Origin of the sequence: Prosthecobacter vanneervenii (assembly GCF_014203095.1) — a bacterium.
GTDB lineage: Bacteria > Verrucomicrobiota > Verrucomicrobiia > Verrucomicrobiales > Verrucomicrobiaceae > Prosthecobacter > Prosthecobacter vanneervenii.
The window spans coordinates 802,727-857,649 of sequence record NZ_JACHIG010000001.1 but is presented as its reverse complement, the minus strand read 5'-3'; the positions used below and the strand labels follow the sequence as shown (position 1 = coordinate 857,649).

Here is a 54,923-nt window from a genome sequence, read left to right as displayed (position 1 = left end):
CCGGTGGCGACTGGAAATTCACCATGCACGGCCCGGACGGCAAGGACTACACCAATCATGCCCGCTTCATCGAGGTGGTGCCTGCCGAGCGCATCGTGTATGAGCACATCGCCCCGCATTTCCAGATGACCATCTCTCTTGCCGATGCCGGTGAGGGTACTCACATGACCTGGTGCATGCAGTTTCCCAGCGAGGAAATGTGCGAGCGCTTCAAGCCCATCTGCGTGCCTGCCAATGAGGAGAACTTTGACCGTCTGGCGGCGCATCTCGGATAAAGCAGCCTGTCACCATCTTTTCGGATCGCATCTTGCTTTGATTCCTTCAGCCCCCACACTCCACTCCTATGAAATACGCGCCACTCATCGCCTCCATCCTGCTCGGACTTCTGTTTGTGATGTCCGCCGTCACCGTTCTGTTTAATCTGGCCCCCATGCCTGAGCTGCCCAAGGACACCCCCATCTCCCATTTCATGGCGGCCTTTGGCACCACGGGCTACATGAAGTTTGTGAAGGTGTTTGAGCTTCTCGGCGGCATCCTGCTCATCCTTCCCAAGACGCGAAACCTTGGCCTGCTGTGCCTGGGCCCCATCATTGTGAACATCCTGGCCTTCCACCACTTTGTGGCAGGAGATGGCATCCTGCAGCCGATGCTCATCGTCGTCTCCGCGCTGGCGCTGTTCATTCTGTGGTCTGAGCGCAAGGCCTGGGCCGGACTGCTGAAATAGGCTGGAGCGAAGAGCCACGGACCCAAGGGCGATGACTGCGTCCTTGGGGCTTGATCATGGCTGAAAAGAGCCGAGCCCGTGCGCTGCGCGGGCCTGCAGGCATTTTTCGTCACCCGCATCCACACTGCGGCAGGGCGTCGTTCGCTGATCATAGATCCGGCAGGAGACACACGTGCCCACCTCCCCCTCCAGGTTCACACAGCGCACGGGCTTCTGCTCCGTGCCGCGAAAGCACACCTGCCACGGGCTCACCTGCACCAGCAGGCTCTCATCCAGCCCGCGCTGGGCCGCCTCCTGCCAGTAGAAGGAGACGCGGTAGTGCGCACAGCACGCACCGCAGCTCTGGCAGGGAGAGATGGTGGGAGATGAAGAAGCGGCGGCCATGTGCAGGCAGTAATGACCATTGGCGGGCAGGAAACAAAGCGGAAAAGAAAAGCTGCCGATGATCCTAAAAGAACAAGCCAGGCACAAGGCTGGCCATTTACTTGGCCGTTTTGCCAAGCAGTTTGGTTTCAATTCAAAGAACCCTGCTCATCCCGTCGTAGCTCTCAACTGTCATGAAAACCATCCAAGTGTACGATCCTGCCATGTGCTGCTCCACCGGCATCTGCGGTACGAATGTGGACCCCGATCTGGTCAACTTCGCCGCCATGCTTTCCCAGCTGTCCGGACAGGGGGTGAAGGTGGAGCGCCAGAATCTCGGGCAGCAGCCCATGGCCTTTGCGCAAAATCCGGCGGTCAAAGACGCGCTGCAAAAGGAAGGGACAGCCGTGCTGCCTCTGATCTTCCTCGATGGAGAGATTTACATGAAAGGCCGCTATCCCAACCATGATGAGCGCCCGGCTTTCTTCCGTGCCGCACTGGGCATCAAGGAGGAGGCCGCATCATGAAGCTGCCACCCTATGTGCCTGATCCCGCCACGGCTACCCGCTTTCTCTTTTTCACCGGCAAGGGCGGTGTGGGAAAGACCTCGCTGTCCTGCGCGGCGGCATTGAAGCTCGCCGAGGCAGGCAGGCGCGTGCTGCTGGTCAGCACTGACCCGGCCTCCAATCTTGATGAAGTGCTGGAGACCCGGCTGACCAATCACCCCGCTCCCATCGTCGGCGCTCCGGGGCTGGAGGCCATGAACATCAATCCCGTGGACGCAGCCGCAGCGTATCGTGAGCGGCTCATCGGCCCCATGCGCGGCCTTCTGCCAGAGGGGGCGCTGCGCAGCATGGAGGAGCAGCTTTCCGGATCATGCACCGTGGAGATCGCGGCGTTTGATGAATTCTCCGGCCTCATCGGCAATCCCCAGGCGGTGCAGGGCTACGACCACATCATCTTTGACACCGCACCCACCGGACACACGCTGCGGCTCATGAGCCTGGCCAAGGCTTGGGACCAGTTTCTGGAGAGCAACACCAGCGGCACCTCCTGTCTGGGTCCGCTGGCTGGTCTGGAAAAGCAGCGTGTTATTTACGAGGCCACCGTCCGCACGCTGGCAGACGCAGCGGCCACCACGCTCGTGCTGGTCAGCCGCCCTCAGGGCGCGGCCTTGCGCGAGGCGGAGCGCACCTCCAAAGAGCTGCGCGCCATCGGCGTGGGAAATCAATGCCTCGTCATCAACGGTGCCTTTGAAACGCCGTGCGCGAAGGATCCCACCGCGCAGGCCATGCAGCAGCGCGGCATGGCCGCCCTGGAGGCGGCAGGTGACTTCATCCGCAGCATGCCCAGCTACATCGTGCCATTGCGTGCCATCAATATTCTCGGCATCGCCGGGCTGCGCGTGCTGCTGGGTGGCGAGACACCCGGCAGTCTCACGCCTCAGGTGGCAGAGAGCTGGACTCCACCCCAAATGGAAAGCCTGGCAGACCTCGTCAGCGCCATGGAGCAGCAGGGCCACGGTGTCATCATGACCATGGGCAAAGGCGGTGTAGGCAAGACCACCGTGGCCGCAGCCATTGCTGTCATGCTAGCCCGGCGCGGCCATTCCGTGCATCTCAGCACCACCGATCCCGCCGCGCATGTGGCCCAGACACTGCATGGCCGGGTGGAGGGGCTCACGCTCAGCAGGATCGATCCCGCCGAAGAGACCGCCGCCTATCAGCGCGAGGTCATGCAGGCCCAGGGTAGCGCGATGGATGACGCCGGCCGTGCGCTGCTGGAGGAGGATCTGCGCTCTCCGTGTACGGAGGAGATCGCGGTGTTTCGCGCCTTTGCTCGCGAGGTCGGTCAGGGCGTGAGCCGTTTCGTGGTGCTAGATACCGCACCCACCGGGCACACCCTCCTGCTGCTGGATGCCAGCGAGGCCTACCATCGCGAGCTGGAGCGTCAGGCGCGCAGCACCCAGCCCGAGCAGGTGCTCAGGCTGCTGGAGCGTCTGCGCGATCCCGACTTTACCCGCATCCTGCTCGTCACGCTGCCGGAGGCCACGCCGGTGCATGAGGCCGCCGCTTTGCAGGAGGATCTGCGCCGTGCGCGGATCGAGCCCTTTGCGTGGGTCATCAATCAAAGCCTGCTGCACAGCGGCACCTGCGATCCTCTGCTGCAATGCCGCGAGGCTTCCGAGCGCCGCTACCTGCTTGAGGTGGTGGAAAAGCAGGCGCACCGCACCGCATGGCTCCCCTGGCAGCCGGAGGAGCCCGTGGGTCCGGACGCACTCGCCCATCTGGCCTCATCCAGACTCCAGACCGCAATGGTGCCTGCCTGATCTTCTCAGCTCTTCTGTGCGATGACGAACACGTGCATCTCCGGATGCTGGTCATACTCCAGATGCCGCAGGATGCAGCCAGCAGATGCCAGCACCTGCAGCGTCTGCGGAATGCCGGGGGTGCTGTAGTGCATGGGCGGGCCCATGCTGGAGTCCTGCTTCTCTCCGGGCTCATCCAGACCACCGAGCGTGAAAATGAGGATGCCGCCAGGAGCCAGCGCGCCGCACAGCCGCGTGATCACCTCCGCACTCTGCACCAGCGGCAGGTGCCAGATGCTGTCCCACGCGGTGATGAAGTCATACGCCCCCTCCGGCTCCCACTGGCACACATCCACATGATGAAAGGTGACGCCCGGATGCCGCTGCCGCGCCAGCTCGATCATGCGTGCGGAGATGTCCAGCCCCTCCACGGCATAACCATGCTGTGACAGCAGGCGGATGAAGCGCCCGTGGCAGCCGCAGCCCACATCCAGCGCCCGACCACCGCCCTGCTGCTTGCGGAACCTGAGCGCGTGCTCGTGCTGGCGCATGCCGTTGGTCTCCAGATGCGGCTCCAGCCACTGATGCGCGATCTCATCATAACTCCGGGCAATGTCTGCAGGCTGCATAGGCCGCGCAGACTCAGGGGGGATGCTCCGCACTGCAAGTGTCTGCTTTCCAGTCTTGTGCAGCCGCAGCCTATTTGAGTAAAACCACCACGCCGCTGAAATGTGGCTGCGCTCTGGCACGTCACTGATGCGCCCCAGTCGCCCTCATCATCCGCCACATCAGCTCATGTCTTCTGCCTCCACCAAATGGTACTCCTCTGTCACCCGCTACCAGTGGCTGGTGCTTCTCGTGGCTTCGCTCGGCTGGGTGTTTGATGCCTTTGAGGGGCAGATCTACAATCTCACGCGTGCCGACATGCTGCCCGATCTGCTGCATGTGAAGCCGGACGATGCGCTGGTGAAGGTGTGGGGAGAGCGTTTTCTCGGCATCTTTCTTCTCGGTGGCACCTTTGGCGGCCTGCTCTTCAGCTCGCTGGCGGACAAATGGGGACGCAATCCGGTCATGGCGCTCACCATTCTCTTTTACTCGCTCTTCTCAGGCGTCACCGCCTTTGCCAGCGAGATCTGGCAGGTGGGCGCGCTGCGCTTTCTCGTGGCCATGGGCGTGGGTGGCGAGTGGGCTGTGGGCGCGGCGCTGGTGGCGGAGGTGTTTCCCAAAGAAGCACGCGAGCGCGCAGGCGGCATCTTCCACGCCACCAGTGTGGCGGGCCTGTGGCTGGCGGCGGCGGCGGGTCTGTATGTGGGCGCGCAGTGGCGCACGGCCTACCTGCTGGGCGTGGTTCCAGCGCTGCTGGTGCTGTGGGTGCGTATGAGCATCAAGGAGCCCGAGGCATGGAAGGAGGCACGCGCGACCAAGGCGAAGCGCATGGGCAGCTTCAGCGAACTCCTCGGCACACCGCGCTGGCGCTCGCGCGCGATCTTCGGCGCGCTGCTGGCCATGGTGGGCCTGGCCACCTTCTGGGGCGTGGTGGTGGCGGGGCAGGACATCGCGGCGGATTTCCTGAAGCGCGTCAAAGATCCCGAATGGGCCAGCAAATCCAAGATCGCCTTCGGCTTCATCCAAACTGCGGGCGCGGGTGCTGGCATGCTGGCCTTTGGCCCGCTGAGCGCACGCTGGGGCTGCAAGAAGACCTTTGTGGTGCTGCATCTGGCCGCGCTGGTCATGACACCCGCCATCTGCTGGCTGCCCTCGTATGCAGGCAGCTACACGCTGCTGCTGGTGCTGCTGCCGCTCTTTGGCTTCTGCGCCCAGGGCATCCACGCGGGCTATGCGGCCTACTTCCCCGCACTCTTCCCCACACACCTGCGCGCCACGGGCTCGGGCTTCTGCTTCAACACAGGCCGCCTGCTCGCCGCGCCGGTGCTCATCTGGCTGAGCGCCTGGATGAAGTCCACGATGGACCTGCGCGTGGCCATCACCAGCCTCGGCGGCTTTTTCCTGCTCGGCCTCATCTTCCTGGCTTGCCTGCCGGAGACGCATGGGGAGGATCTGCCGGACTGAATGCAGCTATGCAGCTCCCAAGCATCATTCCAGACGCATCTTGGGCATCCAATAGGATGTTTGGGCATAGCCCTCCATTCATCTGAAGTCTTTCGCACTGCAGCTCTCCAGACGTAGCATCCTGCGTCACGAGCGTGGCGTGCAAGGGGCCGTCCATGTTTTGACCCACGTTAACCACCGTGGTTTTTCCAATTCGATCCCGCCACACATTACGACGAATCGGCGTGGTGTGATCATGGCCGCAGACGACAAGTTCGGGCTGATGCTCTTCGATGGCATCCCACCACCATTCATGGCCTTCGACAGCTGAGCCTGCCAGGGTGAGCTGCGTGCCAGTTGGCGGTTCATGCATGATCCAGAGCTGATTTGCGAGGTCGCCATGCTCCGCCACGAGGCGGGGCAGCCAGGCCGAGTAGTGCTTTCCGCCGAGCGGCACACCCTCGCTGAAAGCCTCTTCCTGACCCATCGCGCAGGGAAAACCCACCACGCCCACTTCTCCGATCATCGTAAAACTGCCGTGCAACCGCGAAGGACTCCTTTCATGCAGGGACTGCCAGACCTGGGAAAACTCCAGCCAGTTCTCGTCTTCATGATTGCCCCGCACGAAGAAAAGAGGCTGCTTGATGCTCTGCAACTCCACCGCGCAAAGCGTAGGCGTGAGCTGTGGTGTCTGACCATACGGCAGCATGCCGGTGCCATGCAGGAAATCGCCCCCGAGGATGATGGCGTCTGGCTTGACTTCATCTGCCAGCTTGATCAAAGCAGCGTAAAGAACGGCGCGCTGATGCAGGTCGGTGGCAATCAGAATACGGGTAGGCATGGCACAGGTGCCATGCATTACCCGGCCTTGATGCAGTGCAAGAGTTTCCCGCTGTAGGTTTCCAGAAGCGCGTGGTCTTTGATAAAGCGCGAGGGAGAGGTGCTGGCCACGGCTAGGGCGGCCAACTCTGAGTCCGTCAGCTCCTCGACAGGTCTGCCAAACAGGCGTGAGGCCAGATGATGGATGCCCAATCCACCTGCACCATCATTCATGAACGCACAGTACAGCAGATCACGTTCTTCCCCGCTCAAATGCCAGTATAACGATCCTGTCCATAATAGCGCACGTGCATGCCGGTGGTTAGAGTTGGTGTCATCCAGCCCGAACTGCGAGAGCAGGCATCTGGCGGTGAACTGGTCAGGAACGCCTTCCGCACGAAGGCATGAAATCAGAAAAGGCGGCATCGTGGGAGTCGCCGCTTTTTGCGCCTCGATGATCTTTCGGATCTCTGGCAGCCGGGGCCGGAAAGATCGCACATCTGATCGCAGAAACAGCGCGCCCAAGCCTGCGGCACACAGAGCCACCACCGCGAGCGGGATCTGCCAGAGCAGCAGGATGATGCGCCGGATGATGAGAGATGGTTGCATAGGAGGAGGCTGCGTGCTGCGCATCATCCGACGACACAGGGAGGGATTTGAGGCTTGCATGGAAAATGGTGCAGCTTTGCACTTTTCCAACAGCGGGTGTGTGAAATGAAGGTGAAGCGGACTTCACAATCAGTCCCTGCTCGCTACCTACTCGCCCACGCACCAAAGGTACTCCTGGCGCACGGGGCCGGTCTTGGCGGAGCGCAGGTAGATGCGGTTGTCGCAGATGGCTGGCGTGCTGAAGCACTCGTCTCCGAGCTGGTTCTGCGAAAGAAGGGTGAACTTCTCCGGTGTGGCCTCAAACACCGAGGTCACGCCGCCCTTGCTCGTCACGTAGATGCGCGAATCGGCCATGACGGGTGAGCCATAGAATTCGCGATCCACTTTCTCCGACCACAGCTCCTCGCCGGTGGCGGCTTTCCAGCAGGCTGCGCGTCCGCCATCACCCACGGCAAAGACGTGGCCGTTCTTCACGATCATGGACGGCACGTAAGTGCGCGTGACGTTTTCCCACGCGATCTTTCCGGAGCCGTCTGCCTCTACCGCCATGGTGTGGTTCTTGGGATAACCACCACCGAGAAAGACGCGGCTGCCATCAGTGACGGCTGTCACCACGGTTTCCTCGGTGCTGCCATCGATGCTCCAGAGCTTCTTGCCGGTGAGCGGATCAAAGCTTTCCACTTTGTTGCAGCCCGCCAGCACGGCCTGCGTTCTGCCTGCCGCCTGCACCACGGCCGGAGAGGCGTAGTTGGCTACGGGCGGGCGGTCCTGCTGCCACACGATCTCACCCGTCAGCTTGTTCAGTCCGGTCATCTTTCCACCGCCGCGATGATCGGCTGAGACGAGCACGATGGACTGGTAAATGACCGGAGTGGAGCCAAAGCCCTGATGCACTTGAAAGTCGCACACGCGGCGCTGCCAAAGCTGCTTGCCGGAAAAATCCAGCGCGGTGGTGAAGATAGCACCGTTGTTGAGAAAATTGACAAACAGGCGCTCGCCATCGCTCACCACATCGGATGAGGCCTGCGAGGAGATCTTGTGACCTTTGGTGTTGAGGTTGCCGCGATGCACCACGGCCTCCCAGAGCTTCTTGCCAGTCTTGCGGTCAAAGCAGAGCACCAGCTGCTCCTCGGTCTCCACATCAGCCGTGGCAAGATAAACGTGATCTGCTACAAGGGTGGGCGAGCCGTGCCCGCGGCCACGCACCTCGGCCTTCCACAGTACGTGTTCGCCTTCGCTCCATTTCAGCGGCAGCTTTTGCCCCGCTGCGGCATGGCCATCCATCGTGGGCCCGCGCCAGGCCGGCCAGTCGGCAGCAAAGAGGGCAGGGGTGATGAGCGCGGAAGCAAGCAGCAGAGCGTGGATTTTCATGGAGGCTGTGCACTACGCCATGAAAGCGATGCCGCTGTCAAATCAGCGTGATTTACTGCGCTCAAAACCTCAGCATCTCCCCCACCGGCAGTGGCCTGCCCTGGCGGATGGATTCTTCGGCGACGAGGCACAGCCCGGCGCTCCACAGGCCGTCTAGGCCGGTGGCGATGGGCTTCTTGCCGCTGCGCACCATGTCGATGCTCTGGGCGATCTCCTCGCGCAGTTCAAAGACCTCGCCGCTGTGCTTGGTGAGCTTCACATTTTCGAGCTTCTCACCATCAAACACCTTGAGGAAATACTCGGGCTCCAGCGTGCGGTCCAGCGCACCGCTCCAGGCCGCCCACAGCGCGCCCTTCGTACCGCTGACCTTCACGGTCTGATGATGCTCAAAGGCCGCCAGCGTCTGCGACACCACGGCGTAGCTGCCGTTGGCGTATTTAAACATGGCGCTAAAGTTGTCATAGAGTGTCGGGCGCTGCGGATCACGGGAGTTGGCATACGCATGCAGCTCCACGGGATCGCCGCTGCTTTCCAGATACCAGCGCGCCAGATCAAAGAAGTGGATCGGCTCCTCCAGCACCCAGCTGCCCACGCGGCTCTGATCGTAGCGCCAGCCGCTTGCACCCAGGCGGTAGGGCTTGCGTGAGAGTTCCACCAGCACGTACTGCGGATCGCCGATGGTGCCGGCGTCGATGATCTCCTTGATGTGCCCCCACTGGCTGGAAAGGCGCAGCTCATGTCCTACGGCCAGATGCACGCCGTGGTCGCGCGCGCCTGCCACGATGGCCTTGCAGTCATCCAGCGTGATGGCCATGGGCTTTTCCAGCAGCACATGCTTCTTCTTCGCCATGGCTGCCAGCGCGATCTCCCGATGCGTGTGGCTTGGCGTGGCGATGTCGATGATGTCAAACTCCGCCTGCGCGATCATCTCCAGGCTGTCGGCAAAGATCTGTGCTTCTGGATACAGCTTTCGCGCTTCCTCTCGCGAGGCCTCCGAAGGCGCGGAGATGGCCACCAGCCTGGCTTCAAGATTACCAGCGATGGATTGGGCATGAAACTTGCCCCAGGCGCCGAATCCGGCGAGTGCGAAACGAACAGGTGCTGGCATATCAATCAAGTGCGAGGTGCGGTGGTCAGCGGTGTGACAGGATCAGGAACGCGGCGGCCCTGCAGTTCATTCAGGCGGCAGGAGGGCAGGCGTGGCAGCACGTGCTTGGCAAAGAGGTCGCACTCTTCCAGATGCGGGTAGCCGCTGAGTACAAAGGCGCGCATGCCCATGTCCATGTAGCGGTTCAGCTTGGCCAGCACCTGGTCCGGGTCTCCCACGATGGCGCTGGCGCAGCCGCTGCGCGCCAGGCCGATGCCGCTCCAGAGATGCGGCTCGATGTAGAGATCCTTGCTCTGTGCGCGCAGTTCGTCCTGCCTCTTCACGCCCGCGCTTTGGCTGTCCTGCGAGCGGGCCTTGATCTCCGCGCCTTTGGCGGCATCGAGCTTGGAGATGAGCCGGTCTGCGGCGGCGCGTGCCTCGGCCTCCGTCTCGCGCACGATCACATGCGTGCGGAAGCCGAAGTCGATCTTGCGCCCATGGGCGGCGGCTTTTTCAGACATGACCCGCATCGTTTCGGCGATGCGGTCCTCCGTTTCCGGCCACATGAGAAAGACGTCGCAGTGCTTGGCGCAGAGCTCCTGGGCAGCAGGGGAGATGCCGCCAAAGTAGAGCAGGGGCCCACCGTTTTGCTGATAGGGCTTGGCCGGCTCGGTATTGGGCAGGCTGATGTTGTAAAACTCCCCCTTCCACTCAAAGGGCCCGTTCGTACGCCACAGCCCCTGCAGGATCTGGATGATCTCGCTGGCGCGTGCGTAGCGCACCTCGTTGCTCTCCTTGATGCCCGGCATGTCGGAAGAGATGATGTTGATGCACAGGCGCCCTTTGGCGATGTGGTCCACCGTGGCCAGCGCGCGCGCCAGCATGGGCGGCCAGACCTCCCCCATGCGCAGCGCCACCAACTGGTTGATCTGCGCCGTCTGCGGGGCCATGGCGGCGGCAAAGGCCAGCGCATCCTGCCCGGCGATCCAGCCCGAGGGCAGCAGGATGTTCTGGTACCCGAGCGTGTCGGCCTTTTTTACGATGTCACCGCAGTGCTCGTAGCTGGAGCGCAGAGAGCCGTCCGGAATGCCGAGAAATTCATAATCATCTGAGCAAAGAGCAGAGAACCATGCGACTTCACACTTGCGCTCCGTTGTGCGGATGGGTAGTTCAGTCATGAAGTAATTGTAGAGTTGCCCGCACTGATCCCGCTGGACAGCTAGAGATCAACACGCTTTTTGTTCGAATGCGAAAAAATCCAATTTTCCAACGTGAGACCCTCGGGGCAGCCGTGTTGCACGTGCGCAGCGGCAGGGCTACTTCCCGCACTACTCTTGCCAAGGCGCTGGCTATTTCGCCTTCCACCACAGGCTTGTACATCGACCAGCTCATCGCCGACGGCTATCTGGATGAGTCCGGTCTCAATCAGGGGCCCATGGGCCGCCCACGGCGCATCCTCACCACGAGGTCAGATGCGGGCTGGTTTGCCGGTGTGGAGTTCAATGCCCAGCGCATCCAGGCGGCGGGTGTGGATTTTTCCGGTGCCGTGCAGGCATCGGTGGAGACGGCAGTTCCGGCGGATGCCACAGCGGAAAGCGTCATCAAATCCATCCTGAGCTGCGTTGCACGGCTGGGCACAAAGATGAAAGGCTCGCTGCTCTTTGCGGGCCTCGGCGTGCCAGGGCTGGTCAATGCACACTCCGGAGTGGGGCTGCATTACGCCTTCATTGCAGACTGGAACAACGTGCCGGTGGTGGAAATGATCGGCCCCAAACTGGGCGTGCCCGTCATTCTGCAAAACAACCTCCGCGCCATCGCGCTGGCAGAGCGCTGGTTCGGTCGCGGGCATGATCTCAATAACTACATCATCCTCGGGCCGCGCAGCGGTTTTGGCGCGGCGATTGTTCAAAATGGGCAGCTCATCGAGGGGGCGCACTTTACGGCGGGTGAGGTGGGGCGCTGGCCCTGGCCGCTCGGCGGTGACCCCAAAGGGGCCACACAAGAAATGCACCACGCCTTGAGTGCACCGGCCACCTGGAGACGGCTGGCAGGTGTGGGGCCGCGGGCCAAGCAGCCCGAGGATCTGCGCGCTGCTCTCGCCGCCGTGGCAGACGTCACTGGCAAAGCTTGGGATGAGGTTTGCATGGACTATGCCCGGGTGATTGGTTGTCTGCACATGATCCTGGACACAGGCGTTTTCATACTGCATGGGCCGCTCACGGTTTTGGGAGAGCGTTTCTGCCAGTCCATCTCTGAATCGGCCTGTCAGCTGATGCCTGCACTGCGCGATTCAGGACTTCAGGTCGTGCACTCGACCTTGGGAGATAATGCCGGGGCGCTCGGGGCTGCCAGCCTGGCCATGGAGGCTTGGATGCCAGCCTGAACTGGATGCGGCAGCATCTCTTTGTTCTAGAGGTGATTTCACAATCTATTTTCACAGTTTATTGGCTGTGAGGCATTTGTGCGCGCCATTGACATGGTGAATCCCGTCTGGCTCGGCACCTCGCGGTTCTGAGAATTATCCCTGTGGCCGCACTCAAAGGCAGCGTCTTCGTCATGGCTTAGGCGCTCTGTAATCGCTGGAGCGAATGAAAATCTCAAAACTAAAAAAAAGATTTGATGGATTTATTGATTTGAGAGAATATTTAACTTATCTAAATAATCAATAGGTGCACCACTTGCCATGAAAAGGATCTTTTATTGCGCTCTCTGCGTTGGCATTGCCTTTTGCCATAGTGATGCCGCGCCCGCCGGTTATGGCGTCATGGGCGTTCCCCCACCCGGTTATGGCACCATGCCGCCTCCGCCGGGCTATGGTACTACGCCCAGCGTTCCGTCCTATCCCAATTCGCTTCCGCCTTCCACGGTGACGCCCAGTGTCACGCCACCACCAGGCTACGTTGATCCCTACGCCTCAGCTCCTCAGCCAGGGGCCATGTCATCCTACACGCCGCAGGGCGTGACTGGATACAACAACACCCCGCCGGTTAATTCCGGAGCGTATGCCACCAAGCCCGCCGGATCTAACATCGTCAATTTCAACAACATCGAGGCTTACTACCGTTACATGGCCCCGAAAAATGGTGACTTCGCCGGTGCCAATACCATCGGTGCCACGCTGACGGTTTCCCTCATGAATCCTCTCTACTTGAAGTTTGGTGCTTCTTGGGGAAGCGGTCCGGGGGGCGGCGGCACTGTGGGCGGAGCCACCAAGGCCAACTACGACTTTGCTTCCATTCAGGCTGGCGTGGGCTTCCATACCGCGCTCATCAACGATAAGCTGACTTTTGTGGCAGAGGCCGGTCTCGTCTATGCCAGTCTGAAAGCCACCAACACCTCTGTGGGCTTCAGCGACGGTTCCATCTACGTGCGTCCCGCCCTGCGTTACACGCCGCTGGACTGGCTGGAAGTGCAGGCTGGTGTGACGGTGAGCAGCGCCGACAAATATGACAGCAAGACGATCGACCTTACCGGGTATTTCCGAGTGCTGCCCATGTTTGATGTAGGGGTTGGCGGCGACTTCGGCAACGTCACCCGTGCTTTCCGCACCTCCCTGCGCCTGCGCTGGTAGCCGTTTTCCCTCGGGCAGGTTGCTGCATTGGACTTACGCCTTCTTGGTCTTCACCGGCTTTTTGCGTCCTGCGTTGCAGGTGCTGCAGATCTCGCAGCTGAGACCGTCGCAGCCACGTGCCGTGCAGAATTCACGGCCGTAAAAGATGATCTGCAGGTGCAGCTTGTTCCATGACTCTTCGGGAAAGAGGCGCTTCAGGTCGCGCTCGGTCTGAGTCACGGATTTGCCAGTGGTCAGGCACCAGCGCTGGGCCAGGCGGTGAATGTGGGTGTCCACCGGAAAGGAGGGTACGCCAAAGGCCTGCGCCATCACCACCTGCGCAGTCTTGTGTCCCACGCCCGGCAGCCGCTCCAGTGCCTCCAGAGAGGCTGGCACCTGGCCGCCATGCTCCGTGAGCAGGATGCGGGAAAGTTCCTTGATGGCCCGCGCTTTCTGCGGTCCCAGCCCGCAGGGCCGCACGATGGCTTCGATCTCCTCCAGCGGTGCAGCCGCCAGTGCTTTGGGGGTGTGGCCCAGCTTGAAAAGCGCAGGGGTCACCTGATTCACCCGCACGTCGGTGCACTGCGCGGAAAGCAGCACCGCCACCAGCAGGGTAAAGGCGTCCGTGTGGTCCAGCGGCACGGGCGGGTCAGGGTACAGTTCTGCCAGACGACCCCGAATGTAGTCGGCGCGCTCCTGCTTGGTCACGAGAAAGGGGAAGGGGTGGAAAACCGGCCGTCTGTCCAGACTACGAGCTGGTCTGGATGCGCTCCACCATGCGGCGGATGTGCGGGTAGGCGGTGCGCTCCTTCATGATGGACAGGCTCTTGGAGAATGAGCCCCAGCGCAGTACGCGGATGTTCACATTGCGCACACCCCAGGCCTTCATCGTGGCCTTGTCGGGTTTGTACAGGTCGATCGTGTTGGTGCCCACCAGTGCGGAGCCGTAGTCGTCCACCTGGTAGATGTAGGGCAGGCCCTCGATCTGGAAAATGGTGCCCACGGGATAGACAGACCAGTCCGCTGCGGCACTGCGCACGTTGCCGTATTTGAGCTGGGTGCCCACCGCCGTCTTGGCACCATAGACGATGTGGTCGGCCTCGCCGTGGGTGTAGGCCGTGGTGCGTACAGAGGTGATGCGTGTGTTGCGATTAAACAGCCCGGAGCTAGAGCATGCGGCCAGAGAGCAGGCGCAGAGCAGAAGTACGAATCGGGAGAGGTGTCGCATCGTTATTACCAATATGCTGATTATTAACTTTTCCTGTACAAGAGTTATTGTGGGGTATTTCGAGATTGAAATCAATCTTTGATTTTCTGAGCACTTTTGCCACACGGGGCAAACACGCCCTGCCACTGTGGCCTGCGCAGACCCAGCGCAGGGTAGGGAGGCTGGTCCCCAGCCTCCGTCGGGCGTCTCCTCGCTTCGCCTGCTGCAAATTCGCGAGGCCGGATGTCGTGCCTCACTTCCCCAACTTGGCTCCCGCCTCCACCTCCCGGGCCATCACTGCCAGCCGCCTCCAGCACGTCCACAGGCCACCAAAAAAAATCACCGTCAGCGCAGTCAGGATCCCCCACCGCTCCCAGCCCAGCAGGTGTTGCATCAGCTCGATCAAAATGCCCCCGCTCAGCACGGCCATGCGATGCTGCTTGGCCATGGGGCCGCGGAAGTCATGCTTTGCGGTTAGGGAGGCCCCCAGCACACGGAGGTAGGCCGTCCAGACCGACACCACAGCGCAGCACCAGCCCATGGGGATGACGTGAAAAAGCTTTACCACCCCCGGATCTCCCGCGCCGCTGTAGCCAGCTCCTACCAGGATCAGCACATCCGCCACGCGGTCCGGCGCATCATTATAGATGGCCCCCACGGGCGAGCCCTTGCCTCCCTCCACCGCCACCATGCCGTCCATCAGATTGCACAGCAGCCGGAGCTGGATGCAGACCAGAGCCCCCAGCCAGGCCCCAAGGGTGCCCGCCGTGGTGTTCTGGTCTCCAGCCACCATCAGGCAGCCCATCGCCCCGGCGGCAAAGACCACGCTCAGCACCGAGATGGCATTGGGCGTCAGGCCGCAGCGGGCCATCCAAGCCGCCAGCGCATGGGCCCAGCGGGTGTCGCGGGACTTCAGGCTGCGGCGGGAGGCCAGGTGCTCTTCAGGCACGCTCATTCAGGCGGCGGTGCTCGGTGATCAGCGTTTGGTGGATTTCCAGCTCACGACCTTTCCGCCAACAAACTCCACCACACCGGCGGTATAGGGGACATAAGAGACCGAGGTGCCGCTGTTCCAATATGGGAAGCCGCCAAAGCCATACGGGCCCCAGCCGCCGTAGCCGTAGGGGCCCCAGCCTCCGAAGCCCATGCCCAGACCCATGTTCATGGAGCGCACTGGCTGCTGCCCTTCATAGGTCCAGTTCTCGCTCTCCCGGCCACGGTTCACCCCGACCGACACGCTGTCCGGACGACCCCAGGCGAGGAAGACGGCATCCCGTCCCATGCCCTCGCAGATCAGGCCGTGGGTCACGAGATGGCGCTCCTTCGGGCTCAGCTTGGTAAACATCTGCGGGTTTTTCTCGATGCGAGTCTGCGGTGTGGAGGAGCACTGCACAAAAAGCACGGCTGCAGCCACAGCCAGGCATAGGCGGGTGAGAAAGGACGTTTTCATGGGGGTGATGGCGGAAGTCTGCCGCCGGTGGGTTGGTTTGTCGAATCTTCTCTCTTAATGACGGCTCTCCCCGCCGGAATGTTCATCTTTGGCCGTGGAAAAGGAGCGCAGCAGCACCCAGCCGCCTGCCAGCACCACCGTGCCGGCAAACCACCAGGGCCAGAGCTTGAGGGACTCCGCAAAGACACGCGGGTCGTCCGCGCTCAGGTGCAGCCGCCCGCCCACCCAGCCCGTCTGCCAGCCAAACAGCAGCGTCAGCGTGCCATAGGCCAGATTGATCGTCAGGCCCCGGAAGCTCAGGGCCGTGGCGCGCTGCGCGGAATCCACGATCTCATTCAGGTAATGGGAGAGGAAGAACTGCAGGAAGCGCATGCTCAGAAACAGCGGCACCACCAGCGCCACCCCCGCCCAGCCCGGCTGCGGGTGCGCCGCCGCCAGCAGACCGCCCAGCACCACCAGTCCCAGCCAGAGAAAATTCTGCCGCACATTCATCACCCGCGCGCTCGTCTCCATCCAGCCCGCCGTCACCAGCCCCAGCAGAGAGACTCCGGTGCCGATCACGCCGTACCATCCTTCCTCGATTCCCACGAGCCGGTAGAAGTTGCTCGCCACCGTCAGAAAGAGCCGGATCATGCTGTCAAATACCAGCCCGAACACGATCAGGGCAAAGGCCGCACGCGTGCGCCACATCCAGCCTCCGGTTTGCAGGATGGAGCCCCACGCCTCCCGCATGCTCTGCAGCATGGGCATTTTCGGCGTGGGCGTGCGCGCCTCCGTCATCCGCAGTGTCACCACCAGACAGAGTGCGGCGGTGCCCAGGCAGAGAAGCAGCGGCAGCTTCATCGTCGTGGTCTTCGCCACGTCCGCATTCAGTCCCATAAAGCGCAGCATGGCCGCCACGCTGTGCGGATCATACAGCACCGATCCCACGATGGAAGACACCACAAAACCCAGCGCCATGCCGCGCGAGAGCCGCGCCATGATCTGCGGCCACAGCGTGCTGCGCTCCGCCTCCGGCAGGGAGTCATAGGCCAGCGCCTCGTCCGCCCCGCTGGCGCAGGCCTCCGCCGCGCCGCTGAGCACGCGGTTGGCCACAAAGAGCCACAGCACCAGGTCATGGTGCCCCGGCTGCATGAGGCAGAGCACCGCCATCTCCAGCACCATCAGAATGCCCGCCGCCACCACCAGCGGCCTGCGGCCATAGCGGTCTGCCAGCGCCCCGGAGGGCACCTCCAGCACCACGCTCGTCAGCGCCCACACCACATTCAGCGCGGCAAATTCGCCAATGCTCAGCCCCAGGTCCAGAAACAGAATCGTGAACACCGGATAGTAAAACCGGCAGTTGAAGAGAATGCGGAACCACACAAAGAGGCTCGCGTTGGAGTGCTGGGGCATGACTCTCTCTTACGCCGCTGACCAGCCTGCGGACAAGCAAAGCTGTCATTTCACACCAGCATTAAAACCGCACCCGCAGGTACGTGCCCAGCACCGACTCATGCTTCCACGTCGTTTTGGTCCGCTTGGAGTCGATCATGTAAAAGATGTCCAGATCCATCGAGCCGGTGATCTTGAAAGTCAGCCCCAGCGGCACCAGACGGTTCTCCGTCTGCCGGCGCAGGTGCAGGTCCATCAGGCACTCATCGCTGGCAAACACACGCGTCAGCGGCCCCAGCGGCTGCGGCAGCGTCCACGCCACCTGCACTCGGTGGCGGGTGCGGTTGGCGGCGGATGGCGCGCCCTGGTTCTCGCGCCACTCCATGCGGTTGCGCCAGTCCACGCGCAGCTGCTGGGTCAGCTCATAATGCGGGTCCACCTCCAGCTCCGGGCGGAGCTGGTCGTAGCGGTCTCCCGTGGCGATGTTTTCCAGCCGCAGCATCGAAAGCCCCAGCCCGAGATCCAGCCACCGTGCGGCGGCATACTTTACGCGTGGGCTCACCATCTGCGCATACGAGCCGTCCACCTCATCGGCAAAGTTGGCCATGAACACACTGCCAGTCCACGGCGGCTTGCGGTAGTAGTCCACATTCGTCCACGCCCACCATTCATCCGCATGCAGCAGCTGTGCTTGCAGCAGAAGAAGAACGAGGATTAGCAGCAGGCGTGGCATGCGTGCTCAGTATGAAGTGCCGGTGATTTCATTCGTCGTTGCATTGATGCGGTCGATCACCTCATCCGTCTCCTCCTGCGTCACGCCCATGTCCAGCAGCGTGTCCACCAGATGGCTGGTAAAGAGCGCAAAGTGGTGCTTGGTGATGCCGCGCCCATGGTGCGCATGCGCCAGCGGCCGGCCGCTGTAGCTGATCGGTCCGCCGGTGGCCATGACGAAGAATTCGCGCTGCATGGCATGCAGCTTTTCCAGCTCCGTGTGTTTGAAAAACGGGCCCAGCTCAGGATCTGCCAGCACACGTACGTAAAAGGCCGGGATGAGTGCGGCGATCATGTCTTCGCCGCCAAGACGTTCGTAGAGAGAAGTGTTTTCGGTTTTCATGCACTTCCCTCTAAGCACAAACTGTGCACGCTTGCTGTGGCAAACCAAGCGCGGCACATTCAATGCCAGCATGCGCTCTGCATCCACGCAAGAACGACACACAAAAGCATTGCGCATCTGGCATTGAATGTGCCAATCGAAGAACCATGCCGTTTTTGCAATCCCTGCATCAGGACAACCCCGTCGCCGCCTCGCTGCTCATTTACAGCATCGTTATTCTCGGCGGCATTGGTCTGGGCCACATCCGGGTCAAAGGAGTGCGGCTCGGCACGGCGGGGGTGTTGTTTGCGGGGCTGGCGGCCGCGCACTTTGGCCTGCGGCCAGACGCGGAGGTGGCGCATTTTTTAAAGGAGTTTGGCCTCGTGCTATTCGTCTTCGCACTGGGCATGCAGATGGGGCCGAGTTTCTTTGCTTCGCTCAAGCGCCAGGGCCGTTTGCTCAATGGCTACGCGCTCGCCCTCGTGCTGCTGGGCGCTGCGGTGGCGCTGGCCGGCGGCTGGCTCTTTGGCATGCCGCTGCCCGCAGTGGCGGGCCTCTTTGCCGGTGCCACCACCAACACCCCCGCACTCGGCGCGGCACAGCAGGCGCTAACCGCGGCGCATGCGGATCCTGTGCTGGTCACGCTGCCCGCGCTCTCCTATGCCGCAGCTTATCCGCTGGCCATCGTGGGCATCATCGTCTCTCTCATCGCCCTGCGCGTTGTCTTCAAAGTGGATGTGGAGCAGGAGGCGCAGCTCTTCCGTCAGGAGCAGGGCGCGGGTGTGGAGCCCCTGCAGCGTTTGAACCTGCGGGTGGAAAATGCCAACCTCAACGGCGTCAGCATCGCCCACGTGCTGGGCATTCAGGAAAACAGCGTGGTCATTTCCCGCCATCGCCCGGCCGCTGCGGTTGAGGTTGCCGCTGCCACGCCAGACACCGTGTTGCATGTGGGGGATGTCATCATGGCCGTGGGTACGCAGTCACACCTGGATCAGTTTCGCCTCATCATTGGCAGCATCAGCGAGGAGAATCTCATGAAGGCCCCCGGTCGCATCACCTACCGCCGCGTGGTGCTCACCAGCAAAAAGCTGCTCGGCAAAACCGTGCATGAGCTGGGGCTGGATCACTTCCACGGTGTCACCGTCACCCGCGTCAGCCGAGGCGATCTCTTCTTCACCGCGCTGCCGGATCTGCGCCTGCAGTTTGGCGATACGCTCCAGCTCGTGGGAGATGAAGACTCCCTCAATGCCGCCACCCGCACGCTCGGCAATGAGGTGCATGTGCTGCAGGAGACCAAGTTTGCCGCCATCTTTGCAGGCATTCTCCTCGGTGTGCTGCTGGGTCTTTACCCGCTGCAAATCGCAGGCCTGCCTGCTCCCGTGCGCCTGGGGCTGGCTGGCGGGCCACTCGTCGTCGCCATATTGATGAGCCATCTCGGGCGCCTCGGGCCCATGGTCATGCACATGCCGCTGAATGCCAACCGCGCCCTCCGCGAGCTGGGCATCATCCTCTTCCTGGCCAATGTGGGCCTGCTCTCTGGCGAGCACTTTGCCGCCACTGTCTTCTCCGCGCAGGGCTTGCAGTGGGTGCTGCTCGGTGTCCTCGTCACCATGCTGCCGCTGCTGGTGGTGGGCTTCCTGGCCCGCCGACTGCACAAGGTCAACTTTATGACCATCTGCGGCCTTCTTTCCGGCGGCATGACGGATCCGCCCGCGCTCGCCTTTGCCACCGCCATGGCACGCTGCGACTCGCCCGCCGTGGCCTATGCCACCGTGTACCCGCTCACAATGCTGCTGCGTATTGTAGTGGCGCAGGTCATCGCGCAGCTCTGCTGAGCCCGCTGCAAAGCCGCCGAAACTGCGCTGAAAACACAAGACTTTCGCCACACTCTGGCGTTTGATATTGGCCGCCCCAACGCATCGTCATGAAGCCCGTCTTTGCCATTCGTCATCTCATCACCGCACTCGCACTCCTGGCAGCCCCCGCCGTGCTGCGCGCCGCAGACGCCCCGGGCAGCCCTCCCGGGTCTCCTCCTGACCTGCCGATGCCCAAAAACATGCCGCCGGAAATGCAGAAAAAGGCCGATGAGATCAAGAAGCATCAGGCCGAGGCGCGCGATCTCCTCCAGGCTGGCAAATTTGTCGAGGCTGAGAAGGTGCTGCGCTCTCTCGTGGCGGAGTTCACCTCGCTCTTTGGTCCGGACAATCCGCTCCTCCCGCAGTGCCAGGGCGCACTGGGAAACTGCCTGCGCGCCCAGGGAAAATCCGCCGAGGCCGTGACGGAGCTGCGTGCCTCCTGGCTGGGCCACATCAAACATTCCGGCGCTGACAAACCCGAGACCCTGCGCATCCACAATGCGCTCGCGGAGGCTCTGCACGAAGACCACAAATATGCCGAGGCCGAAAAGGAGGTGCGCGCTGTCACCGAGGACTTCAAGCGTGTTTATGGCCCGGAGCATCAGGCCACGCTGCTCAACCGGGGCAACCTCGCCACCGTGCTCTGCGACGCCGGCAAATTGGCCGAGGCTGAAACAGAGCTGAGAGACGTCATCCAGATCGACGAGCGAGTGCTCGGACCCAGCAGCCAGCCCACGCTCGTGGCGCGCGGCACCCTGGCCACTGTGATGCGCGATCAGGGCCACCTCTCCGAGGCGGAAAAGGAATACCGCGCCGTGCTGGCCTACATGGACAAACACCCCGGCAAGGCGCACCCCGACACCGCCCTGCTGCGCTCCCAGCTGGCCTTCTGCTTGACCATGGCCAAAAAATACCCCGAATCCCTGCAGGAGGCCGAGGAGGCGCTCACCGTTTTCAAAAACACCTTTGGCCCCGACCACCCGCACACCAAGGAACTGCAAAAGCTCGTGACCGGCCTGAAGGGCCCGCGCAAATAGAGTCAGTCAGCTTCCTTCGCAGGATTCGAAGCCTCACACCCGCAGCAGCGTCACCGCCACACGGCCGCCAAAGCACGCCTCCACATCCGAGCCCGGATCACGTGGTCGCGAGGCATAGCTGGCATTGTACGTGTAGCCTGCCTCCGCCTTGTGGTAGCTCACATTCAGCGGTGACCGCGCTGGATGGCACTGCACACGTGCAGGCAGCTCCGCCGCACCTGCGGGCAGATGGGGCAGATTGATGTTCCAAAACGTGCTATGCGTGTGCTCTTGCGCGTGCAGCTCCCGCACGATCTCCGCCATCCACGCCGCCGTACGTTCCCAGTCCACCTTCAGCTCCCGGATCAGGTAATGGGAGAGCGCCATGCTGCGGATGCCATGATACGCCGCCTCACGCGCCGCCGCCACGGTGCCGGAGATCACGATGTCCTGCCCCAGATTGCCCCCGGCATTCACGCCGGAGAGCACGAGGTCAGGTTTTAAATCCAGCGCAAAGAGTGCCAGCCGCACGCAGTCGGCCGGCGTGCCGTGCACCGCGTGGCGGTTCTCTCCGCGTGTCTCCACCTGCAGCGGCTGGTGTGTCGTCACCCGGTGGCCGCACTGGCTCTGCTCCGTGGCCGGAGCCACGATGCTGTAATCCCAGCCCAGGTGTTTCACCGCATTTTCCAGTGCCTGCAGTCCAGGCGCGGAGATGCCATCATCATTCGTCAGAAGTACGTGCATGAGTTTTTAGGCCAGATCCAGGATCACCTTGCCGCCACGCGCCCCCTCCTGCGCCCGCTTGATGGCACGCTGGTACTCCGCCAGCGGCACGATCTCATCGATGGCCGTCACCAGGTCGTTGGTCTCGATCATCCGCACCAGCGGGTCCAGCACTTGGTAAAGCTCCGCCGTGGTGGCCTTCTCAAACCACTTGGTGATCCACAGCCCGTGAAGCTGCAGGTTTTTAAAGATGAGAAACTTGTTGGGCACCTTCAGGCTGCGGCGGCTCATCGCACCGTAGGTCACCAGGATGCCCTCAGGGCTGAGTAGATCCATCAGGTGGATCGCGCTGTCGCCGCCCACCGCGTTCGTGGCCAGCATCACCGGCTCATGCCCCACGATCTTCTTCGCCTCGGCCACGCCCTCATCGCTGTCCAGCAGCACGACATCGGCGCCGAGTGTTTTCAATTCATCGACCAGCTCGGCACGCCGCACAAAGTTGATCGTGCGCAGGCCCAGGTGCTTCGCCAGCTGGATGAAGGCGCGGCCTACGCCGGAGTTCGCCGCATTCTGCGCCACCCATGCGCCCTTGGGCAGCTCGGTGTAGTACTTCAGCAGCGCCCAGGCCGTGACCGGATTGATGCGCAGCATGCTCGCCTGCACCTGGTCGATCTGCGGCGGCAGCTTGGCAAAGTGGTGCTCCGGCGCCGTGAGGTGCTGCGTCCAGCAGCCCGTGCCCACCAGCGGCATCACCACATCGCCCTTCTCCAGAGACGTCACCTTGTCCCCCACCGCCTCCACCTCGCCGCAGCCCTCATGCCCGGGCGTGCACGGCGGATGCGCCGCACGGCCGTATGTGCCCTCCATGAAATTTAGGTCCGCTGGATTCACCGGTGCATACCGCATACGCACCCGCACCTCATGCCCCTCCGGCGGCGTGAGCTTGCGCTCTTGAAGCTGCAAAACTTCGGCAGGATTGCCGGTGCGGTCGAATTGAAGAAACTGGGACGTCATGGGGGAGGGGATACGCTTGGAAGGGCAGGGGCCGACAATGTTTCCTCACTGTGGGGCGGAGCAGGGGGATGGCAAGTCGCACGGGCAATCCGCCTGCCACATCAATGCACCCTCAAAACAGCTCCATCTGCCCGCCCGGATCTCGCGGCCGGCGGAATGCCTCCGCACTGACCTCCGGCCTCCGGTGCAGCAGCCCGGCTCGCGTCAGGGCCACGCGGAAGAGCGCCGCTGTCTGCTCAGACCACACACCCACGCCTTTGAGCCGCTTGCCAAATTCGCCGTGAGACATCGTGCGCCCCTGTGTCTCTTCGATCCGGTTCAGGATCTTGTCCTTCATCCCCGGAAAGTGCTGGTCCAGCCACGCCTTGAAGACATCCTTCACCGCAAAGGGCAGCCGCACCACCGTGTAGCCGGCAAACTGCGCCCCGGCCGCCTGCGCCGCCTCGATCAGCGCCGGGATCTCCGAGTCGTTCAGTCCGGGGATGATCGGCGCCGTCGCCACACCCACGGGCACCCCGGCCTCATGCAGCATCCTTATCGCCTCCAGCCGCATCTTGGGTGCGGAGGCCCGTGGCTCCAGTTTGTGCGCCAGCTCCGGCTTCAGCGTGGTGATCGAAATGTACACCGCCGTCGCATGGTAGCGCGCCAGCTCCGCCAGCAGGTCCACATCCCGAGTGATCAGGTGGTTCTTCGTGATCAGCACCACCGGGTGTCGGCACTCCGCCAGCACCTCCAGGCATCCGCGCGTGATCCGCAGCTTCTTCTCGATCGGCTGGTAGCAGTCCGTCACTCCGCTGAGTGACAGCGTCACCGGCTTGTAGCTCGGCTTCAGCAGTGCCTCGCGCAGCAGGGCAGGGGCGTTCTCCTTCACCATGATCCGGGACTCAAAGTCCAGCCCCGGGGAGAAGCCCAGGTACTCATGCGTCGGCCGCGCATAGCAGTACGCACAGCCGTGCTCGCACCCACGGTAGGGGTTCAGGCTCGCCGAGAAAGGCAGGTCCGGACTCTGGTGCTGGGCGATGATGCTGGAGGAATGGTCCCGCAGAAACTTCGTCACCACCTTCTCCGGTCCTTCGCCCGGGTCATAGTCCACATGCAGCTCGGAAAAGCGCTGGTCCGGATTCACCGCCGCACCGCGCCCGTGCACACCTCGCCCCTCTCCGCTCTGGGGGCTGTGGGGTGTCTGCATGCACGGTACTACGGCCAGCCTCAGGCGGCGGCCGCTTCAGCCGGGGCAGGGGATTCCTCCGCTGCCGCAGCCTGCGCCGCACCGGAGCGGCGTGCTAGGAATTCCTCCGCCAGCGCGCGGTAGGCCTGCGCTCCACGGCCGGAGTACTCATACTCGATGATGCTCTTGCCAAAGCTCGGCGCCTCGCCCAGGCGCACCGTGCGTGGGATCACCGTCTGGTAGCAGATCTCCGCAAAGTAGTTGCGCACATCGTTCACCACCTGGTTGGCCAGATTGGCACGGCTGTCGTACATCGTCATCACGATCCCCTCCAGCACCAGGTTCGGGTTTGCCCCGCAGTCGCGGATCTGCTGCACCACGCTCACGATTTTCGACAGACCTTCCAAGCCAAAGTACTCGCACTGGATCGGCACCAGCAACTCGTCAGCCGCCGCCAGTGCGCCGGTCATGAGCACCCCCAGGGAGGGCGGCGTGTCCAGGATCGCGTAGTCAAAGTGGCCGGACTCCCGCAGGGGCGTCAGTACATCCTTCAGCCGGCCCAGGTGGTTCCCAGACTGCGCCAGCTCGATCTCGCACCCCGCCAGCTCCTGGTGGGAGCGGATGATCGAAAGATTTGGCAGCCTCGTGCTGCGGATCGCCTGGCGTGGGTCGGCCCCCTCCACCAGTGCGGAATAAATGCTGCCGCCTTCTTCCTGTGCCAGACCCAGTCCGCTCGTGGCGTTGGCCTGCGGGTCTAGGTCCACCAGCAGCACCCTCACTCCCAGCTGGGAAAGGCATGCGGCAAGGTTCAATGCGGTCGTCGTTTTACCGACGCCCCCCTTCTGGTTGGAAATGGCGACAATCCTCATAGGCACTTGGCACTGGACTTTGCAGATAAACCATGGGAGACGCCAGCACGAAATGGAAATCACAGAGAAATGGCTTGGAGACATCGGCGGCTGGGCGGTCATGAAGTCCGCCCGCTCTCTCGTGGACGCAGGGCTGGCCGCCGTCACCAGCAGCGCCGACGGCATCATCCGCGGCACCGCAGGCTCCGGAAAGATGAAATTCACCACCGGCCTCCGCATCCGCACCTCCTCCGATGTGGAAAACCTCTGCACCTGCCCCCATGCCCGCCGCAGCGGCATGATGTGCGAGCACGCCCTTGCCGTCGCCCTGGCCCACGTCCGCCAGCAATCAGGTGGCAGCAGGCCCGCCGCCGGCGCACGTTCCCCAGCCCCGGCTCCTTCCGCCTCCGGACCGCGCGGCGCTGCCAGCCCCGGCCCGGCCCCCGCTCCAGCCAAGCCCCCGAGCCCCACCCTCGCCCCCCTCCACATCCCCGGCCGCTACTCCATCTACCTCCCGGACACTCTCCTTCAGGGCCAGCTCCGCGAGCCCGTCGGCGTTTTCATCCGGTTCGAGCCCGGCGGCAGCGACTCCGAGACCTCCCTCCTCGCCGCCTGGCTCGTCTCTCAGGGCGTCAAGCAGCCGCAGACCCTCCCCATCTCCCTGCGCGGGGACAGCGTGCACACCTTCCTGCAGACCCTCGCCGAGCACCCCCGGGTCTTCATCGGCCGGCCCAATGGCAAGGAGCGCCCCCTCCACGTCGCCCCGGAGCACGTCCGCCTGCCGATGGTCGTCGAGATGGCCGACTCCCAAAACGTCCGCCTCCGATTGGAGGGCGGCCAGCAGTGCCATGTCCTCGGCCCTTGGTGGCTCTGCTTGGAGACCGCCTCCCTCTTCCGCCATCTGGCAGACACCCCAGCCCTCACCACTCTGGCCGGGGATCTTAACCGTGGTTCCGTTACCCGTCCGTTACGCTGGTTGGCTGAGCAGGGCGAGTCCCTCGGCGAATGCTTCCAGCTCGAGCTGCGCGGCCCAGGACTGGAGAAATTCCACGTCGCGCCCGTCCCTTGCGAGTTCGAAATCCAGCTCGACGGATCGTTACAAGTGGTCGATGCGAAACTATTTGCTCGTTACAATTCTCAACGATGGCCCGTGCGCCTTGGTGAGCCGCCTGCATCGCTGTTTCCCATTCAGGACGAATCCAATGCTTTTGTCTTTTACGCTCAAAACGTGGATGAGGAAATCCGCCTTCTCCGCCGCATGGAGAGCCTCGGCTTCAAGCCCGAGGGCACCCTCTGGCGTCTCCAGGGTAGCGAAAACGTCCTCCGCTTTTACGCTTCCGAACTGACACTGTTGCGTAGCGTTGCCACCGTTACAGAAGGTGACCGCTGGCGCTCCGCCACACGCGGCATCCAGCGCATCGCACCCCGCACCCGCTTCGTCCCACCTCCCGGTCAGGCCGAGGGCGCAGGTGGCCGCTCTGGCGGTGGCGACTGGCTCAGCATGGAGCTCGCCTACGAATCCGCCGACGGCTTCCGCCTCCCCCGCACCGAGGTCCTCCGCCTCGTCCGTTCCGGCCAGCGCTCCGTCCAGGGAGCCAATGGCAAGCGTTACATTCTCGACATCGCCGCCGTCGATGATTTGGAGGAATCCCTCCGCGATGTCCCCCTCGAGCTCACCCCCAATGGTGCCCGCGTCCACGGTGCCCACGCCTCCTATTTCGGTCATGCGGATGTGGATCAAAGTAACGATATAAAAGTTACCAGTGATGAGGTCAGCACCGAGATCGGCCCCCTCGCCACCATGCTCCGACCCTACCAGATGGAAGGCGTTTGCTGGATGACCTCCCGCGTCCTACGCGGTCGCGGCGGCATTTTGGCCGACGAAATGGGTCTCGGCAAAACCGTGCAGAGCATCGCCGTCGCCCTCTTTTACAAACAGCGCAAAGGCCCCCAGGGCGGCCCCGTCCTCGTCGTCTGCCCCAAATCCCTGCTCAGCAACTGGCAGTCTGAGTTCGAGCGCTTTGCCCCCTCCCTCAAAGTCCTCCTCGTCCAGGGCTCCGGCCGCGAAAAGGCGCTCCAATCCATCCCCCAATTCGATGTCGTCCTGACCTCCTATCAGCTCATCGTCAGAGACGTGAAGCACTACCAGTCCCTCCAGCTCGGTCTGGTGCTCCTGGATGAAGCCAGCTTCATCAAAAATCCCGACACCGACGCCGCCAAGACCCTCCGCAGCCTCAGATCCACCGGCCGCATCGCCCTCACCGGCACCCCTTTGGAAAACGGCGTGCGCGATCTCTGGTCCATCTTCCAGTTCACCCTGCCCGGCTACCTCGGAAACCAGAGCTCCTTCAAAGAGCGTTTCGAGACCCCCATCCAGTCCGGCCTCGACCTCCCCGCCGGGCGCGCCGCCGCCCTGCGCCTGCAGAAGCTCACACAGCCCTTCTTCCTCCGCCGCACCAAGCGCCAGGTCCTCAAAGACCTCCCCGAAAAGATCGAGCAGATCCTCTGGTGTACCCCCAGCACCGTCCAGAGCGAGTTCTACCGCAAGATCCTCGAAGAAGGTCGGGAGGAGATCAAGGCCGCCCGCCGCCGCTCCGGCCAGGGCGGGGCCAAGATGACCATGTTCACCGTCCTCCTCCGTCTCCGCCAGGTCTGCTGCGACCTCCGCCTCACCGGCGTCCAGCCAGACGTCATCAAAGGCCTCGACCAGGACGACCTCTCTGGCAAATGGCCCGCCCTCCTCGGCCAGATCCAGTCCGTGCTCGAGTCAGGCGGCAAGCTCCTCGTCTTCAGCCAGTTCGTCCAGTTCCTCCGCCTCATGCGAGATCACCTCCAGGCGGAAAAGCTCGACCACGCCTACCTCGACGGCAGCAGCCAGGACCGCCCCGCCCAGGTCGCCCGCTTCCAGAAAGACCCCGCCTGCCGCATCTTCCTCATCAGCCTCAAGGCCGGCGGCTACGGCCTCAACCTCACCGCCGCCGACAACGTCATCCTCGCCGACCCCTGGTGGAACCCCGCCGTCGAATCCCAGGCCATCGACCGCGCCCACCGCATCGGCCAGCAGAAAGTCGTCAATGCCTACCGCCTCGCCATTCGCGGCACCGTCGAAGAACGCATCCTCAAACTCCAGGCCCAAAAACGCGGCCTCGTCGAAGCCGCCCTCAACGACCAAACCCCCATGATGGAAGGGCTTACCGAGCAGGATCTGGAGGAACTGATTGGGCAGTAGACCTGTTCTCGAAAAGAATGTCCGATTGAACCGGCGAGCGCAGCGGCCCCAGTGGCAAGGCGGGAGCGCCGCCTGCTATTTGAAAATAACAGGCAAGCGACCAACGCAGCCCATGGGGCCGCTCCGCCGCCCGGGCAAGGTGACAGGCTTTTTGAGAACAGGTCTAGAATGTCGGGGAAGAGAGTGGCCGTTGCCCAATTCTGGCATGGGTTTACTCCACCCGCTTATGCCAGTAGCCTGGTTCGCGGTGCAGGTGCATCACGGCAATGATGCGGAGATCACTGCCATCAATCCAATAAACAATGGCATACGGGAATCGCTTCAAACGGGCCTTGCGTGCCTCGCCGTCGAATTTTCGCTTCAATTCAGGGCGTGCGTTGATCTCGGCAATAACGATCTCGGCGGCGGTTGTAAATCTTTGGCCCAGTTCGTCATCGATGCCGCCATAATAAAGCGCGGCTTCTTCCAGTTCGAAGACGGCGGCGTCGTGCCAGAGAATCCTCATGCTTGTTTTGCTACGCTCTGGGCGGCAAGTTTGCGACGGACTCCGGCCATGACCTCATCGTGAGCCACGAGCGTGGCGGTTCCCTGGCGGATGGATTCCATGCGGTTTTCAATTTCCGCACTCCAAGCCGGACTCATCTCCACATCGTCGGCATCATCCACACTCTCAATGAGCCGGGCGGCGATGCGGGAACGTTCTCCGGCAGGCAACTGGAGAGCCTGTTCCAGAACAGCGTTAAAGGTCGCGGTCATGGGCAGATTCTATCCGTCAGCGGTAGCGATTTCAACTATGGATGCACCGAGAGTGTGCTTTTGGACTCCTCCAAAAAACAAGGCGCGCCTACCTCCCCAGCTTCTCCTTCAAAAACGAAAATAGGTTCGGGTACTTCATGTGCCCGTAGTCGTTGTTGTAGTTGATCTCGTGCTCGATCCCCTCGGCCTTCAGCTTGTCCGCGATCCCCGCGCCGAAGTTGCCGGAGTGCACCGGGTCTTTCGCTGGCGGCTTGCCCAGGTCCGCGACGCTGTCATAAAACAGCAGCACCGGCGGATCATCCTTGCTGGCCAGCGCATACGGGGAGAAGCGCTCAATCCACGGCATCAGACTCTCCCGCTTGTCCAGAAACTCCTGCATGCTCCCCAGACCAAACGCGTGTGGGCCGTAATCGAGGTTGGGAATCCAGTCCTTCATCTGCTTCGGGTCCAGTGTGGTCTGCGGCACAAAGGCCAGCACACACTTCAGCCGCGTGGACTCATGCGCGATCGGATCAGTACTTTTCGGGTCCGCCATGTCAGGGGAGAATCCCAGCCACAGCACCGTGAATCCGCCTGCCGAGCCACCGCAGCCGCCGATGCGGTTCTTGTCAATGTGCCACTCCGCCGCCTTGCTGCGCACAAACTGCAGCGCCCGCGCCGAGTCATCCAGACACGCCTTAACCGGCGGCGTGATTCCTTCCGCCTGCGCATCCGGGATGAAGCGGTAGTTGATCGACGCCACCGAGATCCCGTCATCCAGGCATTGCTTGAGAAAGTCCGGGTTCACCTTGTCTCCCGTCATCCAACCGCCGCCATGCACAAAGAAGAGCAGGGGAGTCGCACCGCCGTCCGCCGCCTTGGCCTGGTAAAAATCCAGCACCTGCTTCGCATGCTTGCCATACGGCACATTGGCCTGAGTCGGCGCAGGCGCGGCGGGCTGCTGTGCGGAAAGCGGAGCGCCAGCCATCAGGCCGAGCGCACAAAGAAAAGAAAAACGGAGTGAAGGCATGGGGCGGATAAGTGCCATGCATTCATGCCCTCAGAACGGAGTCAAGAGCTTCAGTCAGCGCGCCAGCGTTCTGGAGGAGAGGGATCGTCCCGATCCCTCACGCTCTCCCATGGCCCATCGCTCTCGATCATCCACAAACACGCTTCCAATGGTGGATCAAGATGATCCCCCTCCGTCGCCAGCCTAGCTCCGGCCCCTCCCTCACTTCACCCCTAGCTTCCCGATCTCCTTCGCCCCCAGCGCCCGGTCAAACACCGCGATCTCATCCAGCCGCCCCTCCCAGCTCGACTCATTGTCACAGCGTCCGCCAAAGAAGAAATCCGCAGGCCGCATTGCGCCACCCGCGCTGCTCTCAGCCTCCAGCTCCAGCGCGCCATTCAGATACACACGCACCTTGTTTCCTTCCCGCACCAGCACCAAATGCTGCCACTGCCAGCGCGGCAGCTCCGTCTTTCCTGCCACGGCCGCCTTGTCATCCGCACCGCTGAAGAAGATCAGCCTGCCCGTGTTGCCGCTCTTGCCACCCACGCCCAGGTGATCTCCCAGCAGATTCAGCGCGTGATCATGCCCGCGTGAAAACAACCAGCCGCTGGTATCGCGTGCCTCATTCGGCATCCCGTTCCAGCACCAGAAGGAAACACTGTACTGATCCCCCAGCTCTGCAAACCGTGAGCGGATGCGTGCCCCCACCAGATGCGGTGCGCGGTTCACCTCGCCTCCGGCGCAAAAGGCCGCCGCATGCGGACCGTCCAGATAGTAGGCCACATCCCGCTCATACGTGGCATCATGCCCATGCGTGCTCGCATCCGCCGCCACGGGCCCCGCAAACTCATTCAGCCGCCAGTACGCCGCAGGCTTCAGCGCCAGCACCGCCTTCGTTGCAGCGCCCTCGCTCAGCTTCCACTCACGGCGCGGCTTGCCGCTCACACGCTCCAGCGCCGCGATCGCCGCCGCACCGATCTTCGGCTCCGCATTCACCTCCAGTCCCGCAGACCTCGCCGCCCACGTGTTGTAGCCGCCCCATGCATGCATCTCCGGCGGCGGGATGTAGCCGTCGCCACCATTCGCCAGCTCGATCACCATCGTGTCCTTCAGCGGGCTCGCTGCCTTGATCTTCAGCCCCGTGATCGCGTAGGTCTCATTCGGCGTCGTCGCCACCCCGATCTCCCCGATCCGCAGCGCCTGCACCACGATCTCCGTCTGCTGCCTCTCATTCAAAAGAATCTGCTCCCGCGCATACACCTCCGTCGGCGTCTTCGCCAGCCGGTCCCCCATCTCCGCCACCACACGCTGCGCCCACTCCAGCCGCTGCTTGTCCGGCGTGCGATACTTCAGCGTCATCCGCGTCTCGGCCATCGCCACCGTCTCCGGTACGCTGTACTTGATCTGCGCATAAGCCTTCTGCGCGATGTCCAGCAGCCCGCTCGTGTATTCATCAATGGTCGGCTTCGGCCGGTCCTTCTCCGGCACCTTGTAGTCCACCCGGTAGATGTCTCCGCTGCACCCGTGCGACATGATCCCCACCATCTTCCCCTCAGGATCAATCCGCTTCGCCAGCCCGTCGGAGAAGAGCCCAAAGTAGTCCGCGCTGATGTCCTTGTCCCCAAAGTAGTGCATCGAGAAATTCGCCAGCACCGCCAGCGGCTTGCCCTCCTTCGTCTGGATCGATATCAGCGTCAGGTCCGGGTCCTCCGGTCCGGACTCGCCGGTCACGTCATCCCAGTTCCGGCCGGCATGCATGTTGGCCCGCACCGACTTGTTGCCAAAGGGGTCCTCCGCCAGCCGGTCCGGGCGGCGAATCCACTGCCGCAGCGCGGTGAACTCCGCCGCGTCCGCTTTGCCAAATCCGACACAAGATGGCACCATTTTTGACTGTGCCGTGGCGATCGCCTCCACCAGCTTTTCTTTCAAAAAGGGCGTGTAGCTCGGGTCCGCATCCGTGCCCAGGCAGCCCATCGAGGCCGGTGCCGAGTGCGCGTGCGTGGCGGAGATCAGCATGTGATCCGCTGGGATGCCCGTCTTTGCCGCAGCCATCTTCTTGGCGTCATCCAGCACCTCGCGGCTCATCATGCAGCTGTCTGCCACCACGATGGCGATCTGCTCCTTTCCATCCGCCACCACAATCGCACGCGCATTCACCCGCGTGTTGATCTTGTCCACATAGCGGCTCAACATGCCGCCATTTACCAGCACCGGCAGCTTTGGCGGGGTGATGTCGATGATCGCCGCCCCCGCCTTGAATTCAGCATGGAGGGAGGTCGTGAACGACAGTGCAAGCAGTGGAAGAAAGATGCGCATCATGAGATGAGGAGATACGACGTGGGAGGCGGTGCTTATTATGCCCACTTCGCCTCCTTTTGTGACCTCCCGCCTCCGCGCACCTCACTTGGTCATCTTCAGATACGCTGCCGCGTAGCGTTTGCCCAGTTCGCGGTACGCTGCGGAATCAAAGTGCACCTTGTCACCTTTGTGGTTCAGCCCCTCGGCAGTCACAAAGGCCATGTGCGGCACCTCCTTGGCCAGCTCGCGCGTCGCCTTGTCCACCAGTCCCTTTTCCGGATTCCACGGCACGCCATCAAACATCCCCATCTGCCCGGCGATGAAGGGAACGTCCGGAGCTTTCACCAGCGTGCGCAGGCGCTGCACCAGATCCTCCAGCTTGGGCCTGTAGTTCTCCGCCAGCCCCGTGCTGCTGTCGCTTTCTCCCTGATGCCACAGGATGCCCTTGAGCGTGCCCGCAGGCAGCGCCGTCTCCACCCGCTTCACCATGTCATCCCACGGGTGGCTCTTCGTCGCGGGGTAGTACACCCCCGGCTTCCACGTGTCGATGGGTGACCCGCCCACCGCGCAGGGGATCAGGCCGATCTTCACGCCCGGGTTCGCCTTGGCGATGATCTGCCCAAAGGTCTTGCCCAGGCCCACACCCGCCGCCGGCTTGTCAAAGTGCATCGGGTCCATCGCAGGCACCCACTTGCCCTCCTTGCTCAGCATCAGCACGTTAAGGTTCACCACCTTGTCCTGCTCCTCCACCACGCCACGGCCTGCCATGTTGGACTGGCCCACCAGCAGGAAGAGGAAAAACTTGTCCTTCGCTGGCAGCGCAGCGTCCTGCGCCACAGCGCCGGTGGTGATGATGACAGAGAGCAGATGAAGGAGAAAAGTGCGGCGCATGGTGGTAGGTTGAGTCGTCAGCTTACTCAGGTACTCCGCTCGGCACCTGAAAATATCCGCCCCCGTGCGCTTCCTGCCGTGGCAGGGCAGGGGAGCGCCCGCCAGCAAACTCCCCCGCCAGCCGCTTCTCCCTCCTTGCCACACGCCCCCATCTTGCTAGGCTCCGCGCTCCTTTTTCCGAATCATGAGCGCCCCAGACACTGCCAAGAACTACAAGAACACCGTCCTCCTGCCGAAGACCGACTTTCCCATGAAGGCGGACCTCGTCGCCCGGGAGCCCCAGCGTCTGGCCCAGTGGCAGGAAGGAAAGCTCTATGAGCGCATCCAGGCGCAGACCAAGGGCCGCCCCACCTTCATCCTGCACGACGGCCCCCCCTTTGCGAATGGCGACGTGCACATGGGCACCGCGCTGAATAAGATCCTCAAGGACCTCATCGTGAAGTCCAAGACCATGGCCGGGTTCCACACACCCTTCGTCCCCGGCTGGGACTGCCACGGCCTGCCCATCGAGTTCAAGGTGGTGAAATCCGCCGCCGGTCTCACCCCCGTGGAGGTGCGCCAGCGCTCCGAGGCCGAGGCCCGCAAGTACATCGACATCCAGCGCAACAGCTTCAAGCGCCTCGGCGTCTTCGGCGACTGGGAAAACCCCTACCTCACGCTGAATCCTGAGTATGAATCCGGCATCCTGCGCACCTTTGGCAAAGCCGTGGAGCAGAAGCTGGTCTATCGCATGAAGCGCCCCGTGCTCTGGAGCTACGGCGCACAAACCGCCCTGGCCGAGGCCGAGGTGGAGTACAAGGAAAAGACCTCCCCGGCGGTGTATGTGAAGTTTGCCCTCGTCAATCCGCCCCCTGGCTGCGATGGCGCATCCCTCGTCATCTGGACCACCACGCCCTGGACGCTCCCGGCCAACCTCGCCATCGCGCTGCATCCCACCTTTGACTACGTCAGCGGCACCTTCACGCATGAGAGCGGCCGTGTGGAAAAACTCGTCATCGCCAAGTCCCGTGTGGAAGCCTTTGGCACCGCCACCGGCTTCAAGCTGAACACCGAGCACGCCAACGAGGAACTCAAAGGCACCGCCCTCAATGGCTGCGAAGCGCAGCATCCTTTCCTCCCGCGCACGTCCAAGGTCATCAACACCCTCTTCGTCACCGACGACACCGGTACCGGCGCGGTGCACATCGCCCCCGGCCATGGTGCGGACGACTATCAGGCGGGCCGCGAGCACGGTCTGGAAATCCTCTCCCCCGTGGATGCGGATGGCAAATACACCGCCGAGTGCGGCCTGCCCGACTTTGTGGGCAAGCACGTCTTCCAGAGCAATGAGGGCATCATCGCCCTTCTGGAGGAAAAAGGCGCCATCCTTGGGAATGAGAAATACGTGCATCAGTACCCGCACTGCTGGCGCTCCAAGACCCCCATCATCTTCCGCGCGGTGGAGCAGTTCTTCATCAAGATCGACGACATCCGCGCCAAGGCACTGTACGAGATCGACAAAGTCCAGTGGCTGCCCGCCTGGGGCCGCAACCGCATCTACGGCACGGTGGAGAGCCGCCCGGACTGGTGCATCAGCCGCCAGCGCACCTGGGGCGTGCCGCTTCCCGTCTTCTACTCCGCCACTGGCGAGATCATCATGGACCCCGAGGTCATCTCCAAGGTGGCCGTCGTCATCGCACTGCATGGCAGCAATCTCTGGTTTGAGAAAGACGACGCATGGTGGGCTGAGGAAGTCGGCCTGCCTGCCGGCACCAAGCGCGGCAACGACACGCTCGACGTCTGGATCGACTCCGGCTGCTCCCACGTCTCCGTGCTGGACCAGCACCCCGAGCTCCACGCCCCGGCAGACCTCTACATCGAGGCCACCGACCAGCATCGCGGCTGGTTCCAGAGCAGCCTCATGATGAGCGTCATCGCCCGTGGTCATGCGCCGTACAAGGCGGTGATCACCCACGGCTTCGTGGTGGACACCAGCGGCAAGAAGATCAGCAAGAGCGACCAGGGCAACGCTGGCAAAAACGCCAAGCCCATGACCGCCGACCACTACTACAACACCTACGGCGCCGACATGGTGCGCCTCTGGGTGGCCAGTGTGGACTACCAAAACGAAGTCCCGTTCTCCGAAGACCTCTTCAAGCAGAACAGCGAAAACTACCGCCGCATCCGCAACACCCTGCGCGTGCTGCTGGGCAACCTCAGCGGCGAAAACACCGCCGCCTCATCCGCTGCGCCCGCCTACACCCTCGTGGACCGCTGGATCCTCGAGCGCCTGCACGTCGTCACCAAGGAGTGCGTGGACGCCTACGCGCACTACGACTTCCGCAAGGTCTTCAGCGTCATCAACAGCTTCATCACCGGAGACCTCAGCTCCCTCTACATCGACATCACCAAGGACCGCATGTACTGCGACGCCGCCGCCAGCCCGCGCCGCATCGCCACGCAGGCCGCCATCCGCGAGATCACCGAGACCCTTTGCCGCCTCCTGGCCCCCATCCTGGCCTTCACCGCAGACGAGGCCTGGGAGCACCTCGGCCACAAGGACAGCGTGCACCTGCAGTCCTTCCCGCAGCCCAATCCCGCCTTCCCCGGCAGCGATGCCACCCTGGCGGTGAACGAGCTGCTCAAGGTCCGTGGCGTCATCCAGCAGGCCATTGAAAAAGCCCGTCAGGAAAAGAAGATCGGCTCCAATCTCGAAGCCACCGTGGCCCTCACGCTCCCCGCCGAAGGCTTCGACCACCCTGTCTTCTCCGATCCCGCCACCCTCCACGAATTCCTCATCCTCAGCGACCTCCAGATCACCCGCCGCACCCAGCCATCCATTCCGTCAGACTCTTCACAGTCCTCTGACCTGCAACTGGTGAGCGAAATCATCACCGAACCCACCGCCATCGTCCAGGAGTCCCCACACCACAAATGCGAACGCTGCTGGAAACACCTCCCGGATGTGGGCACCCACGCCGAACACCCGACGCTCTGCGGCCGGTGTGTGGAGGCGGTGGGGTGAAGTTTTGGTTGTTTCATGGATCTATCAACTCCAGTCGTCGATATTGCATTAATTGAGGCTTATTCTCCTCAAGAGGGAGCTTTGCTACGGCAAACTCGACTTCCGGAGTTTTGTGACATAGCGATTAGTCACTATATCCCAGCCAAGTTCTTTTTGACGTTGTTGCAAACGAATCAAATTCGATTGGGAAGGCTGGATGCTCAAAAGAACGATCCGAAAGATGGATGCCTTCCAGATTCCAACATGTTGCCGGCAAAAGGTTTGAACGAGCAGTTCTACGACTCGTTTCCAGCAAAGCGCGATGCGCTTATGTTGGACGAACAACAAAAGATCATTCGCCAGTTGTCCTACATCCACTGCTGGTTCAGAGGACATGCAGAATCGATCGGTATGTGGAGAGATTTTGGGTCTAATGGAACAGGGATATGTATTCAGTCGTCGACGACATTGCTAAAAAACTCTGTTTCTGCTGGATGGCCTCAAGATTTAATCTTCCAAATGCACGAATGCCCCTACACGGAATCATCGGTGCAGTTGCCAGATTTTCTGCCCAGTATAGCCTCCGTCCGAAAAGATGTTGCCTTCAGCGATCAGCAAGAGGTCAGGGTATTGGCCGTGATTGATGTGACCAAGGGGGCTGCTCCATTACCAGGGCCCGACTGCAGGCTGGTTCCGGTTAATTTGCATATCTTGTTAAAGAGAATAATAATCGGTCCGGCAGTGAAATCTCAAGATGAGCACGAAGTTCGTGAAGCCTTGCTTGCAGCCGGCATAAAAGCTGAGGTGTTGAAATCAATCGTTTCTTTCCAGTGACTGGGGGGACGGGCTCAGGCAACAAAAATTGACAAATACCGCTGGGGCCATCAAGGCACTACACAATCAAACCTGCCAAGAACCGCGAAATCGCGTGCATTCGTCGTGAGAATCGATTGAACACCCGCTTCGCGGAAAGTCGAAGCAAGCAAGGTGTCGAGAATGCGTTTTCGACCCAGACGATGCTGACGCATCCAGGCGAAGAAGGTACGCACTGAAAAAGCATCGGAACCGAGTTGATCCACTTCAGGAGATTCCCACCAGATTTCTGCCCGTTCCAAGGCCTGCTCCATGGTCAGTGGCTGGGTAAAACGTTTCGGATCAGTCACCACATGTACGAACTCAGCCAGCACCTGCGGCACGAGCGCAAAGCGATCTCCCGAGTTTCGAAAGCCTTCAAACTTCAACCGCGCTGCTTGGTGGTCGGGATGATCCGCCACCTCAGCGGCCACAAGAAAGCCGGTGTCAATCCCGTGTGTCATCGAGCATCTCCTCCAGCAGATCGTCTTCAGCTGTCAGCGGCTTGAGAACTTTCCCAAGGTGCAGCGGGCCCAGATCAAAGGCGCTGGGCCGTCTGGGCTGCTCCTTGCGCAGACGCAGGGAGTGGACCATGCGCTCCAAATGAGAAAGCTCCGCAGGGTCGAGATGCGGGATCGCCATTTCAATCTCTGTCAGAGTGCTCATGGCACAAAATGATGCCTTTCGCGAATGACGGCAAGCATTCCTTCTGGAAACCCTGCTCGAACGCTTCTTTGCAAGGAGCAGTGAAAACATACGCCAACGAAAACATTCGCTCTGAAAGCAGATTGAGTCAGCCCTTTGCCTACCCATTCAGCCCCGTCCATTCCCGCTCATTCTACTCGACCACCGGGCATTCGCTCTCCAATATCGCGGCCCTGATATGCCTACTGTTACCCGCGACATCTATCTCGGCACCGACTCCGGAGCCACCACTTCCAAGACCGGCGGCGTGTTCGCCAATGGCGAGCCCGTCTCCACGCAGCTCCGCCAGAGCTCGACCAATTCCCAGGCTGGCACTGCCGCAGTGGTGGCGGGCTGGATCGAGGGTGCGGAAGGTTTCCTGAAGGACAACGGCCTCTCCTGGGATCGCGTGGCCGCTGCGGGGCTGGCGCTGCCGGGGCCCTACCAGCGCTACGGTGTGCTGGAGAAATCCTCCAATCTGCCTGACAGCTTCATCGGCTGGAATTTCCACGCCGACTACTCCGCCGCCATCGCCAAGGCCGCTGGCCGCGAGATCCCGCTCTATGTGGGCAATGACGGCGACTTTGGCGGTGTGGGCGAAGCCGCCCGTGTGCGTGGCGACTCCAAGGCCACCGTGCTCCTCCTGGCCCCCGGCTCCGGCCTGGGCGCTGCGTATGTGGATGCCAATGGCCTGCCGCTGAGCGGCGACCACCTCGCAGGCATGGAGGGCGGTCACATGCCCATCCCGCGCCACCTGCTGGGCCACGGCCTGGATGAGGTGCCCGCCTTCCGCTGCGGCTGCGGCCGCGACTGGGGCTGCATCGAGGCCTACACCACCATCTCCGGCCTTGCGCAGTTCCTGGAGTACTTCCTGCCCAAGTATCCCGATCACGAACTCGCCAAGAGCGACGAGACGCTGCGCAGCAAAGGCTTTTCCCTGCGCGGACGTGCGCAGAAGGGTGACGAACTGGCATTGAAGATCTTTGACATCCAGGCCCGCGCGCTCGGCATCCACGTGGCCAATCTCTCCATGGCGCTTGATCCCGGCATCGTCGTGATCGGCGGTGGTCTGGTGGATCCGGACAGCACCACGCCTGAATTCCGCGAGCGTTATCTTGGCGGCATCCGCGCTGCTGCGCAGCCCTACCTCTTCCCGAAACAGCGCGCCGAGCTCCAGATCGTGCCCGCCACGCTGGGAGAGCTCTCCCAGTCCATCGGAGCCGCGCTCGTGGCGTTGTTCTCCTCCAAGGTCTGAAGCACGCATGGCCACGGAGATTGAGCGGAAGTTCCTCCTCAAGCCCGGCCTGTGGCAGCCCGCAGGTCCGGGCCGCCGCATGGCCCAGGGCTACCTCTCCCGCGATCCCGACCGCACCGTCCGCGTGCGGGTGGTGGGTGAGAGTGCATTCATGACCGTGAAAAGCCGCCGCACTGGCATCTCACGCACAGAGATCGAATTTCCCATCGCTCTGGAGCATGCGCAGGATCTGCTGCTGCTGTGCCACCAGCCGCTGATCGACAAAACACGGCATGAAGTGCTGCATGATGGCATGCTGTGGGAGGTGGACGTCTTTCACGGAGCGAATGACGGGCTCATCGTGGCGGAGATCGAGCTGCCCTCCGAAGACACAGAATTCACGCTGCCAGAATGGATTGGCGAAGAAGTCAGCCACGACATGCGCTACACGAACTCCAATCTCTGCGCCGTGCCGTTCAGCGAGTGGTAAGGGAGTTCAATCCTTGGCAATCCAGTTGCGGCGCAACTGGGCAACTTCAAAAGCTCTCCAGTTGCGTCTTCGCCAGCAGGCCTTCGCGCCATGCGGTGGGGATTGCTTCGATGCCATGGGCGGCGCCGAGGAGCATGCCCAGAGCGAGTGCGCGGGCGCAGTTGTCGCCGCCGGCCATGGCGTTTTCGATCACCGCCTGCTCGAAGTCATTGCCGTGATGACGCACGAGCCACAGCACGGCAGGAAGAGCCTGCGGGATGGGGCAGGCACGGCCGAGCTGGCCGATGGCATCTCCACCCGTGGCTGAGTCCGCAGCTTTCAGCGCCCATGCGGGAGCTGTTTCAGAAATGACGCCCTGCAGTTCGCCACCATGCAGCAGGCGATGCGTGGCACGGGCGAGAAACTCAGCGCACTCAATCGTCTCAGGCGAGCGGTGGGTGATGACCGTCTGCTCGATGGCCGCCGCAACGGCTTCGGACTCCGGCTTGTCAGCGAGAAAGGCCATCAGGGGGGCGAGGCGTGCTGGGCCTGCGAGTTCATCGGAGGCTGCACCACTTGTGGCAGCGGTGGCTCCGGCCTGGAGATTGGCCAGCGTGGCTTTGGTGGCCTTGTCCACGTAGTCGTTGTAGCTCGGCCACATGGCCTGCCAGTCGGCGAGGAAGGCGGTGGCATCCCAACGGTGCTCACGCTGCAAGAATGTCAGCAGCCGCAGCGCCTGATCTCCCGCATGGCCCTGCTCACCTGCCTGCTTGTGCGGATGGTAGGAGCTGGCACCTGGAGCCAGGTAGCCCGTCACCCGGCCATGCCGTTGCACGATGGTGTTCGGGTCATAGATCCAGTGCACACCCAGGGAGATGGATTCAGCGATGAAGCTGCCTTGCAGCATGCCGGCGAGGCGGGAGGAAAAGTCAGAAGTCATGGGATGTCATTAGGGCTCGTTGCCTGAGCTGGCAAGAAAGGCGTGTCAGTCGCATTTGAGCTGTTTTCTTGAGTGGAAAGCTGGTGTGAGGCTAAACAGGTTCAGATGCGAGATTCAATAACGCCGCTCGGCTGGCTTTGGACTTGGCATCTCGATCCAAGTGAAGGGGGGGGGCGTTTTAAGCAAAACAATCAAATCTATTTGCAGAAAAGTTTGACTGTAAAAAGTGAATCTTTTATTCATGATAATTCTGCTTATGAAACTAAAATCCTTCATGAAACCATGGTCTTCTGTCTTGAGTGTTGTATTGATGAGTTCGCCCTTCGTGAAGGGACAAGCAGAGCAGGCTGCACCCTTCATGCCCGCGACTTCCGTCAAGCGCCTCTCCCAGGGCTGGTCGCAGTGGCAGAGTGATTGGTTTCATAGCACCACCCAGGGCTCCAAGTTCATGCCGTATGTATTTTTTGTCGCACTCGAGCAGGCGGACAGCCAGAAGCCTTTCAACAGTGCGGAGAACCTGGAAAGATTTCGCTGCATCCCTCGTCCGGCCACGAAGGCCAACCCCGACCATCTGCCCATTGGGTTTGTCGCCGACCCCAGCCCCTCGCTGCCGAGCACACCGTTCAAAGACACACGCTCCATAGGCTTCACCTGCGCCGCCTGCCACACGGCTCAGATCAATTACAAAGGCACCAGCCTGCTGATCGATGGAGGTCCGACTCTCGCAGACATGTCCGCTCTGATCGTTGCTATCAAGGACGCAGTCGTGGCCACCACATCCGATCCTAAAAAATTAGACCGCTTTGCGAAAAAAGTACTGGGCGATGAATACAGCCCGGCCAAGCGCGACATGGTAGAGAAAGAATTGAAACGGACAGCGGCATCTCAGGCAAGCTATCTCAGAATGAACAGGTCCCCTGTGCCCTACGGTTTTGCGCGGATGGATGCCTTTGGCCGCATCTTCAACAACGCCCTCGTGGCCGTCGGTTCCAAAGACCGTGTCGTGCCAGATGCTCCTGTGAGCTACCCTTTTCTGTGGGACACAGTGAGGTCCGACTGTGTGCAGTGGACAGGCAATGCTCCCAACGGCCTCATCGGCTCGCTCGGACGCAATGTCGGCGAGGTGGTCGGTGTATTTGGAGAGATTGACTCCAAGGTGAAGCCGCTTCCGCATGGTTATGCCTCCAGTGTGAACTTCAAAAACTTGATCCAGATAGAAAAATCTCTTCATGGCCTGAAGCATCCGGCATGGCCTGAAGACGTGCTGGGCAGGCTCGACCCTCATAAGGTCAAGGCAGGTGCGGCCCTTTTCAAACAACTCCGCTGCGACCACTGCCATCCTAGGATCAACCCGTTTTCCTGGCTGCCTTTTGTCAGAACCTTCACATCTCATCTGACGAACCTGGAAGATACCAGCGATGAGGAAGGCGTGCATACCGATGCTACGGCAGCCGCCCTCATCCGCGACAGCGTCGCTGACTCTGGCCGTCTGAGTGGTCAGCCCAAGATCATCGATATCTTTTCGAAATACGGCAAAATTGAGCCTGTGAAGGCCATCGTTGACGACACCGTTGTGCGCACGCTCATCGGCAAGCTTGAAAATAAAAAGCTCCCGGTGAGCAACGGCAAGGTGCTGATGTCTGGAAACGGCCTGAACCAAGTCGGGAACCTCAATGACCTGATGCCAATGAGCGCGGAGCTGAAAGCTGCTCAGAAGGCCAGGCAGACCATCCCGCTCGTTTATCGTGCCCGGCCTCTGGATGGCATCTGGGCCACCGGTCCGTTTCTTCATAATGGCTCCGTTCCCACCTTGTATGATCTGCTTCTTCCGGAAGCCAGGCGCCCAAAGACCTTCGCCGTGGGTAATCGCGAATTCGACCCGGTCAAAGTCGGTGCCGTCACGACTCCCAACTCGGAAACTCAGACCTTCGACACCCGTCTGAAGGGCAACTCAAACAAAGGTCATGATTACGGCACCAGCAGGCTCACCGAAAGTCAGCGCCTGGAGCTGCTGGAGTACCTGAAAAGTCTCTGACATTCCCTTTTCTGTCATGCGCACCTCAGCGCGAGCCGGTGGCTAGTCGCCCGACTTTGGCCTTCATCCAGCCGAGCAGGCTTGTGTCCGGCTCGGCGAGGTAGGGAAAGGTGTCTGACACTGCGCGGCAGGGGGCGTTCACACCGTCTCCGATGGGGCTGCCGTGGTTGCGGTTGATCATGTAGGTGTAGAGCTGGTCCATGAAGTCATCTGTCAAAGTCCTGCCGCCGGCTGCAGTGGATCGTATGCCGTTGAGAACATCGGTCTCGATGCTGAAGTAGCCGCGGCGTTGGGCTGAAGACGAAGGTTTGGAAGCATTAATCAGCAGGTAGTCATCCATCATCAGTCTGGCATACGTCGCTCTTTGCTCGTCGCTCCAGTCCGCCTTGCCATCGCTCATGTCGTAAAATGCAAAGTTGCGGATCATTCGCTCACGATAGGCAGCCACGATTTTCCCTCTGGGCGGAAAGGGGCTTTCGCGGTTGTAGGCGTCTCGCAACTCAGGCTCCCCTTTGTGTCCATGCAGAATGATATTTGTCACCTCAGGGCGGCCTATGCGGTCCATCTGGCGTCTTTGCCCTGAAGTTTCATCCACGCTCACACAACGTGCCGCCAGCGCCAGAAGGCCTGCCTTTTTACCAAAAAGAGCGTTCAAATCCAGCTCCACCACCAGGCTCAGCACATTCATACGGCTGATCGTGTTGGACTTCACAGGCGGGCTGATTTTGCCTGCATCGAGCAGGCTTCCAGCCCAGGATGCGTTGAAGAAAAAAGGGTCTGAACGGTGGCCATGAAAAAAGAGCAGGCCGCTTGAGTCCGGCCGGGTGTCGATGACATCAAGCGCCACCGTTCGTTTCATGCCGTTGCCCGCATCGCAGGTCGCCGTGTGGCTCGCATGCTCATGCGGAGTAAAAAAGCGGCAGGTGATGGTTTTTTCACCAGCTTTGTTGATTCGCACCTTGAGCTTGTTCGCGCCATCAGGCACCATCTCAGCCTCTCGCAGGATGAACGAGTACTCCACCTTTGATGAGAAATGGCTTTCCCGCCATGCCAGGGGGTAGAGGTTCAAAACCAGCGTCCACTTCCCGGGACTCGATGGACTCGGGAAGGCGTAAAAATCTGTCAGATCGCTGACTCCATGCTTCGTCGTGACAGGTCCGTCGATGTGATCACTGGCCAACAGCGCCGTAGCGGTGATGCACCCGAGCATAGATAAAAAAGCCTGTTTCATGAGGTTCTCAGGATTCATAGGACAAAACGAAGGCCATGAACAGCAGCAAACACACCGGCTAGCAGCCTGGCAGTCACAGCGCCTCTGCCAATGCGTCATTGAGCGAAAAACCCTCGTGAAAAACTCCGCGCCACACGCTAGAGCATCGCTGCATGGCGGCGCGTCTCTTTTCCCTCAGTCCGGCAGTTGCCGCTTCCACGCCTGGCCAGGCGCATCATTCCACCTAACGCTCATCTCCTCAGTGCAATCCCCATGACTCTCCGCGAACCCGAAACCATCGAACTCTCCACTCCCACCGGCCCAATGCGCGCGCAGGTGCTGCGCCCCGCAGGTGAGGGGCGCTTTCCAGGCCTGCTGTTTCATTCAGAAATCTTCCAAAACACCGGCCCCATCTGCCGCACCGCCGCCTTCCTGGCCGGGCATGGATTCATCGTGGTGCTGCCGGAGATCTACCACGAATACCTGCCCGCAGGAACCGTGCTGGCCTACGATCAGGCGGGCTCCGATGTGGGGAACAAGCTCAAGATTGAAAAACCTGTGGCCGCTTATGATTCCGACAACCGTGCCGTGCTCGACTACCTCAAGGCGCACCCCGACTGCAACGGGCGGCTGGCCTCCTTTGGCCCCTGCATCGGCGGCCACCTGACCTACCGCGCCGCCCTGCAGCCGGATGTCTCCGCCTCCGTCTGCTTTTACCCCACCGATCTGCACAAACGCAGCCTGGGCGCAGGCATGAACGACGACTCCCTGGCCCGTGCTGCCGACATCAAAGGCGAGATGATGCTCGTCTTTGGCCGTCAGGATCCCCATGTGCCCGCCGAGGGCCGTGCCATGATCTACCAGACCCTCACAGCCGCTGGCGTGAAGTTCACCTGGCATGAATTCAATGCCGCCCACGCCTTCCTCCGCGACGAGGGCCTGCGCTACGACCCCGAGCTGGCCCGTCAGGCGCTGGGCATGACGGTGGACTTCCTCCGCCGCTGCCTGAGTGTGTGAGGTTTAAGCAGGGCAGGGCCCCGGTCCTTTACTCGGACGGGGCTTCGCCACCCGCTGCGATCAGGGATGTACGGCAGAGCTTCGCATACATCCCATCCTGCGAGATCAGCTCGTCGTGCGTACCCTTTTCAATGATGCGTCCGTGCTCCAGCACGTAGATGCAGTCGGCGTTTCGCACGGTGCTCAGGCGGTGGGCGATCACAAAGCTGGTGCGGTTGGCCATCAGGTGCTCCAGTGCTTCCTGGATCTGCCGCTCCGTCTCCGTGTCCACGCTGGCGGTGGCTTCATCCAGCAGCAGGATGGGCGGATTGCGCAGCAGCGCGCGGGCGATGCTGATGCGCTGCTTTTCACCCACGCTCAGCTTCACGCCGCGCTCACCCACATGGGTGTCCAGCAGGTCGGGCAGCCGTTTCACAAAGCCGTCCGCATTCGCGCTCTTCAGCGACTGCCAGAGCTGTTCGTCCGTGGCATCGCGTCGGCCGATCACGAGATTCTCACGCACCGTGCCGTTAAAGAGAAAGCTCTCCTGCGTCACGTAGCCGATGTTCCGCCGCAGCCAGGCCTTGTTCAACTCATGAACGGGCGCGCCGTCGATGGTGATCTCGCCTTCGTCATACTCATAGAATCGCGTCAGCAGATTGATCAGCGTGGATTTCCCCGCGCCCGTGGGCCCCACCAGCGCGATAGTCTGCCCCGGCAGCGCCTCCAGCGAGACACCGTGCACGGTGGGCGTCTTACCCGCGTAGCTAAAGCCCACGCCCGCATACTTCACATGGCCGGAGATGCTCGCCAGTTCGCGCCCGCCTGTGGTGTCGGCTTCGGGTTCCGCATCCAGGATGTCAAAGACACGCTCGCCCGCAGCGCGGCCCGATTGCAAAATCTGGTTCAGCTGGTGCAGGCTCTCGATGGGGTCATAGAAAAACTTCAGCAGCAGGAGGAAAGCCGTCAGGTCGCCCGCCTGAATCTTGCCACTCATCAGCTCCCGTGCGCCCACCCATAACACGATGACCATGCCGATGCTGGTCAGGAAGTGCATGCCCGGGCGGTAGATGGCCCAGATGCGCATCACATGCAGCGTGGCCTTCCGCAGGGCGTCGCTGGCGCGGTTAAAGCGCTCATGCTCCTCGCGCTCCATCGCGTAGGCCTTGATCTGGCGCATGCCGGACACGTTGTCCTGCAGCAGGGAGTTCATGGCGCTGCTGGCCTTGCGCACCTTGCGGTGGCGGTCGCGGGAGGTGCGCGTGTAGGTCAGCGCACCGGCCACGAGAAAGGGCAGGGGAATGAGCGCATACAGCGTCAGCTTTACATCCGCCTGCAGCATGAAGACACCCACCACGATGATCTGCAGCACGGAGATGAGCCCCTGCTCGATGCCGTCGATCAGCACGCGCTCCACGCTGGGGATGTCTTCGGACACCGTGGTCATGATGTCGCCGGAGGGCCGGTTGTCGAACCAGCGCAGCGGCAGCGTCTGCAGCCGCTGGTAGATGTCGCTGCGCAGGTCGTAGATGACCTTCTGCTCAAAGGTGTTGTTGAGCTGGATGCGCAGGGAGTTGAAGAGATGCTGCGCAAAGTAGGCCGCCAGGGCCCACAGCGCCAGAGGGGTGATGCGATCCCACTGCCTGCCCGGCACCACCACGTCCAGCATCTCCCGGGTGATGTGGGGAAAGACGATCACCATCAGCGTGCCGGTGATGGCGCACGCGATCTGGGCAGAGCCCAGCCAGGGGTAACGACGCAGGTAGGAAAAGACGCGGAGGATGGTTTTCAATCGGGAGAGGATGGGAACTTGATGCGGGCTGCTTAGCAGCTATCTAGCATACGACACACAGCAACAGGCATCTCCATGAAATACCATCTGGCACGCGGTGAGGAACGGCTCGGCATCTTCAGTGATCTGGAGGTGAGCGCCGGACTGCGAAGTGGAAAGTTCCTCCCCACCGACCTCTGCTGGACCGAGGGCATGGCCGAGTGGCTGCCGCTCAAAGAGCACCTGCAGGAGCTGAATCTGCCACCTGAGACTGCGGCTCCCCAGCCGCCACCCATCCCCACCATTCGCGTGGAGGTGCGTGTGCGTGAGGAAATGGCCACGCGCGGCCAGAGACTCGTGGCCAGGATCATCGACTGGATCGCCATCATGGTGCCCCTGCTGATCATGTTCTCCGTCGTGATCGATGAGAACTTGGTCAAGGAAGTGCAGGCGCACCCCAATGACCAGAAGATGCTTGTGGAGCAGCTGCAAAAGCGCGTCGAGCAGCTTCAGACCGCCCAGGACCCCACCATTCTGACCACCAGCTGGATTATCCTCCTCCTCATGATGGTAAACTTTGTCATGCTTGGACTGCGTGGGCAGACATTGGGCAAGTTCCTGATCGGCATTCAGATCGTCCGTGCTGCGGACGGCTCACGCGCTGGTTTCCTCAAGGCTGTGGTGCTGCGGGAGGTGGTCTTCTTTGTCATCGGCAGCATCCAGTACATCGGGCCGGTGCTGTCACTCGGCAATGTACTGATGATCTTCCGCGAAGACCGTCGCTGCCTGCACGATCTCGTGGCTGAGACGGTTGTCACCGCCCGCAGGCGTTGATCAGAAGTTCAGGCCTGAGCTGCTCTTCTGGTACTTGTTGATCTCCTGCATGCTCTCCCGTTGTTCAGGCGATAGATTGCGCAGTTTTTCACGGAACCGATGCGTGACTCCTAAAACGAAGCAGGATACATCCGCTACGAGGATGACCATGGCTACAATGATACCATAACGCTTAAGCGTTTCGTCGATCACCTTGTTCTTGTTGACCGAAAAGGTCTCCGATTTGGAAAAAATCGACTGAAAGAGCCTGCGCCAGCCACGGGGTTCTCTCGCGATGCTAAATGCCCAAATGAACAAGGCTGTCAGAATGACGCAGCCAATTTGATGTTGGATGGGAATTGATTGCATGGAGAGGACGACAGTGCCGCAAGGCATTGCTAGTGCGATTTATAGATGGCCCCACTACTGTGTGCAAATGCCGATTTGTCACACAGCTGCGAATTGATCCCCTGCCGGGCCTGCGCCCAGGGAGACCACCCGCGCCTGACCGTTCGCTGCCAGATGAGTCAGCATGTGGAAGGCATCCTCGGCATCGATCCCAAGCTTTCCAGCCACTTCCGCAGCCGTACGGCCCGTGGCCGTGAGAGCGCCGCGCACCTGGGCCAGCTGATTCAGAAACTCCGTAGCCGCTTTCTTACCGGCCTCCACGCCGGGCTGGTGGTAGGCATTGATGTTCACAAGGCTGGCGTAAAAGCTGACTGCACGCTCAAAGAGGCCGATGAGAAGGCCCAGATTGAAGGCATTCAGCTCCGGAATGCTGAGGGTGATGGACTCACGGCCCTTCTCGGCCAGCGCCTTGCGCGTGCCACGCAGGAAGCCCTGCAGGTAGTCACCGCTGGTGAATCCAGGCTCCACTTCAAAGGCAGCGGCGTCGCGTGCCTTGCCCACTTCGATGAAGGTCACAAAGAAATTGTTCACCCCGTCACGCAGCTGCTGCACGTAGGCGTGCTGGTCGGTGCTGCCTTTGTTGCCATAGACGGCGATGCCCTGATTCACCACCTTGCCGTCCAGATCGTGCTCCTTGCCCAGGCTCTCCATGACGAGCTGCTGCAGATACTTGCTGAAGAGCACCAGCCTGTCCTTGTAGGGTAGGACGACCATGTCCTTGAGTCCCTGGCCTTTGCCAGCGTGGTACCACATCAGAGCCAGCAGCATGGAGGCATTCTCCACAGCGGGGCGCTGGCGGGTTTCCACGTCCATCGCGGCCGCTCCGGCCAGGAACTGGCGCACATCCACTCCCTGCAGCGCGGCGGCCAGCGTGCCCACGGCGCTCATCAGGCTCGTGCGTCCGCCCACCCAGTCCCACATGGGGAAGCGCTTCAGCCAGCCCTGCGCGGTGGCGTGCTTGTCCAGCTCGCTGCCCACGCCGGTCACAGCCACAGCATGCTTGGCAAAGTCCAGCCCAGCGGCCTTGTAGGCCCTCTCGGCCTCCAGCATGCCATTGCGGGTTTCCTTGGTGCCGCCGGATTTCGAGATGACGATCGTAATCGTCGTCGCCAGCTCATCACCGATTTGGGCCATCACTCGGTCGATGCCGTCCGGATCCGTGTTGTCGAGGAATGAGATCTCCATCGGCGGTGTCGCCGGGGTGATGGCATTGGCCACCAGCTGGGGGCCCAGTGCCGAGCCGCCGATGCCCACGACGAGCACACGGGTAAATTTCTTGCCATTGGCCGCCAGCACCTTGCCTGCGTGAATATCTGCCGCGTAGTCCAGGGTGGCGGTCAGCGTTTCGTCGATCTCCTGCTTCAGCTCCGCAGATGGGGCCAGCTGGGAGTTGCGCAGCCAGTAGTGGCCCACCATGCGCTTCTCATCCGGATTGGCGATCGCACCGCCCTCCAAGGCCACCATGTCCTTGTAGGCGGCCTCGATACGCCCAGCCATTTTGGTCAGGAGATCATCCTCAAAAGCCATGCGGCTGATGTCGATGGAGAATCCCAGGTTGGAGTAGCGAACGAAGTGTTTTTGAAAGCGGTCCCAGTGGCTCATAAGCGTCGTTTAAGGAGCATGCGCGATGCCACGGTGCAACCTCTTTGCGCCGTTGACGCAATCCTCTCTCTGAGACATGCTCGCGCACCATGAAAGCCGCTCTCTTTGCTCTCGCCATTCTCCTTTCCGCCATGACCACCCTCGCCACCGCCGCAGACGCTCCCTACCGCCACGTTGTTTTCTTCAAGTTCAAGGACAGCGCCTCTCCGGCGGAAGTTCAGGGCATCGAAAACGCCTTCATCGAACTGGCCAAGAAGGTCAACACTGTCACCGGCTTCGAGTGGGGCACCAATGTCAGCCCTGAGGGGCTCAATGACGGCTTCACTCACTGCTTCCTCGTCACCTTCAAGGACAAGGCTGGTCTGGAGGTCTATCTTCCACATCCTGAGCACGCTGCCTTCGTCTCCAAGCTCAAGCCCCTCCTCGACAAGGCTTGCGTCTTGGACTTCGTGGCCAAGTGATCATCCGCCGCACACGGCGCAATCATCGTGTTTGGGCAGTCTGACTTTGCGAAATTGCAGGCTGCCCAGATCCATCGAAAGCAAAGTGCCGCAGAGCGTCTCGCCGATGCCGGTGATCAGCTTGATCACCTCCATGGCCCCGATGCACGCGGCGGTTCCCGACACCGCTCCAAACACCGGAAACTGCCGCTTCCAAGTGGGAGGCACCTCCGGCACATAGCAGGCCAGGCAGCCGGTCCGGCCGGGGACAAAGGTCGTCACGCTGGCCTCCAGCGTGTGCATGGCGCATTCCACCATCGGCTTCCGTGCACGCACGGCGGCGGCGTTCAGCGCCAGGCGCTCCTGAAACATCGGCGCGGCATCCACTACGATGTCTGCCTGCGCCACTAGGGCATCTGCGTTACTTTCGGAAACATTCTCCGCCACGCCTACGATATCGCAGTGCGGATTGAGATCGCGCAGACGTCGCACGATGTTTTCCATGCGCGGCTTGCCGATGTGGTCATGCGTTTGCAGCAGCTGACGGTTGAGGTCGGAGGGCTGCAGATCGCCGCCATGGGCCAGCACCAGCTTTCCGACGCCCGCCGCCGCCAGCTCCAGCGCCACCAGACCGCCCAGCCCGCCTACACGGGAGACCAGCACGGAGGCGGCCTTGAGTTTTTTCTGTCCTTCCTCGCCCATCCCAGGCACCCACATCTGCCATTCGTAAAGGGCTCGTTCGCTGGTGGTAAGCTCGGGGAGTTCAGGCATAGAGGGCACATGAGAACGAGAGGGGGGCTGCCATCTCGCGCAAAAATATTTTCACCTTTTTTCAACGCTCCGCCAAAGCCCGAATCTAACTCATCAACAGTTCATGCGGGGATTTCAGCCCTCCATTAACTGGGTCTTGAGAGTGATTGGTTGTTGACTCAAACCCCCTGCTTCACCGCAGGTCAAAGTTGAGGTTGATCAAACCAGGGGTCGGGCGGAATCGGGAGCCGCCCGGCCCCAAACTTTCTCAGGCCAAGGAAGTGCTCATCATGGCATCTCAGGCACCCGTCTGCGTCGCCTGTACCCATGCTGTCTCTCCACAAAATTCGCGTGCTTTGGCGGCGATCTCGGCGGCCTGCGCATGTGTTTCGGTGATGGCAAACATGGTGCTGCCGGAGCCGGACATCAGCGCCGCATGCACCTCCGGCTGCTCCAGCAGCCAGGTCTTCAGCGTGGGCAGCAGCACATACTTCTCATACACCGGCCGCTCCAGGTCATTCGACATCGCCCCCCACGGACAGATTTGCGGCGCGTAGAGCACGCCGGGCAGTTCCTTGGACTCGGCCCAGCGCTTGTAGGCCCAGGGCGTCGGGATGGGGAAGGGGGGCTTGATCAGCACCAGCGGCAGCTGCCAGGGGAAGTCCACTGGCGTCACCTGTTCGCCACGGCCAGCGCCATCGGCGGCTGGTTGATCGAGAATGAAACAGGGCACATCGGAGCCGATCTGCCCACCGAGCTCGATCAGTTTCTCCAGCGAGAGCGGCCTGCCTGCCAGTTCGTTGGCTCCCTTGAGCACCGTGGCCGCATTGCTGCTGCCGCCACCCAGGCCTGCGCCAGCGGGAATTTTTTTCTCCAGATGAATGCGCCAGGAGGATTGCTTGCCGGTGCATTTTTCAAACGCACGCAGAGCTTTCATGGCCAAGTTGGACTCATCCAGCGGCACCGTGGGATCTGAGCAGCTCAGGGACACGTCCGTGCCCGCACCGCGCATCTCAATCTCCACCGTGTCGCCCAGCGCTAGGCGGCACAGCCGCGTCTGCACCTCATGAAATCCATCCGGGCGTTTGCCCAGAATGCGCAGCCACAGGTTGATTTTGGCAGGAGAATGAAAGGTCATGTTTGATGATGATCAGGCGGTGCGCCCCAGCAGCGCCAGCATGCGCCCGGTGCGGCCTTTCTCCATGCGGTAGGAATAAAACCGGTGCAAATCCAAAGACGTGCACAGGCCGGTGTCGTGGATCTGCGCCTCTGGCACTCCGGCATCCCGCGCCTGCTGTCGGATCTGTGCGGCAAAGTCGATTTCATACGCCGGTGGACGTATGCAGGGGCTGAGCTGCACATGCACATCGGCGGGATCGCTGCCAAAGTGCTGCTGCATCTTTTCGATCGCCTGCGTCGTGATGCCCATTTCTGAGCCCTTTTTGCCGGAATGCACAATGCCAAAGGCGCCGGTGCGCGGATCGACCAGATACACCGCGCAGCAGTCTGCCACATAGATGCCGATCACCAGGCCGGGGGTATTGGAAACGATGCCATCGGTGCCTGCGATGGCGCTGCTCGTGGGCTCGGTCAGCACCGCGACTTCCTTGCCATGCACCTGCTCGGCAATGCAAAGCGCTGAGCCTGAAAAGCCCATTTCCTCAGCCTGCGCACGATGCCACTCCCACAGCCGGGCCACCACCACGGCACGCTCTTCATCCACAGCAATGTCGGGATGTCGCAGCGTAAAGCGGTGCGTAAAGCCCGGCACAGCCGCCAGCGTGGGAAAGGTCATCCAAAGTTGATTGTCACTCATTCCGGAAACTGTTCTGCCACGAAAAACAAAAGGCGCACGGACAAAACCGTGCGCCTTATGCAAAAGAAATTCGTGAGAAGGATTAACGAGCCGCTGCGGTGTCCAGCGCGCGGTAGGAGTCCATGAAGCTGCCAGCGTCCGCAGAAGATGTTTCGCTCATGGCATCTGCGATCTGGTTCTGCAACTCATCGCGCAGGCGGGTCACCAGCTCGATCCCACGGGAGGTGATGCGCACGAGCACCTTGCGGCGGTCATCCACCGCGTGGGTGCGCTCCATGAGGCCGAGCTTTTCCAGGCGGTCCACCAATCCGGTGGCGGCAGCGGTGGAGTGGCCCATCTTGCGTGCGATGTCTGTCATGGTCAGCTCCTTGGAAGTGGCAAGATAGCTGAGCAGGAAAAACTGAGCGAAGGAGATGTTATCTCGGTTCAGCTCCCGGGAGAGATTCAGCAGGAACTCACGCTGACTGAACAGAATGAAATCTGCCAGTTTGGCGTGGTCTTTGGCTGGGCTTTTGGTTCCGTTGATCATGTGGTGGTCCTTAGAGCTATGGTTTCCGGGAAAATCTCGAACTGCGGTTAATGTAACAAATCACAAAGGTAGGATCAAGATAAAATCATAGAATCCATAAGTTTTTACTCAGTCCTACTGTGAATTTCTTATTTGTGAGAGGTTAATGTACGCTTATTATTATCGATGAAAGGTAATTTAGCAAACACTCTTTCAGGCTTGCTGATTCGTCAATGGCCGCAATTGGGGGTTATTGCAGAGATTTGCCTTTTGTTTCTGGCGCGAACCATACCAGCACCATGCCCACGAGGTAGATGCAGGACAGCACGGAGAAGGCATGTGCTTCAGCATGAGTGCCGCCTGAGGCACCACCGAAGAAGGTGGTCAGATTTCCCAGCTGCAGCGCACCCACGGCGGCGATGAGGCGGCCGAAGTTGAAGCAGAAGCCCTGGCCCGTAGCGCGCACGCTGGTGGGGAAGAGCTCGGGGAAGTAGAGCGGGAAGAAGCCGTAGAACGAGGCCGTGATGCCGCCCAGCAGGAAGGCGGTGATGATCAGGGACTGCGGTGCACTGTCTCCGGTGAAGGGCTTGTTGAACTGGAAGAAGGCCAGCGCCGAGGCCAGCGCAGTGGCGCACAGCAGCGTGTAGGTCACGCGGCGGCCCAGCTTGTCAGCGATCAGCGGGGTGATCAGGGTCACGAGAATGGCGCCCAGCGCCGTAGCGATGACGATGTAGTCGATGATGGGAATCTTGGAACCCTGCGGTGCCAGGCCGGAGGCCCAGCGGGCGGCCTGCTGAGCAGAGCCCCAGGTGCCGAGCAGCGCCACGGCGGCCAGTCCGGCGCCGATCAGCAGATTGCTCATAATCGTGCTGCGCTCTGCCGCCTGCGTGCTGCCAGCAGCCACGGAGCGTGCCATGTACTGACGCACCGGATGCAGATAGCCCCACAGCGCGATGGCCAGACCCACCAGTGTCACCACACCAGCGACGAGGTTTCCCTGTGAGCACATTGGCGACCACACGTAGATGATGCCGATGGCAGCCAGGCAGGCGATGAGCACGCCCAGAAGATCCATCGTGGCCCAGTGCGAGGTGCTTCCAGCCTTCTTTTCCTCCTCCCACTTGTGGGACTCGGGCACGAAGACCAAGATGAAGAAATTGATCAGTGCAGGCAGTGCGCTGCTGACGGCGATGAAGCGCCAGGCACGGTTGTGCAGCAGATAGTCGGTGTTTTCAGGAGACAGGCCCATGGCGTGAATCCAGCCGGTGACGATCTCCAGGCTGGCATTGAGCTGCAGGCTGATAAGGCCGGTGAGCAGGAAACCAATGTTGGAAGCAGCTCCGATCATGCCGGCGATCCACGCACGGTTTTTGCCGCCCCAGATTTCATTCACCAGCGCCACGCCCAGCGCCCACTCGCCGCCCATGCCGAGAGAGGCAATGAAGCGCAGAGCGGCAAAGTGCCAGGCCTCCGTGACAAACGCGCACAGGCCGCTGAAGATGGCATAAGTGAAGATGGCCAGTGTCATGGCCTTTACGCGGCCCAGCTTGTCTCCCAGCCAGCCAAACAGCACGCCGCCGGACGCCGCACCCACCAGGAAGACGGAGATGATGACCGTGAACCACTGACCCTGCACCACCGCCGTCGCCTTGGGCAGCAGGTCCTGCAGTGCGGGCTTGCCGATCAGCGGGAACAATCCCATTTCAAAGCCGTCGAAGAGCCAGCCTAGGAATGCTGCGACCAGGGCGGCCACGGCCCCGTTGTTGTTGTTGGATTTGGTGTCGGTCATGTCGGGTGGGATGTGGGAGAGTGATTGGAGGAGGTGCTTGAACGTCGTTGGCAGGGCCTGCCATGCAAAAAACAGGCCGCTGGGGTGCAGCGGCCTGTGATGGCATTCAGTGGAAACTCATGCGGCTATTCCTTCGCCACGCCGTTGTTCCAGGCGGCGAACATTTCTTCAACCGTGGGGATTTCCAGCGGGCGCACGATGCGGAAGCCCAGCCAGGTGGCATCCGTGAGGTACCAGATGCTCTTCGGCAGCTGAGGGTCCTGCTGCTTCCAGAGAGGATCAGAGGCCTTGCGGGCGGAGCTGCGCAGCAGTTCGGCATCGTCATCGTAGGTGCCGCCGCGGGCCACGTGTGGGTATGGGGTCTTGGAGCGAATCCAGTCATTGCCCAGCACGGAGGCACCAGGCATGGCGGGGGTGTACTGGTCCAGGCACCATTCGCAGACGTTGCCGTAGATGTCGTGCAGGCCCCAGGGGTTGGGCTTCTTCTGGCCCACCTTGGCGTACTGGAAGTTGGGGGCATTGTCGAAGTACCAGGCGTATTCCTTCAGCTGGGACTTGTCGTTGCCAAAGAAGTAAGCCGTCTTGGTTCCGGCGCGGGCGGCGTACTCCCATTCAGCCTCGGTGGGCAGGCGGTAGAAATGGCCGGTCTGGGCGCTGAGCCACTGGCAGTATTTGTTGGCAGCGTGCTGCGTCATGCAGATGGCCGGGAAGCGCTCGCGGCCCATGCCGAAGTCCATCGGCTGGTAGGGCGGTGTTGGCTGGGAGATCAGGTCTTCCGGCTTGTCGGTGGGTTTCCAAACCTGGCGGGAGCCGTCTTTATTGCGGCCGA

54 protein-coding genes (2 of these 54 running past the window's edge) are annotated in these 54,923 nt (G+C 61.6%); 18 read left to right on the top strand and 36 right to left on the bottom strand.

Annotated features, from left to right (window positions below; all coding sequences use genetic code 11):
• Together HNQ65_RS03325 and HNQ65_RS03320 are read left to right on the top strand one after the other, a co-directional pair.
• Positions 1–275, top strand: partial view of an SRPBCC family protein gene (locus tag HNQ65_RS03325; RefSeq protein WP_184338048.1) — the 3' portion only. 151 nt of this gene lie to the left of the window's left edge; 275 of the gene's 426 nt are visible here — the last part of the coding sequence; the start codon falls outside the window, past its left edge; the stop codon is at positions 273–275.
• A 68-nt stretch (positions 276–343) separates the two neighbouring features.
• Positions 344–724, top strand: a complete 381-nt coding sequence (locus tag HNQ65_RS03320) for a hypothetical protein (protein WP_184338047.1) — start codon at positions 344–346, stop codon at positions 722–724.
• 54 nt (positions 725–778) lie between these two features.
• Here HNQ65_RS03320 and HNQ65_RS03315 read toward each other — a convergent pair whose 3' ends face one another.
• Complete coding sequence (locus HNQ65_RS03315; RefSeq protein ID WP_184338046.1) at positions 779–1,108, bottom strand: YkgJ family cysteine cluster protein; 330 nt, start codon at positions 1,106–1,108, stop codon at positions 779–781.
• Positions 1,109–1,281: 173 nt separating this feature from the next.
• Here HNQ65_RS03315 and arsD point away from each other — a divergent pair, with 173 nt between their 5' ends.
• Both arsD and arsA read left to right on the top strand, forming a co-directional pair.
• Positions 1,282–1,614, top strand: a complete 333-nt coding sequence (gene arsD / locus HNQ65_RS03310) for an arsenite efflux transporter metallochaperone ArsD (RefSeq protein ID WP_184338045.1) — start codon at positions 1,282–1,284, stop codon at positions 1,612–1,614.
• Positions 1,611–3,416, top strand: coding sequence for an arsenical pump-driving ATPase (gene arsA, locus HNQ65_RS03305; protein WP_184338044.1), 1,806 nt, complete (start codon positions 1,611–1,613; stop codon positions 3,414–3,416). The genes arsD and arsA overlap by 4 nt, the downstream gene beginning before the upstream one ends.
• Before the next feature lie 5 nt (positions 3,417–3,421).
• Here the strand turns inward: arsA and HNQ65_RS03300 are convergent, their stop codons facing one another.
• A complete protein-coding gene (locus HNQ65_RS03300; protein WP_184338043.1) occupies positions 3,422–4,024 on the bottom strand; it encodes a class I SAM-dependent methyltransferase in 603 nt (200 codons plus the stop codon).
• A gap of 166 nt (positions 4,025–4,190) precedes the next feature.
• Between HNQ65_RS03300 and HNQ65_RS03295 the strand changes: the two genes are divergently transcribed.
• Positions 4,191–5,465 carry an MFS transporter gene (locus HNQ65_RS03295; protein WP_184338042.1) on the top strand — a complete coding sequence of 425 codons (1,275 nt, stop codon included), beginning with the start codon at positions 4,191–4,193 and terminating at the stop codon, positions 5,463–5,465.
• On the opposite strand, the gene HNQ65_RS03290 is transcribed toward HNQ65_RS03295, so the two are convergent.
• The 5 genes from HNQ65_RS03290 to HNQ65_RS03270 all read right to left on the bottom strand — a co-directional run bounded on the left by HNQ65_RS03290 (position 5,413) and on the right by HNQ65_RS03270 (position 10,508).
• On the bottom strand, positions 5,413–6,285 hold the full coding sequence (locus tag HNQ65_RS03290) for a metallophosphoesterase family protein (RefSeq protein ID WP_184338041.1): 873 nt from the start codon (positions 6,283–6,285) through the stop codon (positions 5,413–5,415). The two genes, HNQ65_RS03295 and HNQ65_RS03290, sit on opposite strands and share 53 nt — an antisense overlap.
• Before the next feature lie 17 nt (positions 6,286–6,302).
• On the bottom strand, positions 6,303–6,872 hold the full coding sequence (locus HNQ65_RS03285; protein ID WP_184338040.1) for a biosynthetic peptidoglycan transglycosylase: 570 nt from the start codon (positions 6,870–6,872) through the stop codon (positions 6,303–6,305).
• A gap of 147 nt (positions 6,873–7,019) precedes the next feature.
• Positions 7,020–8,243, bottom strand: a complete 1,224-nt coding sequence (locus HNQ65_RS03280) for a PQQ-like beta-propeller repeat protein (RefSeq protein WP_184338039.1) — start codon at positions 8,241–8,243, stop codon at positions 7,020–7,022.
• 61 nt (positions 8,244–8,304) lie between these two features.
• Positions 8,305–9,351 (bottom strand): Gfo/Idh/MocA family protein, encoded by a 1,047-nt coding sequence (locus tag HNQ65_RS03275; RefSeq protein WP_221306024.1) that lies wholly within the window; start codon positions 9,349–9,351, stop codon positions 8,305–8,307.
• Between the two features lie 5 nt (positions 9,352–9,356).
• A complete protein-coding gene (locus tag HNQ65_RS03270; RefSeq protein ID WP_184338037.1) occupies positions 9,357–10,508 on the bottom strand; it encodes an LLM class flavin-dependent oxidoreductase in 1,152 nt (383 codons plus the stop codon).
• A gap of 68 nt (positions 10,509–10,576) precedes the next feature.
• Here HNQ65_RS03270 and HNQ65_RS03265 point away from each other — a divergent pair, with 68 nt between their 5' ends.
• Both HNQ65_RS03265 and HNQ65_RS03260 read left to right on the top strand, forming a co-directional pair.
• Positions 10,577–11,713 (top strand): ROK family transcriptional regulator, encoded by a 1,137-nt coding sequence (locus HNQ65_RS03265; protein WP_221306023.1) that lies wholly within the window; start codon positions 10,577–10,579, stop codon positions 11,711–11,713.
• 411 nt (positions 11,714–12,124) lie between these two features.
• Complete coding sequence (locus HNQ65_RS03260; protein ID WP_184338035.1) at positions 12,125–12,901, top strand: hypothetical protein; 777 nt, start codon at positions 12,125–12,127, stop codon at positions 12,899–12,901.
• 33 nt (positions 12,902–12,934) lie between these two features.
• Here the strand turns inward: HNQ65_RS03260 and nth are convergent, their stop codons facing one another.
• The 7 genes from nth to HNQ65_RS03225 all read right to left on the bottom strand — a co-directional run bounded on the left by nth (position 12,935) and on the right by HNQ65_RS03225 (position 18,025).
• A complete protein-coding gene (gene nth / locus HNQ65_RS03255) occupies positions 12,935–13,588 on the bottom strand; it encodes an endonuclease III (protein WP_184338034.1) in 654 nt (217 codons plus the stop codon).
• Between the two features lie 40 nt (positions 13,589–13,628).
• Positions 13,629–14,108, bottom strand: a complete 480-nt coding sequence (locus tag HNQ65_RS03250; RefSeq protein WP_184338033.1) for a 3D domain-containing protein — start codon at positions 14,106–14,108, stop codon at positions 13,629–13,631.
• Between the two features lie 232 nt (positions 14,109–14,340).
• A complete protein-coding gene (locus tag HNQ65_RS03245) occupies positions 14,341–15,042 on the bottom strand; it encodes a CDP-alcohol phosphatidyltransferase family protein (RefSeq protein ID WP_184338032.1) in 702 nt (233 codons plus the stop codon).
• Between the two features lie 21 nt (positions 15,043–15,063).
• Positions 15,064–15,537, bottom strand: a complete 474-nt coding sequence (locus tag HNQ65_RS03240) for a hypothetical protein (RefSeq protein ID WP_184338031.1) — start codon at positions 15,535–15,537, stop codon at positions 15,064–15,066.
• Between the two features lie 54 nt (positions 15,538–15,591).
• Entirely contained in the window at positions 15,592–16,932 is a 1,341-nt protein-coding gene (locus HNQ65_RS03235; RefSeq protein ID WP_184338030.1) for an MFS transporter, read from the bottom strand.
• 61 nt (positions 16,933–16,993) lie between these two features.
• Positions 16,994–17,644, bottom strand: a complete 651-nt coding sequence (locus tag HNQ65_RS03230; RefSeq protein WP_184338029.1) for a DUF2490 domain-containing protein — start codon at positions 17,642–17,644, stop codon at positions 16,994–16,996.
• A gap of 6 nt (positions 17,645–17,650) precedes the next feature.
• Positions 17,651–18,025, bottom strand: a complete 375-nt coding sequence (locus HNQ65_RS03225) for a group I truncated hemoglobin (RefSeq protein ID WP_184338028.1) — start codon at positions 18,023–18,025, stop codon at positions 17,651–17,653.
• A 146-nt stretch (positions 18,026–18,171) separates the two neighbouring features.
• Here HNQ65_RS03225 and HNQ65_RS03220 point away from each other — a divergent pair, with 146 nt between their 5' ends.
• Entirely contained in the window at positions 18,172–19,839 is a 1,668-nt protein-coding gene (locus HNQ65_RS03220) for a putative transporter (RefSeq protein ID WP_184338027.1), read from the top strand.
• 89 nt (positions 19,840–19,928) lie between these two features.
• Entirely contained in the window at positions 19,929–20,897 is a 969-nt protein-coding gene (locus HNQ65_RS03215; protein WP_184338026.1) for a tetratricopeptide repeat protein, read from the top strand.
• A 33-nt stretch (positions 20,898–20,930) separates the two neighbouring features.
• Here HNQ65_RS03215 and surE read toward each other — a convergent pair whose 3' ends face one another.
• The 4 genes from surE to HNQ65_RS03195 all read right to left on the bottom strand — a co-directional run bounded on the left by surE (position 20,931) and on the right by HNQ65_RS03195 (position 24,650).
• On the bottom strand, positions 20,931–21,620 hold the full coding sequence (gene surE, locus HNQ65_RS03210) for a 5'/3'-nucleotidase SurE (protein WP_184338025.1): 690 nt from the start codon (positions 21,618–21,620) through the stop codon (positions 20,931–20,933).
• Between the two features lie 6 nt (positions 21,621–21,626).
• Entirely contained in the window at positions 21,627–22,613 is a 987-nt protein-coding gene (locus HNQ65_RS03205; RefSeq protein ID WP_184338024.1) for an MDR family NADPH-dependent oxidoreductase, read from the bottom strand.
• Positions 22,614–22,725: 112 nt separating this feature from the next.
• Positions 22,726–23,802, bottom strand: a complete 1,077-nt coding sequence (locus tag HNQ65_RS03200; protein WP_184338023.1) for a PA0069 family radical SAM protein — start codon at positions 23,800–23,802, stop codon at positions 22,726–22,728.
• Positions 23,803–23,822: 20 nt separating this feature from the next.
• Positions 23,823–24,650 (bottom strand): ParA family protein, encoded by an 828-nt coding sequence (locus tag HNQ65_RS03195; protein ID WP_184338022.1) that lies wholly within the window; start codon positions 24,648–24,650, stop codon positions 23,823–23,825.
• Between the two features lie 52 nt (positions 24,651–24,702).
• On the opposite strand from HNQ65_RS03195, the gene HNQ65_RS03190 reads away from it, so the two are divergent.
• Positions 24,703–27,858 carry a DEAD/DEAH box helicase gene (locus HNQ65_RS03190; protein WP_184338021.1) on the top strand — a complete coding sequence of 1,052 codons (3,156 nt, stop codon included), beginning with the start codon at positions 24,703–24,705 and terminating at the stop codon, positions 27,856–27,858.
• A gap of 211 nt (positions 27,859–28,069) precedes the next feature.
• Here HNQ65_RS03190 and HNQ65_RS03185 read toward each other — a convergent pair whose 3' ends face one another.
• From HNQ65_RS03185 to HNQ65_RS03165, 5 genes are all read right to left on the bottom strand, one after another.
• Positions 28,070–28,363, bottom strand: a complete 294-nt coding sequence (locus HNQ65_RS03185; RefSeq protein WP_184338020.1) for a type II toxin-antitoxin system RelE/ParE family toxin — start codon at positions 28,361–28,363, stop codon at positions 28,070–28,072.
• On the bottom strand, positions 28,360–28,614 hold the full coding sequence (locus tag HNQ65_RS03180) for an addiction module protein (RefSeq protein WP_184338019.1): 255 nt from the start codon (positions 28,612–28,614) through the stop codon (positions 28,360–28,362). Before HNQ65_RS03180 ends, HNQ65_RS03185 begins: the two co-directional genes overlap by 4 nt.
• Before the next feature lie 88 nt (positions 28,615–28,702).
• A complete protein-coding gene (locus HNQ65_RS03175; RefSeq protein WP_184338018.1) occupies positions 28,703–29,623 on the bottom strand; it encodes an alpha/beta hydrolase in 921 nt (306 codons plus the stop codon).
• A gap of 201 nt (positions 29,624–29,824) precedes the next feature.
• Complete coding sequence (locus HNQ65_RS03170; protein ID WP_184338017.1) at positions 29,825–31,924, bottom strand: LamG-like jellyroll fold domain-containing protein; 2,100 nt, start codon at positions 31,922–31,924, stop codon at positions 29,825–29,827.
• 81 nt (positions 31,925–32,005) lie between these two features.
• Positions 32,006–32,794: a sialate O-acetylesterase gene (locus HNQ65_RS03165; protein ID WP_184338016.1), complete on the bottom strand. Its 789-nt coding sequence runs from the start codon at positions 32,792–32,794 to the stop codon at positions 32,006–32,008.
• Positions 32,795–32,978: 184 nt separating this feature from the next.
• On the opposite strand from HNQ65_RS03165, the gene ileS reads away from it, so the two are divergent.
• Both ileS and HNQ65_RS03155 read left to right on the top strand, forming a co-directional pair.
• Positions 32,979–35,798 carry an isoleucine--tRNA ligase gene (gene ileS, locus HNQ65_RS03160; protein WP_184338015.1) on the top strand — a complete coding sequence of 940 codons (2,820 nt, stop codon included), beginning with the start codon at positions 32,979–32,981 and terminating at the stop codon, positions 35,796–35,798.
• A gap of 15 nt (positions 35,799–35,813) precedes the next feature.
• Positions 35,814–36,611: a DUF2971 domain-containing protein gene (locus tag HNQ65_RS03155; protein WP_184338014.1), complete on the top strand. Its 798-nt coding sequence runs from the start codon at positions 35,814–35,816 to the stop codon at positions 36,609–36,611.
• Between the two features lie 50 nt (positions 36,612–36,661).
• Here HNQ65_RS03155 and HNQ65_RS03150 read toward each other — a convergent pair whose 3' ends face one another.
• Positions 36,662–37,093: a PIN domain-containing protein gene (locus HNQ65_RS03150; RefSeq protein WP_184338013.1), complete on the bottom strand. Its 432-nt coding sequence runs from the start codon at positions 37,091–37,093 to the stop codon at positions 36,662–36,664.
• Positions 37,077–37,295 (bottom strand): hypothetical protein, encoded by a 219-nt coding sequence (locus tag HNQ65_RS03145; RefSeq protein ID WP_184338012.1) that lies wholly within the window; start codon positions 37,293–37,295, stop codon positions 37,077–37,079. The genes HNQ65_RS03150 and HNQ65_RS03145 overlap by 17 nt, the downstream gene beginning before the upstream one ends.
• Positions 37,296–37,512: 217 nt before the next feature.
• On the opposite strand from HNQ65_RS03145, the gene HNQ65_RS03140 reads away from it, so the two are divergent.
• Positions 37,513–38,568, top strand: coding sequence for an ROK family protein (locus HNQ65_RS03140; RefSeq protein WP_184338011.1), 1,056 nt, complete (start codon positions 37,513–37,515; stop codon positions 38,566–38,568).
• Between the two features lie 7 nt (positions 38,569–38,575).
• Positions 38,576–39,037: a CYTH domain-containing protein gene (locus tag HNQ65_RS03135; RefSeq protein ID WP_184338010.1), complete on the top strand. Its 462-nt coding sequence runs from the start codon at positions 38,576–38,578 to the stop codon at positions 39,035–39,037.
• A 46-nt stretch (positions 39,038–39,083) separates the two neighbouring features.
• Here HNQ65_RS03135 and HNQ65_RS03130 read toward each other — a convergent pair whose 3' ends face one another.
• Positions 39,084–39,956: an ADP-ribosylglycohydrolase family protein gene (locus HNQ65_RS03130; protein ID WP_184338009.1), complete on the bottom strand. Its 873-nt coding sequence runs from the start codon at positions 39,954–39,956 to the stop codon at positions 39,084–39,086.
• A gap of 358 nt (positions 39,957–40,314) precedes the next feature.
• Here HNQ65_RS03130 and HNQ65_RS03125 point away from each other — a divergent pair, with 358 nt between their 5' ends.
• Positions 40,315–41,991 carry a di-heme-cytochrome C peroxidase gene (locus tag HNQ65_RS03125; RefSeq protein WP_184338008.1) on the top strand — a complete coding sequence of 559 codons (1,677 nt, stop codon included), beginning with the start codon at positions 40,315–40,317 and terminating at the stop codon, positions 41,989–41,991.
• Positions 41,992–42,016: 25 nt separating this feature from the next.
• Here the strand turns inward: HNQ65_RS03125 and HNQ65_RS03120 are convergent, their stop codons facing one another.
• On the bottom strand, positions 42,017–43,222 hold the full coding sequence (locus tag HNQ65_RS03120; protein ID WP_184338007.1) for a DUF4331 family protein: 1,206 nt from the start codon (positions 43,220–43,222) through the stop codon (positions 42,017–42,019).
• Between the two features lie 252 nt (positions 43,223–43,474).
• On the opposite strand from HNQ65_RS03120, the gene HNQ65_RS03115 reads away from it, so the two are divergent.
• The gene (locus tag HNQ65_RS03115) at positions 43,475–44,218 is read left to right on the top strand and encodes a dienelactone hydrolase family protein (protein ID WP_184338006.1); all 744 of its coding nucleotides are present in this window, start codon (positions 43,475–43,477) and stop codon (positions 44,216–44,218) included.
• A 28-nt stretch (positions 44,219–44,246) separates the two neighbouring features.
• Here HNQ65_RS03115 and HNQ65_RS03110 read toward each other — a convergent pair whose 3' ends face one another.
• Positions 44,247–45,989 (bottom strand): ABC transporter ATP-binding protein, encoded by a 1,743-nt coding sequence (locus HNQ65_RS03110; protein WP_184338005.1) that lies wholly within the window; start codon positions 45,987–45,989, stop codon positions 44,247–44,249.
• A 75-nt stretch (positions 45,990–46,064) separates the two neighbouring features.
• Here HNQ65_RS03110 and HNQ65_RS03105 point away from each other — a divergent pair, with 75 nt between their 5' ends.
• Positions 46,065–46,802: an RDD family protein gene (locus tag HNQ65_RS03105; RefSeq protein WP_184338004.1), complete on the top strand. Its 738-nt coding sequence runs from the start codon at positions 46,065–46,067 to the stop codon at positions 46,800–46,802.
• Here the strand turns inward: HNQ65_RS03105 and HNQ65_RS03100 are convergent, their stop codons facing one another.
• Together HNQ65_RS03100 and HNQ65_RS03095 are read right to left on the bottom strand one after the other, a co-directional pair.
• Positions 46,803–47,150 carry a hypothetical protein gene (locus HNQ65_RS03100; RefSeq protein WP_184338003.1) on the bottom strand — a complete coding sequence of 116 codons (348 nt, stop codon included), beginning with the start codon at positions 47,148–47,150 and terminating at the stop codon, positions 46,803–46,805.
• Positions 47,151–47,228: 78 nt separating this feature from the next.
• Positions 47,229–48,791: a glucose-6-phosphate isomerase gene (locus tag HNQ65_RS03095; protein WP_184338002.1), complete on the bottom strand. Its 1,563-nt coding sequence runs from the start codon at positions 48,789–48,791 to the stop codon at positions 47,229–47,231.
• 89 nt (positions 48,792–48,880) lie between these two features.
• Between HNQ65_RS03095 and HNQ65_RS03090 the strand changes: the two genes are divergently transcribed.
• Complete coding sequence (locus HNQ65_RS03090; protein ID WP_184338001.1) at positions 48,881–49,252, top strand: Dabb family protein; 372 nt, start codon at positions 48,881–48,883, stop codon at positions 49,250–49,252.
• Here the strand turns inward: HNQ65_RS03090 and HNQ65_RS03085 are convergent, their stop codons facing one another.
• From HNQ65_RS03085 to HNQ65_RS03060, 6 genes are all read right to left on the bottom strand, one after another.
• Positions 49,253–50,002, bottom strand: a complete 750-nt coding sequence (locus HNQ65_RS03085; protein ID WP_184338000.1) for a HesA/MoeB/ThiF family protein — start codon at positions 50,000–50,002, stop codon at positions 49,253–49,255.
• Between the two features lie 277 nt (positions 50,003–50,279).
• Positions 50,280–51,119, bottom strand: a complete 840-nt coding sequence (gene ispE, locus HNQ65_RS03080; RefSeq protein ID WP_184337999.1) for a 4-(cytidine 5'-diphospho)-2-C-methyl-D-erythritol kinase — start codon at positions 51,117–51,119, stop codon at positions 50,280–50,282.
• Between the two features lie 12 nt (positions 51,120–51,131).
• The gene (locus HNQ65_RS03075) at positions 51,132–51,797 is read right to left on the bottom strand and encodes a polyphenol oxidase family protein (protein WP_184337998.1); all 666 of its coding nucleotides are present in this window, start codon (positions 51,795–51,797) and stop codon (positions 51,132–51,134) included.
• 82 nt (positions 51,798–51,879) lie between these two features.
• Complete coding sequence (locus HNQ65_RS03070; protein WP_184337997.1) at positions 51,880–52,326, bottom strand: MarR family transcriptional regulator; 447 nt, start codon at positions 52,324–52,326, stop codon at positions 51,880–51,882.
• Positions 52,327–52,555: 229 nt separating this feature from the next.
• Entirely contained in the window at positions 52,556–54,094 is a 1,539-nt protein-coding gene (locus tag HNQ65_RS03065) for an MFS transporter (protein ID WP_184337996.1), read from the bottom strand.
• Between the two features lie 125 nt (positions 54,095–54,219).
• Positions 54,220–54,923 carry the 3' portion of an SUMF1/EgtB/PvdO family nonheme iron enzyme gene (locus HNQ65_RS03060; protein WP_184337995.1) on the bottom strand. The gene runs 1,018 nt beyond the window's last position, so 704 of the gene's 1,722 nt are visible here — the last part of the coding sequence; its start codon lies beyond the right edge, outside the window; the stop codon is at positions 54,220–54,222.

Coding starts and splice junctions, on each gene's coding strand:
- HNQ65_RS03320 (WP_184338047.1), top strand. CDS start 344: ATGAAATACGCGCCACTCATCGCCTCCATCCTGCTCGGACTTCTGTTT.
- HNQ65_RS03315 (WP_184338046.1), bottom strand. CDS start 1,108: ATGGCCGCCGCTTCTTCATCTCCCACCATCTCTCCCTGCCAGAGCTGC.
- arsD (WP_184338045.1), top strand. CDS start 1,282: ATGAAAACCATCCAAGTGTACGATCCTGCCATGTGCTGCTCCACCGGC.
- arsA (WP_184338044.1), top strand. CDS start 1,611: ATGAAGCTGCCACCCTATGTGCCTGATCCCGCCACGGCTACCCGCTTT.
- HNQ65_RS03300 (WP_184338043.1), bottom strand. CDS start 4,024: ATGCAGCCTGCAGACATTGCCCGGAGTTATGATGAGATCGCGCATCAG.
- HNQ65_RS03295 (WP_184338042.1), top strand. CDS start 4,191: ATGTCTTCTGCCTCCACCAAATGGTACTCCTCTGTCACCCGCTACCAG.
- HNQ65_RS03290 (WP_184338041.1), bottom strand. CDS start 6,285: ATGCCTACCCGTATTCTGATTGCCACCGACCTGCATCAGCGCGCCGTT.
- HNQ65_RS03285 (WP_184338040.1), bottom strand. CDS start 6,872: ATGCAACCATCTCTCATCATCCGGCGCATCATCCTGCTGCTCTGGCAG.
- HNQ65_RS03280 (WP_184338039.1), bottom strand. CDS start 8,243: ATGAAAATCCACGCTCTGCTGCTTGCTTCCGCGCTCATCACCCCTGCC.
- HNQ65_RS03275 (WP_221306024.1), bottom strand. CDS start 9,351: ATGCCAGCACCTGTTCGTTTCGCACTCGCCGGATTCGGCGCCTGGGGC.
- HNQ65_RS03270 (WP_184338037.1), bottom strand. CDS start 10,508: ATGACTGAACTACCCATCCGCACAACGGAGCGCAAGTGTGAAGTCGCA.
- HNQ65_RS03265 (WP_221306023.1), top strand. CDS start 10,577: ATGCGAAAAAATCCAATTTTCCAACGTGAGACCCTCGGGGCAGCCGTG.
- HNQ65_RS03260 (WP_184338035.1), top strand. CDS start 12,125: ATGCCGCCTCCGCCGGGCTATGGTACTACGCCCAGCGTTCCGTCCTAT.
- HNQ65_RS03250 (WP_184338033.1), bottom strand. CDS start 14,108: ATGCGACACCTCTCCCGATTCGTACTTCTGCTCTGCGCCTGCTCTCTG.
- HNQ65_RS03245 (WP_184338032.1), bottom strand. CDS start 15,042: ATGAGCGTGCCTGAAGAGCACCTGGCCTCCCGCCGCAGCCTGAAGTCC.
- HNQ65_RS03240 (WP_184338031.1), bottom strand. CDS start 15,537: ATGAAAACGTCCTTTCTCACCCGCCTATGCCTGGCTGTGGCTGCAGCC.
- HNQ65_RS03235 (WP_184338030.1), bottom strand. CDS start 16,932: ATGCCCCAGCACTCCAACGCGAGCCTCTTTGTGTGGTTCCGCATTCTC.
- HNQ65_RS03230 (WP_184338029.1), bottom strand. CDS start 17,644: ATGCCACGCCTGCTGCTAATCCTCGTTCTTCTTCTGCTGCAAGCACAG.
- HNQ65_RS03225 (WP_184338028.1), bottom strand. CDS start 18,025: ATGAAAACCGAAAACACTTCTCTCTACGAACGTCTTGGCGGCGAAGAC.
- HNQ65_RS03220 (WP_184338027.1), top strand. CDS start 18,172: ATGCCGTTTTTGCAATCCCTGCATCAGGACAACCCCGTCGCCGCCTCG.
- HNQ65_RS03215 (WP_184338026.1), top strand. CDS start 19,929: ATGAAGCCCGTCTTTGCCATTCGTCATCTCATCACCGCACTCGCACTC.
- surE (WP_184338025.1), bottom strand. CDS start 21,620: ATGCACGTACTTCTGACGAATGATGATGGCATCTCCGCGCCTGGACTG.
- HNQ65_RS03205 (WP_184338024.1), bottom strand. CDS start 22,613: ATGACGTCCCAGTTTCTTCAATTCGACCGCACCGGCAATCCTGCCGAA.
- HNQ65_RS03200 (WP_184338023.1), bottom strand. CDS start 23,802: ATGCAGACACCCCACAGCCCCCAGAGCGGAGAGGGGCGAGGTGTGCAC.
- HNQ65_RS03195 (WP_184338022.1), bottom strand. CDS start 24,650: ATGAGGATTGTCGCCATTTCCAACCAGAAGGGGGGCGTCGGTAAAACG.
- HNQ65_RS03190 (WP_184338021.1), top strand. CDS start 24,703: ATGGAAATCACAGAGAAATGGCTTGGAGACATCGGCGGCTGGGCGGTC.
- HNQ65_RS03185 (WP_184338020.1), bottom strand. CDS start 28,363: ATGAGGATTCTCTGGCACGACGCCGCCGTCTTCGAACTGGAAGAAGCC.
- HNQ65_RS03180 (WP_184338019.1), bottom strand. CDS start 28,614: ATGACCGCGACCTTTAACGCTGTTCTGGAACAGGCTCTCCAGTTGCCT.
- HNQ65_RS03175 (WP_184338018.1), bottom strand. CDS start 29,623: ATGCCTTCACTCCGTTTTTCTTTTCTTTGTGCGCTCGGCCTGATGGCT.
- HNQ65_RS03170 (WP_184338017.1), bottom strand. CDS start 31,924: ATGATGCGCATCTTTCTTCCACTGCTTGCACTGTCGTTCACGACCTCC.
- HNQ65_RS03165 (WP_184338016.1), bottom strand. CDS start 32,794: ATGCGCCGCACTTTTCTCCTTCATCTGCTCTCTGTCATCATCACCACC.
- ileS (WP_184338015.1), top strand. CDS start 32,979: ATGAGCGCCCCAGACACTGCCAAGAACTACAAGAACACCGTCCTCCTG.
- HNQ65_RS03155 (WP_184338014.1), top strand. CDS start 35,814: ATGGATCTATCAACTCCAGTCGTCGATATTGCATTAATTGAGGCTTAT.
- HNQ65_RS03150 (WP_184338013.1), bottom strand. CDS start 37,093: ATGACACACGGGATTGACACCGGCTTTCTTGTGGCCGCTGAGGTGGCG.
- HNQ65_RS03145 (WP_184338012.1), bottom strand. CDS start 37,295: ATGAGCACTCTGACAGAGATTGAAATGGCGATCCCGCATCTCGACCCT.
- HNQ65_RS03140 (WP_184338011.1), top strand. CDS start 37,513: ATGCCTACTGTTACCCGCGACATCTATCTCGGCACCGACTCCGGAGCC.
- HNQ65_RS03135 (WP_184338010.1), top strand. CDS start 38,576: ATGGCCACGGAGATTGAGCGGAAGTTCCTCCTCAAGCCCGGCCTGTGG.
- HNQ65_RS03130 (WP_184338009.1), bottom strand. CDS start 39,956: ATGACTTCTGACTTTTCCTCCCGCCTCGCCGGCATGCTGCAAGGCAGC.
- HNQ65_RS03125 (WP_184338008.1), top strand. CDS start 40,315: ATGCCCGCGACTTCCGTCAAGCGCCTCTCCCAGGGCTGGTCGCAGTGG.
- HNQ65_RS03120 (WP_184338007.1), bottom strand. CDS start 43,222: ATGAAACAGGCTTTTTTATCTATGCTCGGGTGCATCACCGCTACGGCG.
- HNQ65_RS03115 (WP_184338006.1), top strand. CDS start 43,475: ATGACTCTCCGCGAACCCGAAACCATCGAACTCTCCACTCCCACCGGC.
- HNQ65_RS03105 (WP_184338004.1), top strand. CDS start 46,065: ATGAAATACCATCTGGCACGCGGTGAGGAACGGCTCGGCATCTTCAGT.
- HNQ65_RS03100 (WP_184338003.1), bottom strand. CDS start 47,150: ATGCAATCAATTCCCATCCAACATCAAATTGGCTGCGTCATTCTGACA.
- HNQ65_RS03095 (WP_184338002.1), bottom strand. CDS start 48,791: ATGAGCCACTGGGACCGCTTTCAAAAACACTTCGTTCGCTACTCCAAC.
- HNQ65_RS03090 (WP_184338001.1), top strand. CDS start 48,881: ATGAAAGCCGCTCTCTTTGCTCTCGCCATTCTCCTTTCCGCCATGACC.
- HNQ65_RS03085 (WP_184338000.1), bottom strand. CDS start 50,002: ATGCCTGAACTCCCCGAGCTTACCACCAGCGAACGAGCCCTTTACGAA.
- ispE (WP_184337999.1), bottom strand. CDS start 51,119: ATGACCTTTCATTCTCCTGCCAAAATCAACCTGTGGCTGCGCATTCTG.
- HNQ65_RS03075 (WP_184337998.1), bottom strand. CDS start 51,797: ATGAGTGACAATCAACTTTGGATGACCTTTCCCACGCTGGCGGCTGTG.
- HNQ65_RS03070 (WP_184337997.1), bottom strand. CDS start 52,326: ATGATCAACGGAACCAAAAGCCCAGCCAAAGACCACGCCAAACTGGCA.
- HNQ65_RS03065 (WP_184337996.1), bottom strand. CDS start 54,094: ATGACCGACACCAAATCCAACAACAACAACGGGGCCGTGGCCGCCCTG.